This window comes from Achromobacter denitrificans NBRC 15125 (assembly GCF_001571365.1).
GTDB classification, from domain to species: domain Bacteria; phylum Pseudomonadota; class Gammaproteobacteria; order Burkholderiales; family Burkholderiaceae_B; genus Achromobacter; species Achromobacter denitrificans.
In genome coordinates this window covers 1-53,946 of the sequence record NZ_BCTQ01000005.1, presented here as the reverse complement: position 1 = coordinate 53,946, position 53,946 = coordinate 1, and the positions used below count along the sequence as shown (strand labels likewise).

The following is a 53,946-nucleotide window of genomic DNA, read 5'->3' as shown; positions in this document are numbered from 1 at the left end:
TACAGCAAAGAGCGGGGACGCCGCCGGTTCTTCAATAGGGCTGCCGACTTTCTCGGCGCTTGAAGAACCCCGATAAGGAGCTGGATATGAACGCATTACGGCCCACCTTGCTTGCCGCGGCGCTGGCTTTCTCGATGGCCGCGACGGCAGCGTTCGCGCAGGACGCGGACAAGCTGCCGCGCGCCAAGGTCACGCTGGTCGCCCCGCCCATGGTCCATCCGCACGAGCAGGTCGCGAAGTCGGGTCCCAAAGTGGTCGAGTTCACGATGAGCATCGAAGAAAAGAAGATGGTCATCGACGACAAGGGCACCACGCTGCAGGCCATGATGTTCGACGGTTCCATGCCGGGCCCCACGCTGGTGGTGCATGAAGGCGACTACGTGGAATTGACGCTGGTCAACCCGGCCACCAACGCCATGCCGCACAACGTGGACTTCCATGCGGCGACGGGCGCGCTGGGCGGCGCCAAGCTGACCAACGTCAATCCCGGCGAACAGGCCACGCTGCGCTTCAAGGCGGACCGCAGCGGCACCTTCGTCTATCACTGCGCGCCGGAAGGCATGGTGCCCTGGCACGTGGTGTCGGGCATGAGCGGCACGCTGATGGTGTTGCCGCGCGACGGCCTCAAGGATCCGCAGGGCAAGCCGCTGCGCTACGACCGCGCCTATACCATCGGCGAATTCGATCTCTACATCCCCAAGGACGGCAACGGCAAGTACAAGGACTACGCCACGCTCGCCGAAAGCTATGGCGACACGGTGGAGGTGATGCGCACGCTCACGCCCTCGCATATCGTCTTCAACGGCAAGGTCGGCGCGCTGACCGGCGCCAATGCCCTGACGGCCAAGGTCGGCGAAACCGTGCTGTTGATCCATTCGCAGGCCAACCGCGACACGCGCCCGCACCTGATCGGCGGCCACGGCGACTGGGTCTGGGAAACCGGAAAGTTCGCCAACCCGCCGCAGAAAGACCTGGAAACCTGGTTCATCCGCGGCGGCTCCGCGGGCGCCGCGCTCTACACCTTCAAGCAGCCGGGCGTGTACGCATACCTGAACCACAACCTGATCGAAGCCTTCGAATTGGGCGCCGCCGGCCACATCAAGGTCGAAGGCAAGTGGAACGACGACCTGATGAAGCAGATCAAGGCGCCGGGTCCGATCCCGCGCTGACCGGCAGGCCGGGGCGGGCGCCTTCCGCGCCCGCCCGGCGTTCTTGCCGCCACTTTTTCCGATGGAGCTTTGCCATGTCCCACTTTCATCGAATCGCGCTGGCGGCGGCCCTGGCAAGCCTGGCCGCTCCCTGGGCGCAGGCGGAAACGCTGGCCGCCGTCAACCCGGCGGGCGAGAAACTCTACAAGTCCGCCTGTGTCGTATGCCACGCCAGCGGGGTGGCCAATGCGCCCAAGCTGGGCGACAAGCAGGCCTGGTCGCCCTTCATCGCGCAGGGCGCGGATGCGCTGCTGGCCACCGTGCTCAAGGGGAAGGGCGCCATGCCGCCGCGCGGCGGGTCATCGGCCGACGAGGCCACGCTGCGCGCCGCCGTGGAATTCATGATGAGCGCGTCGAGATAGCGTGCTTGCGGCGGGCGCGAACGCCGTCCGTCCGCGCCCGATTTGATTGCACTTGCAATTAAATCGAATCCTCCATACGATTGCAATTGCACATGATGCAATTGCACATGATGCAATTGCAATTCACTATGCGAAATGGCGGTCCATGCCTGAAGGGGCGCGCCATCGCGCCCAAAAGGAGGACGCCATGCAAACCCCGATCGACCCCACCGATGCCGACCCGCAGGAAACCCGCGAATGGCTGGAGGCCATGCAGGCCGTGCAGGCCTGCGTAGGCCTGCCGCGCGCGCATTACCTGCTCGACCGGTTGCTCGACCAGGACCGCGCCGACGGCGGCGGCTACACGGCGCCCACGGCCACGCCCTACGTCAACACCATCGGGCCGCGTGGGCAGGGGGCCTATCCGGGCGACGTGGGCATCGAACTGCGGCTGGACGCCTACCTGCGCTGGAATGCGATGGCCATGGTGCTGCGGGCGGGCAAGACCTCGGGCGTGGGCGGGCATATCGCCACCTACGCCTCGGCCACGACGCTGTACGAGACCGGGTACCGCCACTTCTTCCGCGCGGCTACGCCCGATTTCCTGGGCGACATACTCTATATCCAGGGGCATTCCGCGCCCGGCATCTATGCTCGGGCCTACCTGGAAGGGCGGGTGTCGGAAGCGGAGCTGGACCGCTTCCGCCGAGAGACGGGCGGCGGCGGTCTTTCGTCCTATCCTCATCCACGCACCATGCCGGGGTTCTGGCAGTTCCCCACGGTGTCGATGGGCCTGGGTCCGCTGATGGCCGCCTATCAGGCGCGCTACATGCGCTATCTGGAAGACCGCGGGCTCATCCCCGCGCAGGGCCGCAAGGTCTGGGGCTTCCTGGGCGACGGCGAGCAGGACCAGCCCGAGACGCTGGCCGCGGTGGCGATGGCGGGCCGGGAGCGGCTGGACAACCTGATCTTCGTGGTGAACTGCAACCTTCAACGCCTGGACGGCCCGGTGCGCGGCAACGCCAAGATCATCCAGGAACTGGAAAGCGTGTACCGGGGCGCGGGCTGGAACGTGATCAAGGTGGTCTGGGGCGGCGGCTGGGACGAGCTGCTGGCCCAGGACCACGACGGCCGCCTGCGTCGCCGCATGATGGACTGCGTGGACGGCGAGTACCAGGTGTTCAAGGCGCGCGGCGGCGCCTACGTGCGCGAGCATTTCTTCGGCGGCGATCCGGAGCTGCTGGCGCGGGTGGCGCACTTGAGCGACGAGCAGATCGGCGCGCTGAACCGGGGCGGGCACGATCCCGTCAAGGTCCATGCGGCCTATGCGGCGGCGATGGCGCACCAGGGCCGGCCCACGGTGATCCTGGCCAAGACGGTCAAGGGCTACGGCATGGGCGCGGCGGGCGAGGCCGCCAACACCAACCACCAGCAGAAAAAAATGGCCGACCCGGCCGTGCGCGCCTTCCGCGACCGCTTCGCCATCCCGGTGGCCGACGAGGACCTGGAGCGCATTCCCTACATCAAGCCGGCGCCCGGCAGCGCCGAACGGGCCTATTTCGACGCCGCGATCGGTCGCGCCGGCGGGCACCTGCCCAGGCGTTTGCCCGGCCCCGGCCCGCTGGCCACGCCGCCGCTGGAGGCCTTCGCCGCGCACCTGAAGGGCAGCGACGGGCGCGAGTTCTCCACCACCATGGCCTTCGTGCGCGTGCTGGCCCAGCTGCTCAAGGATGCGTCCATCGGCCAGCGGGTGGTGCCCATCGTGCCGGACGAATCGCGCACCTTCGGCATGGACGGCATGTTCCGGCAGGTGGGCATCTATTCCCACGTGGGCCAGCTCTACACGCCGCAGGACGCCGACCAGCTCAGCGTCTACCGGGAGGACCGCCAGGGCCAGATCCTGCAGGAAGGCATCAACGAGTCGGGCGCCATGTCGTCATGGATCGCGGCGGCCACTGCCCACAGCACACACGGCGTGGCCACGATCCCGTTCTACATCTTCTATTCCATGTTCGGCTTCCAGCGCGTGGGCGACCTGGCCTGGGCGGCCGGCGACATCCGGGCCCGCGGCTTCCTGCTGGGAGCGACGTCGGGGCGCACCACGCTGGAGGGCGAAGGCCTGCAGCACGACGACGGCCACAGCCACGTGCTGGCCTCCGTCATCCCGTCCTGCGTGGCCTACGATCCGGCCTACGCCTACGAGATCGCCGTGATCCTGCAGGACGGCATGCGCCGCATGTACCAGGAGGAAGAGGACGTCTTCTACTACCTGACGCTGCTCAACGAAAAGACCGCGCATCCGCCCATGCCCGAAGGCGCGGAGACCGGAATCGTGCGCGGCATGTACCGCCTGCGCGAGGGGGCGGCCGGCGCGACGCGGGTGCAATTGCTGGGCAGCGGCGCCATCCTGGGCGAAACGCTGGCGGCGGCGGACCTGCTGCAACAGGACTTCGGGGTGCAGGCCGACGTCTGGAGCGTGACCAGCTATTCGGAATTGAGCCGGGACGGGCAGGAGGCGGAGCGCTGGAGCCGGCTGCATCCGCTGGAAGCGCGGCGGCGCGGTTATGCGGAAACGGCGCTGGCGGACAGCGTGGGGCCGGTGGTGGCGGCCAGCGACTATATGAAGACGGTGGCGGAGCAGATCCGTCCGTTCATGCCGGGCCGCCGCTACACGACGCTGGGCACCGACGGCTTTGGCCGCTCCGACACGCGGCAGGCCCTGCGCGCGTTCTTCGAGGTGGACCGCCACCACATCGCGCTGGCCGCGCTCAAGGCGCTGGCCGACGAAGGCCTGATCCCGCGAGAGCGGGCGGCCGAGGCCATCGCGCGGTATGGCATAGACCCGGAGGCCGCTCCCGCGGCCCGGCCATAGGGAGAATCAGGCCCGGCGCGCGAGCAGGGCCCAGACCCCGGCGGCGGACAGCAGGGCGCCGCCGCCCAGGTTGAAGCCGCGCTGCGCGCGCGGCGAGGCCAGCAGCCGCCGGGCCGAGCCGGCGAACACCGCATAGGCCGTGGCGTTGATGCCGGCGCAGGCGACGAAGGTGGCCGACAGCATCCAGAGCTGGCGCGTCACGTCGCCGGCGGGATCGATGAACTGCGGCAGGAAGGCCACGAAGAAAATGATGCCCTTGGGGTTCAGCGCGGTCACCAGGTAGGTGTTGGCGAACAGCTTCCAGCGCGAACCGGCCATGCCCGTCCGCGGCAGCGGGGCCGGCGAGACGCCCGCGCGCAGCAGCTTGAAGCCCAGGTAGAGCAGGTACAGGCCGCCCGCGGTCTTGACGGCCGTGAACCAGAACGCGGACGTCGCCAGCAGGGCGCCCAGGCCCACCAGCGACAGCAGCAGCGCGGTGGAGTCGCCGAGCGTCACCGCGGCCACCAGCGGCAGGCGGGCGCGCTTGCCGTGGGTCAGGGAGTAGCTGATGACGGTGAGGATGGTGGGGCCGGGCAGCATCACGAGCAGGGCGGACGCGCCCAGGAAGGCCAGCCAGGTTTCAAGCGACATGGGTTCGGCTCCAGAAGGGGAAGGGCCGCGCGCGGGGGCCGGCCTGCGGCCCACTGTATAGCAATCGCGACCGCCTGGATACGGCGGCTGCAGGACCGGGGCTCCAGGTAGTGTTAAATACAGCTTTCCCGGACAGTGAACGCCCGCCCTGGCGGCGGCGCGAAGGAAACATCATGGCATTTGATTTTGATCTGTTTGTGATCGGCGCGGGCTCGGGCGGCGTGCGCGCGGCGCGTTTCGCGGCCGGCTTCGGCGCGCGCGTCGGCGTGGCGGAAAGCCGCTACCTCGGCGGCACCTGCGTCAACGTGGGATGCGTGCCCAAGAAGCTGCTGGTCTATGGCGCCCACTACAGCGAGGATTTCGAGCAGGCCCAGGGCTTCGGCTGGAGCGCCGGGCAGCCCACCTTCGACTGGCCCACGCTGATCGCCAACAAGAACCGCGAGATCGAGCGCTTGAACGGCATCTACCGGAACCTGCTGGTCAACAGCGGGGTGACGCTGGTGGAAGGGCACGCCCGCATCAAGGATCCGCACACGGTCGAGATCGAGGGCAAGGCCTACAGCGCCGCCCACATCCTGGTGGCGACCGGCGGCTGGCCCCAGGTGCCCGACATTCCGGGCAAGGAACACGCCATCACCTCGAACGAGGCCTTCTTCCTCAAGGCGCTTCCGCGCCGGGTGCTGGTGGTCGGCGGCGGCTACATCGCGGTGGAATTCGCCTCGATCTTCAACGGCATGGGCGCCCAGACCACCCAGGCCTACCGGGGCCCGCTGTTCCTGCGCGGCTTCGACCAGGCCGTGCGCGAACACCTGCGCGACGAACTCACGAAAAAAGGCATAGACCTGCGCTTCAACACGGACGTGGCCCGCATCGACAAGCAGGCGGACGGTTCGTTGAAGGCCACGCTGAAGGACGGCTCGGTCATCGACACCGATTGCGTGTTCTACGCCACGGGCCGCCGGCCCATGCTGGACAACCTGGGGCTGGAAAACACGGCGGTCAAGCTGCGGCAGGATGGCTTCATCGAGGTGGACGACGAATACCGCACGGCCGAGCCCTCCATCCTCGCCATCGGCGACGTGATCGGCCGGGTGCCGCTGACGCCGGTGGCGCTGGCCGAAGGCATGGCGGTGGCGCGCCGCCTGTTCCGCCCCGAGGAATACCGGAAGGTGGATTACCAGCTGATCCCGACCGCCGTGTTCAGCCTGCCGAACATCGGCACGGTCGGCATGACGACGGAAGAGGCGCGCGCGGCCGGCCACGAGGTCAAGCTCTTCGAAAGCCGCTTCCGTCCCATGAAGCTGACCCTGACGGAGTCGCAGGAAAAAACCCTGATGAAGCTGATCGTCGACGCCAAGACCGATCGCGTGCTGGGCGTGCACATGGTCGGCCCGGACGCCGGCGAAATCGTGCAGGGCATCGCCATCGCCTTGAAGGCGGGGGCCACCAAGCAGGTGTTCGACGAAACCATCGGCATCCACCCCACGGCCGCCGAAGAGTTCGTGACCCTGCGCACCCCGGTCGCGCAGTAGGCTAGAGGCGCTCGATCAGGGCGCGCGCCGCATCCGGCGCGCGCTCTTTCGCGCCATTGATGAAAAAGGCGTAGACCTCGCGGGGCCGCTCGGCGGCGGCCGGCGCGCCGATCCGAGGCAGGTCCGCGGGTTCCTTCCCGCGGGCCCAGTCGCGCAGCCGGCTGGCCCAATCGTCCAGCGCCTTGGGCGCATAGCCCGCCTTGTAGCGCGGGCTGGCGCGCATCAGCCGCGCATACACGAAGCCGGCCGTGCAGTCGGCCATCGAGGGATAGTCCTCGCTGTCCGTGAACACGGTGGCGGCATGGTGCCGGCGGGCCAGCTTCAGATACTCCTCGCAGGCGAAGCTGGGATGGCGCACGTCCAGCACGTGGCGCAGCGGCAGCCCGTCGACCCGGTCGGGCAGCAGCGCCAGGAAAGCGCCGAAATCCTCGGGATCGAAAACCTTGGTGGGGGCGAATTGCCAGACGATGGGTCCCAGCTTGGGGCCGAGTTCGGCGATGCCGCCCTGCACGAAGCGATCGACGGAATCTTTCGCGCCGGCCAATTCGCGGCGATTGGTCGCGTAGCGCGACGCCTTGAGCGAGAACACGAAGCCGTCCGGCGTCTCGTCGCGCCATTTGGCGAACGTCGCCGGCTTCTGGGAACTGTAATAGGTGCCGTTGATTTCGATGGCGGTGAGCTGGCTGCTGGCGTATTCGAGTTCGCGCGCGTGGGGCAGGCCTTCGGGATAGAAGGCGCCGCGCCAGGGGGCGTAGGTCCAGCCGCCGATGCCCACCCGGATGGCGGGGCCGCCTTCCGGGGACGGTTTGGCATGCCGCATGTCCGGATGCTCCAGGAAGTGAACCGGACCACTGTATCGCCGGCGCCACTCGTCCGTAAACTCCCGTCCGAAAAATTCCCTGTTCCGATACAGTTTTGGGCTAATGTGTGGATTCACGATTGCTCCTGCCGCGACCGCGCCGGCCCATCATGCCCGACCTCTCCCATCTTCTGACGTTTGCCCTGGTTGCCCTGGGCATGGTGCTCACTCCCGGGCCCAATATGATCTACCTGGTCTCCCGCTCGATCTCGCAGGGCGCCCAGGCCGGGCTGATCTCGCTGGGCGGGGTGGCGGTCGGCTTCGTCTTCTACGTGTGCTGCGCCGCGTTCGGCATCACGGCCCTGCTGATGGCGGTGCCCTACGCCTACGACGCGCTGCGCATCGGCGGCGCCCTGTACCTGCTGTACATGGCGTGGCAGGCGCTGCGCCCCGGCGGCCGCTCGCCGTTCCAGGTGCGCGAACTGCCCAAGAGCAGCCCGCGCACGCTCTTCACGATGGGGCTGCTGACCAATCTGCTCAACCCCAAGATCGCCATCATGTACGTGTCGCTGCTGCCGCAGTTCATCCAGCCCGAGCGCGGCAGCGTGTTCACGCAGTCCCTGGCGCTGGGCATGACCCAGGTGGTCATCAGCCTTTCGGTCAATGCCCTCATCGCCATCATGGCGGGATCCATCGCCGGCTTCCTGGCGGGCCGTCCCTTGTGGATGGTGGTGCAGCGCTGGCTGATGGGCACGGTGCTGGCGGGGCTGGCCGTGCGCATGCTGACGGATACGCGCCGCTGATGCCGGCCGGCGAGGGCTTTTTCGCGTCGCTGGGCGGGATGCTCGGCGAAGCGCTGCGCAGCATCGTCGCGGGGCTGAAGTGGCTGCTGGGCGGCATCGGCGGCGCGCTGGGCGATTTCTATTCCGGCCTGGCCGGCGCCATGGGCATGAGCCCCTCGGTGTTCAACCTGGTCCTGCTGGCGCTGGGGCTCATGCTGCTCTGGGCGGCGGTCAAGGCGCTGCTGCGCCGCTCCATCCTGGCGTGCCTGTTCTGGCTGGTCCTGGCCGTGCTGGTGCTGGGCGGGCTGGTCAACTAGGCGCCGCCCGGGCCTCGCTGCGCGCTGTCCAGCACCACGTCCCGCAAGCGCCGCACCAGCGCCGGGAAGCGGTCGGCGCCGGTATTGCCGTAGCCGATCACCAGGCCGTTGTCCTCCGGGCGCGGCGATACCGCGAAGGTGGACAGCGCGCCCGGGCTCATGCCCATGCGGCGCGCCTGCTCCACGATGTTCCGGTCGGGATAGGCCGGCGGCAGCCGCACCGTGAGGTGCAGCCCGCTGTGCCCGCCCAGCACTTCGTGTTCGATCCCCAGATGGGCGGCCAGGGCGTCGCGCAGCGCCGCCTGCCGCTCGCGGTACAGGCGGCGCATGCGTCCGAGGTGGCGGGAGAACAGGCCGTTCTCGATGAAGGTCGCCATGGTCAGCTGTTCCAGCCGGTGGCCGCCGCGCAGCATTTCGACGATCGACGGCATGGCCTGCGCCGCGATGGCCTCGGGCAGCACCAGGAAGCCCAGGCGCAGGGCGGGGAACATGGTCTTGCTGAAGGTGCCGACATACAGCACGGGCGCGTCGGCCACCAGGCCCTGCATGGCGGCGATGGGTTCGCCAAGGTGGCGGAACTCGCTGTCGTAATCGTCTTCGATGATCCAGGCGCCGGCCTGGCGGGCCCGTTCGATCAGGTCCAGCCGCCGCGTCAGCGACAGGACCGCGCCGGTGGGATATTGATGCGACGGCGTGGTCTGGATGAGCCGCGGCGGGCGGTCCCGCCAGGCGCTCTCGGGGATGACGATGCCGTCGGCGTCCACCCGCAAGGCCACCACGTCCAGGTCGCCGCCGTGGAAGGCGGACTTCGCGCCGCGGTAGCCGGGCTCTTCCAGCCAGGCGGTGTCGCCGGGATTGGTCAGCAGCTGCACGCACAGCGCCAGCGCGCCCTGCGCGCCTTCGGTGATGACGATGCGCGAAGCGTCGCAGCGCACCCCGCGCGACACGCGCAGGTATTGGGCGATGGCCTCGCGCAGGGCGGGCTCGCCCACCGGATGGCCGTAGCCGAGCGTGGTGGCGGGCGCGGCCTGCAGCGCGCGGTCCTGCGCGCGGCGCCAGGCATTGATCGGGAACTGCGTCAGCGCCGGCGTGCCGGGCGTCATGGGCAGCGAGCCGTCGTGGGCGTAGCGCGTGGAGACGATGCGGGCGAGGCGCCTGGCCGTGGCCGGGGGGAGGGCCGGGGGCGGCGCGGCATGCTTGGCTGCGCCGGCGGCGGCCGACAGGGGCGCCACCCGCGTGCCCTGGCGGTCGGCGATCACGAAGCCCTCGGCCGTGAGCTGCTCGTAGGCGATCAGCACGGTATTGCGGGAGATTTCCAGGTCTTCGGCCAGCGCGCGGGACGAAGGCAGCTTGCCGCCGGCCGGCAACTGGCCGGCCAGGATGGCCTGCTTGAGGCGCTGGATCAGCTGGCGCTGGCGCGGCAGGGCGCCGGGGCCGCGTGAGAGCGGGCTGGCGAGCAGGGCGGAGGAGGTCGTCATGGCCCTATTAAAATCCGGGATCGTGGTGCTTTTTATGATGCCACGATTCCGATATCGTGAGGTCATGCAGATTGCGTGACGCCAATGCCGGCGGCACGCGCCAACCTGGAAGAGGCCCGCAGCATGCAACCCCGCGTCAACGCTTTTCAGCAACCCATCGGCCCGGACATGCCGGGCTGGACGGCGCGCCCGCGCCCGCCCTCGACGCCGGTTGCCGGCCGCTACTGCCGCCTGGAACCGCTGTCGGCCGAGCGCCATGCGGCGGACCTGTACCAGGCCTTCAGCCAGGCGCCGGACGACAGCGACTGGACCTATATGTCGGTCGGCCCCTTCGCCGACCAGGACGCCTACCGCGCCTTCGCCGAGAAAGCCCAGGCCGGCCCCGACCCGCTGCACCACGCCATCATCGACCTGAGCTCGGGCCGCGCCGTCGGCACCCTGGCGCTGATGCGCATCGATCCGCCCAATGGCGCGATCGAGGTGGGCTTCGTGTCGTTCTCGCGCCAGCTCAAGCGCACGCGGGTGGCCACCGAGGCGCAGTTCCTGCTGATGCGCCGGGTTTTCGACGAACTGGGCTATCGCCGCTACGAATGGAAGTGCGACAGCCTGAACGCGCCGTCGCGCGCCGCCGCCGCCCGCCTGGGCTTCAGCTTCGAGGGCGTGTTCCGCCAGGCCACGGTCTACAAGGGCCGCAGCCGCGACACCGCCTGGTTCGCCATCGTCGACGGCGAATGGCCGGCCCTGCGCGCGGCCTATGAACAATGGTTGAGCCCGGACAATTTCGACGCCGACGGGCGGCAACGCCAGGGGCTCTCCGAGCTGATCGCCAGGGAAAAGGCCGCGTGCGCCTGATTCCTATCGCGCTGGCGCTCTTCTGGGGGCTGAACTGGCCGGCGGTGAAGATCGTCCTGTCCATCGTCCCGCCGTTCACGCTGCGCCTGTTGGGGCTGGGCAGCGGCGCCCTGCTGCTGTTGCTGCTGGCCCGCGCCAAGCGGCTGGACCTGCTGCCGCCGCGCGCGTCGTGGCCGGGCATCGTGGTGGGCGGCTTCCTGGCGGTCGCGGTCTTCAACCTGGCGGTGGCCTGGGCGCAGCTCAGCACCAGCACCTCGCGCGCGGCGGTGCTGACCTTCACCATGCCCATGATGTCGGCGCTGCTGGCGTGGGCGGTCCTGGGCGAACGCCTGGACCGGCGCCGCGCGCTGGCGCTGCTGCTGGGCGCGGCCGGGGTCTCCATCCTGGCCTGGCCGGTGCTGCGGGCGGTGTTCGGCGAGCATGACCTGGCGGCGGCCAGGGGCCTGGTGTTTCCGCTGGTGGCGGCCTTCGGCTGGGCGGCGGGCACGGTCTATCTGAAAGGCTGGCCCGTGGCCGGCCACCGCATCGTGATCACCGCGTGGCAGCTGGCGGTGGGGGCGGCCTGCGCCCTGGCCGGCGTGCTGGTCTCGGGCGAGTCGTTTCCGATGCAGGGCTGGAACTGGCGGGTGGTGGCGGCGCTCTCGTTCCACATCGTGCTGGGCACGGCCGTCGCGTACTGGCTGTGGTTCGTGCTGAGCGAGCGGGTCAGCGCAACGGTGGCCACTTTGACCACGCTGATGGTGCCGGTGGTCGGGGTCCTGGGCGCCATGGCGCTGGTGGGCGACCGGCCCGCCGCGCAGGACTGGTGGGGTTTCGGCCTGGTGCTGGCCGGCGCGGCCATGATCGTGCTGAACCTGGACGCGGCGCCGGGACGGCGCCGGGCGTGATCAGGCGGCGCGGCGGCGGAATTTTTCGCGCAGCAGTTCCGCGCCGCTCACCAGGGTGATCCCGGCCAGGACCAGCAAGGCGCCCAGCACGAAGGAGGCGTCCAGCGGCTCGTCCAGGATCAGCACGCCGAAGCTCACCCCGAACAAGGGCGTCATGAACGACAGGATGGACAGGCGCGACGCGAGATAGCGGCGCAGCAGCCAGAACCAGGCCAGGTAGCTGGACAGGGCCACCACCACGGACTGGAAGCCGACGCTGAGCACCGCCGCCGGCGTGTAGCGAAAGCCATCGCTGCCGGTGGCCGCGGCGTAGGCCAGCAACCCGGTCGCGGCGATCGCCATCTGGTAGAGCAGGGTCTTGGCGGGAGCGGCCTCGGACAGCGAGGTCTTGCGGATCGCCACGGTGGTGGCGCCCCACAGCAGCCCGGCGGCCAGGCCCATCGCATCGCCCAACAACATGTTCGGCGCGGCGGCATGCCCCTCGGGCTGGCCCTTGCCCAGGAACGCGACCGCGATGCCGCAGAACGCGATCGCCACGCCGATCCACTGCAGCGGCTTCATGCGTTCTTCGGGCAGCAGCCAGTGCAGCCCCAGCGCCGCGAAGATGGGCGCCGTGTACAGGAACACGGACATGTGCGAGGCGGTGGTGTAGACCAGCCCCTGGGCCACGAACAGGAACTCCGCGGCGAACAGCAGGCCCACGATCAGGCCGGGCAGGGCGGTGCCGTCGGCGAGGGCGCGCGCGCCTTCGCGCCGCCACACGACCGCCGCCAGCACGACGGCGGCGAAGGCCGAGCGCAGGCCGATCTGCATGATGGGCGCGACGTCGTCGGCCACCAGCTTGATCGCGATCTGCTGGAAACCCCAGCAGACGCACAGCAGCAGCATGGCGCCGGTGGCCAGCGTATCCAGCGGCTGGCGCAGCGGCCTGGGAGCCGGGGCGCTCACGGCAGTTCGGCCGGGTAGCTGTCCAGGGCCAGGCCGATCTGCTGGCGCAGATCCCATTCCGCCAGGGTGGATTGGACGGGGCCGAAGAAGGCGCCGTCGCGCGTGACGAACATGGCGGGCAGGTGGAACACCTCATAGCGTTCGACCAGGCCGCCGTTGTCGCCGGCGTCTACCCAGCACACGCGTTCCACGGGCAATTCCAGCTGCGGCAATTGCTCGCGCGCGACGCGGCAGTTGCCGCAGGTCCGGCTGTGGAAGACCAGCAGGCTCAGGCCGGGCGCGTCCAGCAGGAAACGGTCGGCGGTGCTGTCGTTGAGTTCTATCTGTTCCATGGGCGTAGGGGAGTCAGGCGGCGCGCAGTACCCGGTCGAGTTCCCGCACCGACTGGTAGAGCACGCGGGTGCCGTCCAGCAGCTGGGCGGGTTCGATCCATTCTTCGGGGCAATGGCTGCGGCCGTTGAGACAGGGAATGAAGATCATGCCGATGGGGCCCGTAGGCGCCATGTAGACCGCGTCGTGGCCCGCGCCGCTGGGCAGGCGCATGGAGGCATAGCCCAGCTGGCCGGCGGCGGCCTCGACCGCGTCCATCACCAGCGGCGTGCAATCGGTAGGCCGGGCGCGGCTCAGCTGGGTCCAGCGGGCCGACAGGCGCAGGTCTTTCAGGTCCTGCGCCACGCCCGCCATCAGGGTCTCGGGGAAGGCGTCCAGCACGGCATCGCTGTCGCTGCGCATCTCCAGCGTCAGCTCGACGAGGCCGGGCACGGCGTTGGCCGCGTTCGGCGTCATGGACAGGCGCCCCACGGTGGCCACCACGTAATGGGGATTGCCGCTGGCGGCGCTGGCCTGGCGGCTGGCGGCGTCGATGATGCGGGCGGCGCCCACCAGCGCGTCGCGGCGGATCTCCATGGGCGTGGTGCCGGCGTGGTCCGGCTGGCCTTCCACGGTGATCAGCACGCGGCGGATCCCCACGATATTGGTGACCACGCCGATGGGCAGGCCGCGGCTTTCCAGCACCGGCCCTTGTTCGATATGGAGTTCGACGAAGGCGGCCGTCTCGCCGGCGCGGCGCAGCGGCGCGCCCAGGGCTGCCGGGTCGCCGCCGATGCGGGCGATGCCCTGCGCCAGCGTTTCGCCGTCGGCGTTGCGGGCGGCCAGCATGTCCGCGCTCAGCTGGCCCGACAGCGCGCGGCTGCCCACGCAAGAGATGCCGTAGTCGCTGGGTTCTTCGGACAGGAAATCGATCACTTCGAAGGGGTGCTCCAACTGCACGCCATGCTCGCGCAGGCTGTGGGCGACTTCGATGCCCGCCAGCACGCCGATGATCCCATCGTAGCGGCCGCCGCTCATCACGGTGTCGCAGTGCGAGCCGGTGGCGATGGGCTTGCGGGCCGGGTCCCGTCCGGGCAGCGTGCCGATCAGGTTGCCGCCCGCGTCCACGCGGGTGGCCAGGCCGGCGGCTTCGAATTCGGCGCGCAGCCAGGCGCGGGCTTCGTCGAAGAGCGGCGAAAACGCCCGGCGCGTCCAGGGCATGTCGGGCAGGGTGTAGCGGGACAGCGTTTCGGCGCGGGCCCAGAGGCGTTCGGCGTTCAGCGGGGGAAATTCGGGGAGCGTGGCTTGAGACATGAGGCTTCCTGGAGGGCGCCTGCGATTATGGCATGCGCCGCCGCGCGGCCCGCGGCGGCGCTGCCGGCAAGCCGCGGGCCGCGCGGCCGCCTATGCGCCGGCGCGCCAGGACGGCTCGCGCTTTTCCAGGAACGCGGCCACGCCTTCGCGGGCTTCGTCGGTGCCGCGGATCGCCGCGATGCGCTCGACCGAATCCGCGATCAGCGCCGCGTCGATCGGCCGGCCGGCGAAATCGCGCACCAGGCGCTTGCTGGCCTGCACCGCGCCCGGGCCGTTGGCGCACAGGGCGCGGCAGATCGCCATGGTCTCCTGCGCGAGGCTTTCCGGCGCGACGACCTGATGCACCAATCCCAGCCGCAGCGCGGTGCCGGCGTCGAAGCGTTCGGCCGTGAGGAAATAGCGGTTGGCGGCGCGCTCGCCCATGGCGCGGATCACGTAGGGGCTGATGGTGGCGGGCAAGAGGCCCAGGCGGGTTTCCGAGAGGCAGAAATGCGCGTGGTCGGCGGCGATGGCGATGTCGCAGGCCGACAGCAGCCCCATGCCGCCGGCATAGGCGTCGCCGTTGACGCTGGCTACCACCGGCTTGGGGCAGGACCAGATCGCATGCAGCATGGCGCCCAGGCGCGCCGCGTCCTCGCGGTTGGCGGCGTCGGTCAGGGTGGCCATCTTGCGCATCCAGTTCAGGTCGCCGCCGGCGCAGAACGCCTTGCCCGCGCCGGTCAGCAGCAGCACGCGGATGCGCGGGTCGTCCGCGGCCGTCCGGACCGCATCGGTCAGGGCGGCGATCAGCGACTCGTCGAAGGCATTGCGCGTGTCGGGGCGGTTCAGCGTCAGGCGGGCGACGGGGCCCTCATGGGCGACGTCCAGCGGGGCGTGCATCGTCATGCGGTGTCTCCTGTTTTCTTGATGAAGGCTCAATAAGCGCGGAAAGCCGATGAGCCCATTCTAGGGGGAAATCCTGCCAGCCGCGATGCATGATGGGCAAGTATTGAGTTATCCTCAAGAAAAAACGAGGAAGCGAGACATGCAAGCACAAGCAGGCGGCCCCGCCGCCGACCCCCGCTACGCGTCGGTATTCAGGCCGGGCCTGTTCGAGGGCAAGACGATCATGGTGACGGGCGGAGGCAGCGGCCTGGGCCGCTGCACCGCCCACGAGCTGGCGTCGCTGGGCGCGAGCCTGGCCCTGGTGGGGCGCAAGCCCGACAAGCTGCAGGCCGCCGAACAGGAGATCGCGCGGATCTATCCCGAGGCCGCCGGCCGAATCAGCGCGCACGCCTGCGACATCCGCGACGAGGCCGGCGTGCGCGGCGCCGTCGCCGACGCGCTAGCCCGGCACGGCGCCATCGACGGGCTGTTCAACTGCGCGGGCGGGCAGTTCCCCGCGCCGCTGGACCGCATCAGCTTCAACGGCTGGAACGCCGTGGTCCAGAACAACCTGCACGGCACCTTCCTGATGGCGCGCGAGGTCTACACCCAGCACATGCGCCAGCACGGCGGCGCCATCGTGAACATGCTGGCCGACATCTGGGGCGGCATGCCGGGCATGGGCCATTCGGGCGCGGCCCGCGCCGGCGTCTGGAACCTGACCGAAACGGCCGCCTGCGAATGGGCGCACGCGGGCGTGCGCGTCAACGCGGTGGCGCCCGGCTGGATCGCCTCCAGCGGCATGGACAGCTACGACGACGCCTACCGCGCGGTGCTGCGCGAGCTGAAGACCAAGGTGCCGCTGCAGCGCTTCGGGACCGAGGCCGAGCTGGCCGCGGCCGTGGTGTTCCTGTTGTCGCCGGCGGCCGCGTTCATCAACGGCAGCGTCATCCGCGTGGATGGCGGCGTGCCCAACGCGCGGCATTCCTGGACCCTGGCCCCGGCCGAACGAGGAGACACCTACAACGGCTTTCCTCAGTACGCCCCGCCGTCCCTGTTCTCCGACGACTGAAGGCGATGCAGGGCATCCCGCACTTCGCCGCGGAACTGGGCGAGCGCCAGCGCGTCGCGGTCGGGCGGCTGCAGCGCCTGCCACAGGAAGCCGACCAGCTGGTCGGCGGTGGCGCCCACGTCCACCCGCGCGCCGCGCAGGATGGCGTCCCACAGCACGTGCTCCATCGGCCCGTAGACCGCCGAGCGCAGCAGCCGCAGCGGCATGTCGCGCCGGATGTCCCCGTCGGCCTGGCCCTGCGCCAGGATGCGCATGAGCGGCGCCGTGTAGCGGCGTTGCAGCCCGGCGTAGACCTCGCCGAAATCATCGTTGCGCGCCCGCCCCTCGGAGAGGATGAAGGCGCACAGCCCGGAGCCTTCCGCCAGCAGGTGCCGCAGGTGCGCATGCACCAGGTAATGCAGCTGGGCGCGCGCGCCGTGCACGCGCGGCAGGTCGTCCTCGACCTTGGCGATGATCTCGTCGTACCAGTCGCTGATCACCCGCACGCACAGCTCGCGCTTGCCCCCGAAATAAGTGAAGACCGTCGCCTCGGACACGCCCAGGCGCTGCGCGATCTCCGTGGCGGTGGCCGCCTGGAATCCCGCCTCCGAGAAAACCTGGCGCGCCACGCGCAGGATGTCCCGGATGCGCTGTTCGGACTTGGCGCTGGCCGGCGGACGGCGTATCGGGACGGTGGCGGCTTTTTCCATGCGGGCGAGGGCGGCGGGACGGTGGGCGGGGGCTTATTATTGAGCCAGGGTCAAGTTCGTGGCAAGGCACGCGATCCGGGCATTTTCAACGCGAACAACAACAGTCGAGACAAATCATGCTGTCCAGAGCCGATTCCTACGCGCAGCTAGCGTCCCAATTCCAATGGCAGGTGCCGGCGGCCTACAACATCGGCGTCGACGCCTGCGACAAGTGGGCCGACGGCAGCGGCCGCCTGGCGCTGATCTACGAGAAAAGCGACGGCGCCCAGACGCGCTATACCTTCGACGAGATCAAGGCGCAGTCCAACCGCTTGGCGCACAGCCTGGAGCGCCACGGCGTCAAGCGCGGAGACCGCGTGGCCGTCTACCTGCCGCAGGCGCCCGAGACGGCGGTCACGCACATCGCCGTCTACAAGATGGGGGCCGTGGCGGTGCCGCTGTTCACCCTGTTCGGCGTGGACGCCATCCAGTACCGGCTGGCCAACAGCGGCGCGGCCGCGCTCGTGACCGACGCGGCGGGCTGCCGCAAGCTGCGCGAGATCCGCGCCAGCCTGCCCGATCTGAAGGTCGTTTACTGCATCGACGACGAGCCCGTGGACGACGCCGTGCCGTTCCACGCCGCGCTGGCCGCCGAGTCCGACGAATACGCGCCGGTGGCCACGGCCGCGGACGACCCGGCGGTCATCATCTATACCTCGGGCACCACCGGCAAGCCCAAGGGCGCGCTGCACGCCCACCGCGTGCTGCTGGGCCACCTGCCCGGCGTCGAGATGTCGCACGAATTCTTCCCCGAGAACGCCGCCCTGATGTGGACGCCGGCCGACTGGGCCTGGATCGGCGGACTGCTGGACGTGCTGCTGCCCGCCTGGCACCACGGCGTGCCCGTGCTGGCGCGCCGCTTCGAGAAGTTCGACGGCGCCAGCGCCCTCGAACTGATGGCCCGCCACGGCGTGACCCACACCTTCCTGCCGCCCACGGCGCTCAAGATGATGCGCGGCGTGGTGCCGCCGCCCGGCGCGCCGGCCCTGGCGCTGCGCTCCGTCGCCAGCGGCGGCGAGTCGCTGGGCGCGGAACTCATCGACTGGGGCCGCCGCGTGCTGGGCGTCACCATCAACGAGTTCTACGGCCAGACGGAATGCAACATGCTGGTGTCCTCGTGCTCCTCGCTGTTCGAGCCGGTCATCGGCGCCATCGGCCGCGCCGCGCCCGGCCACCGGGTTGCGATTGTGGATGAGCAGGGCGTCGAAGTGGCCGATGGACAGGAGGGCAATATCGGCGTATTGCGGCCCGACCCGGTCATGTTCCTGGGTTACTGGAACAATCCGCAGGCCACGGCAGAGAAGTTCGCCGGCGACTACCTCCTGACCGGCGACCTGGGCGTGCGCGACGAGCAGGGCTTCATCCGCTTCGTGGGCCGTAACGACGACGTCATCACCAGCGCCGGCTACCGCATCGGCCCGGGCCCCATCGAAGACTGCCTGATCGGCCATCCCGCCGTGCGGATGGCGGCGGTGGTGGGAGTGCCGGATGCGGAGCGCACCGAGATCGTGATGGCCTACGTGGTCTTGAACGAAGGATTCGAGGGCGACGACGCGCTGGTGAAGTCGCTGCAGGCCCACGTGCGCACCCGCCTGGCGGCGCACGAATACCCGCGCGCCATCCGCTTTGTAACCACTTTGCCCACCACGGCCACGGGCAAGATCATCCGCCGGGAGCTGCGCGACGGCCGCTACGCCTGAGCGGACTCAACCGGTGACAATGTCGTCCATGAGGATGGGTTGACGGGCAACCGGCGGCTGCAAGTATGATGGCGCAAATTGCTACGGCCCCACTCCAAATGGGGCCGTATCACCATTAGCCTTATCAGTATGGAGATAACCCCGATGAATAAGCCTTTGGATGGGGGATTGGCAGCCTTGAACGTGCCTGCCTACGTCAAGCACCGCGGCCTGATCGACTGGGTGGCGAGCTTCGTCGCCCTGGCCAAGCCCGACAACGTCGTCTGGTGTGATGGTTCCCAGGAAGAATACGACCGCCTCTGCGAGCAGATGGTCCAGTCGGGCACCTTGCGCAGGCTGAACCCCGCCAAGCGGCCTAATTCCTACCTGGCCTGGTCGGATCCCTCCGACGTCGCCCGCGTGGAAGACCGTACCTTCATCTGTTCCGACCGTCCCGAGGATGCCGGCCCGACCAACAACTGGGCGGATCCCGCCGAGATGCGCGACACGCTCAACGGCCTGTTCGACGGCGCCATGCGCGGCCGCACGCTGTACGTGGTGCCGTTCTCGATGGGCCCGCTGGGCTCGGACATCGCCCACATCGGCGTGGAACTCTCCGACAGCCCCTACGTGGCCGTGAACATGCGCATCATGACGCGCATGGGCAAGCAGGTCTACGACGTGCTCGGCGCCGACGGCGACTTCGTGCCCTGCGTGCATTCCGTGGGCAAGCCCCTGGCCGCCGGCGAAGCCGACGTCTCCTGGCCGTGCAACCCCACCAAGTACATCGTCCATTTCCCCAAGAGCCGCGAAATCTGGAGCTACGGCTCGGGCTACGGCGGCAACGCGCTGCTGGGCAAGAAATGCTTCGCGCTGCGCATCGCCTCCACCATGGGGCGCGACCAGGGCTGGCTGGCCGAACACATGCTGATCCTGGGCGTCACCTCGCCCAAGGGCCGCAAGTACCACGTCGCGGCCGCCTTCCCGTCGGCCTGCGGCAAGACCAACTTCGCCATGCTGATCCCGCCCCAGGGCATGGACGGCTGGAAGGTCACCACCATCGGCGACGACATCGCCTGGATCAAGCCCGGCCCCGACGGCCGCCTGCACGCCATCAACCCGGAAGCCGGCTATTTCGGCGTGGCGCCGGGCACCAGCGAGCAGACCAACTTCAACGCCATGGCCACGCTCAAGGCCAACGTCATCTTCACCAACGTGGCGCTCACCGATGACGGCGACGTCTGGTGGGAAGGCATGACCGACACGCCGCCCGCGCACCTGGTCGACTGGCAAGGCCAGGACTGGACCCCGGCCATCGCGCGCGAAACCGGCCGCAAGGCCGCGCACCCCAACGCGCGCTTCACCGCGCCGGCCGCGCAATGCCCCTCGATCGACCCCGAATGGGAAAATCCGCAGGGCGTGGTCATCGACGCCTTCATCTTCGGCGGCCGCCGTTCCACCACCGTGCCGCTGGTCACCGAAGCCCGCAACTGGGTCGAAGGCGTCTACATGGCCGCCACCATGGGCTCGGAAACCACCGCCGCGGCCGCCGGCCAGCAGGGCGTGGTGCGCCGCGACCCCTTTGCCATGCTGCCGTTCTGCGGCTACAACATGAGCGACTACTTCGGCCACTGGCTGAAGCTGGGCAAGCAACTGGAAGCCGCCGGCGCCACGCTGCCGCGCATCTACTGCGTCAACTGGTTCCGCAAGGGCCCCGACGGCAAGTTCGTCTGGCCCGGCTTCGGCGACAACATGCGCGTGCTGCGCTGGATGCTCGGCCGCATCGACGGCCAGTCCAAGGGCGTGGACCAGGTGTTCGGCATTTCGCCCAGCTACCAGGACATCGACTGGACCGGCCTGGAGTTCAGCCCGGACAAGTTCGAACAGGTCATGTCCGTGGACGCGGACGCCTGGCGCGCGGAACTCGCCCTGCACGACGAGCTCTTCACCCAGCTGGAGCAGGGCCTGCCCAAGGACCTGCCCGCCGTCAAGGCCAGCATCGAAGGCCGCATCGCCGCCTGAAGCCGCCCACGGCGCCGGACCCCGGAGGGCGCGCGTGCGCCTTCCGCCGCGGCATCCGGCGCCGGCGGCTCCGCAATGAAAAGGGTGCAGGCACCGGAAAATCTCCGGTGCCTGCACCCTTTTTGCATGAGCTTCACGCCGCCGCGTCCCGATAGCGCTTGCGTCACCGCGCCCAGTATTGCCGTACACAACCGCTCCCAGCGCGGCCTCACACCACGGCCACCACCTTCCCGCCAGCACACCCAAATGCCCCAAAAGGCCGCCCGCGCGGCCGCCTTGGGGCGACCCCGCAAACGCTTCCGAGGTACCCAGCTTCCGGCAAGAACCTCAAGAACCCCACCCGTCCCAGCGACGTGACAAGCAATACCAATGCAGCCGGTCGTGGCGGGGGCCTGGGGCGCGCGGGGCGTCGATAAGCCCGAGGGAATCTGAAGGAACCGCCGCAGGCGGTGACGAAGATGACAAGGGGGCAGTCCGGAGCGAAGGCTCCGGACCGCAATCGTGGCCCCGCGCGCCCCAGGCCCCCGCCGCGACCGGCGTCAATAGCACTGCCTCCAGCCTCCTGGAACTCCTCCAGTTGGTGCACAATCCCCGATATGCACCTGACCCCCGAAGACCTGGCGAACATCACCGCCCTGACGCTCGCGCACTACGAAGACAACGCCGATTCGTTCGAAGCCGGCACCCGCGACCACGATGTCAGCCAGAACATCGCCGCGCTGCTGCGCCACATCGAAGGCGAACCTCCGTACGACATCCTGGACCTGGGCTGCGGCCCCGGCCGAGACCTCAAGACGTTCACCGCCCTCGGCCATCGCGCCGTCGGCCTCGACGGCACTCCGAGCTTCGTCGATATGGCCCGCGAGGCCAGCGGTTGCGAAGTCTGGCACCAGGACTTCCTGCACCTCGCGCTGCCCGACGACCGCTTCGACGGCATCTTTGCCAACGCCGTCCTGTTCCACGTGCCCGGCCAGGAACTGCCCCGGGTATTGCGCGAACTGCGCGCCGCCCTCAAACCACGCGGCGTGCTGTTCAGCTCCAATCCGCGCGGCGGCAACCAGGAAGGCTGGAATCGCGGCCGCTACGGCGCCTACCATGACCTGGAAGGCTGGCGCAGCCTGATGGCGGCCGCCGGTTTCGAAGAACTCGAACACTACTTCCGCCCGCAAGGCCTGCCCCTGGAACAGCAGCCCTGGCTCGCCAGCGTCTGGCGCAAAGCCTCCGCCTGAGCCCGGCCGCGGGCGAAACCGGCGGGTCAGTCCGCCCGCAGCATCCAGGGCGCATCCGGCAACGGCACCAGCTCGCAATCCACGCTGGGGCCGGCCCGTTCAAGCACCGCGAACTCGCCGTCCGCCAGCGCCAGGAGCGGGTGGTGCCAAACGTCCCGCCACAGCGTAACCCCCACCCCCGGACCCGCCAGGAAAGCGCGCAGCGTCGCCGGATCCGGCGCGTCCGCGCCCAGCGCCACCAGCACCACATAAGGCGTCGCCGCCAGCGGCAGGAACGTCTGGCTGCCCAGCCGGTGCCGCTCCACCACCTGCGCCGCGAACGGCAGTGCGATTCCCTGCGCCCGGAACACCGACAGCGAAGGCCGTCCGCCCGCAGCAAGGAGGTCGGGCTCCCGCAACTCCACCCGCAGCGAGGTGCCCGCGTTGATTTCGCGGCCGCTGCGGCCGGCGCTGCTGACCACCTCGCCGTAGGGCGCGAACGCCTCGGCCGTCAAAGGCTGCGCCATCAGAGTCCGCGTATCCATCAGAAATTGATCCCCAGCCATTCGCGCACCTGTTCGTGCAGGTCGCCGGCAAAATCCTCGGGCGAGCCGGAAGCGGTGATCTCGCCCAGGCTCAGCACGTAGATGTGGTGGGACATGGCCACGACCCGGCGCACGTTGTGGTCCACCAGAAGGATCCCCATGCCCGTCTCGGCGAACGCGCGGATCCATTGGAACACCTCGGCCGCCACGCGCGGCGCCAGCCCGATGCTGGGCTCGTCGATCAGGCAGACCTGGGGCTGGACCATATAGGCCTTGGCGAACTCCAGCGACTTCTGCTGGCCGCCCGACAGATTGCCGGCCTGGTCCTTCAGCTTCTCCTTCAGCACCGGGAACCGCTCCAGCGTGTCGGCGAAGCGCGATTCCAGCACCTCGCCGTAGCGCTTGCGCCGGCCTTCCAGCGGCAGGCGCAGGTTTTCCTCCACCGTCAGGTAGGGGAACAGGCTGGATTCCTGCGGGATGTACCAAAGGCCGTCGTCGATCATGCGATGCGGCGCCTGCCCGGAAATGTCGCGCCCGGCCCGCGTCACGCGGCCGGACTTCGGCGGCAGGAACCCGCAGATCGCCTTCATGAGCGTCGACTTGCCCGCGCCGTTCAGGCCGATCAGGCCGCTGACGCGGCCCGCCTCCACCGTCAGCGACACATTGCGCAGCACGTCGATGTCGCCCAGGTAGCCGGCGGTCACGCTCTCCATGGCCAGGAGGGTGTCAGGCATGGTTCTGCTCCTCTTGTCCCTGCTCGCCCAGATAGGCCTCGATCACCGCCGGCTCGCGCAGCACCTGCTGGGTGGGGCCATCGGCCAGCACCCGGCCGGCGTTCATGCAGACCGAGCGCGGACACAAGTCCACGACCACCGGCATATCGTGACTGACCAGGATGAACGTCTGGCCGCCCTGGTTGCGGCGGCGGATGAACTCCGACATGGTTTCCTTCATGACGGGGTGCACCGCGGCGAAGGGTTCGTCCAGCAGCGCCACGCGCGGCGGCACCATGAAGCAGGCGCCGAATTCCAGCAGCTTCTTCTGCCCGCCCGATAGCTGCCCCGCGTCCAGGTGCATGACGTGGCCCAGCTTGAGCTCCTCCAGCAGTTCCAGCGCGCGGCGGCTCGCGCCGGCCTCGTCCAGCCCCATCGCCAGCCCGCACACGACCAGGTTGTCGTAGGCGCTCACGCGGTTGAACACGCGGGTCATCTGGAACATCCGCAGCACGCCCAGCCGCGTCAGCTGCGTGGGGTTCAGGCCCATGATGCTGCGGCCGTCCAGCCGCACCTCGCCCGCGTCCGCCGCCAGGTGGCCCGACAGGACGTTGAGCAGGGTGGTCTTGCCCGAACCGTTGGGGCCGATCAGCCCCAGCAGTTCGCCGTCGGCCACGTCCATGCCCGCGCCGTTCACCGCGAGCAGGCCGCCGAAGCGCTTCTGTATTCCCGATATCTGCAGCAGTGCCATCAGGCCCCCCTGGCGTTGCCGGAACGGCGCAGCGCGGCGCGGCGCGCCAGGCCCCACAGCCCCTCGCGGAAAAAGCGCGCGAATACGATGACCAGCAGCGCGAACACGATCATCTGGATGTTGCCGACGTCGCGCAGCATCTCGGAGGCCACGTACACCAGCACGGCGCCCAGCAGCGGGCCGACCAGCGTGCCCATGCCGCCGATCACGACCATGGCGATCACCATGCCGGTCTGCGCCACGATGCCCAGCTCCGGGCTGACCAGCTGCGCGAACGTGCCATACAGCCCGCCGGCGAATCCGCAGATGGCGCAGCTCGCCAGGAAGGCCAGGGTCTTGTAGCGCACCACGTCGATGCCCCGGCTGGCCGCGCCGATCTCGTCGTCGCGGATCGCCTGCAGGAAGCGGCCCGGCCGGGCCCGCAGCAGCAGGAAGACCAGCAGCGTCACCGCCGCCAGCACGCCCAGGAACAGGTAGTAGTTGCCGACGCGGCTGTCCAGCAGGGCCGGCACGTGCAGGCCCTGGTCGCCGCGGGTGAAGTCGATGGAGTTGTAGATGATCAGGCGCGCGATCTCGGCGAAGGACAGCGTGGTCAGCGCCAGGTAGGGGCCCGACAGCCGCAGCACGATGCGGCCCAGCACCAGGCCGATCAGCCCCGGCACCACCGCCGACAACGGCAGCCCCAGCCACAGCGGCACGCCCCAGTGGAAGGCCAGCAGGCCGGTGGTGTAGCCGCCCAGCATGGCGAAGGCCGCCGGCGCCAGCGAAAACTGGCCCGTGTAGCCCGCCAGCAGGTTCCAGCCGGTGGCCAGCATCGCGAAATACATGCTGACGATCAGCACGCCCAGCCAATACGGCGACGAAATGCCCAGCGGCAGCAACGCCAGCACGGCCAGGAACGCCAGCGACAGGCGCATCTCCTGGCGCAGCTTGTTGCGCAGCAGGTTGGGGTGGGTGAGCGGATCCATGTTCAGACCTCCCGCGCGCGTTCGCCGAACAGGCCCTTGGGCCGGAACAGCAGGATCAGGATCAGCAGGGCCAGCCCGAAGGTGTCGCGGTAGTCATAGGACAGGTACACCGCGCCGAAACTTTCGAGCACGCCCAGCGCCAGCGCCGCCAGGATGCTGCCGGGTATCGATCCCATGCCGCCGATCACGACGATCACATAGGACTTGATGGCCGGGAACGCGCCCACGTCCGGCGCGGGATTGATGACCGGCGCCAGCAACGCGCCGGCCAGCGCCGCGAGCACGCCCGAGGCCATGAAGATAATGCTGCTGGCGCGCGCGGTGTCGATGCCGGCGATGGAGGCGCCCAGCCGGTTCTGCGCCACCGCCTGCACCTGGCGGCCCCAGAGCGAGCGTTTGATGAATAGCGCCAGCCCGACCAGCAGCACGATGGACAGGCCCGCCGTGATCAGCTTCTGGCCGCTCATCATGAAAGGGCCGACCGCCATGCGCGTCACGTCGGACAGGGCTGGGCCGCGCATGGGGTAGGGGCCCACCACCTTGTCCACCAGGTTGATCAGGAGCAGCGACAGGCCGAAGGTGACCACCACCGCGTACTCGTCCTTCATCAGCCCCCAGGAGCCGTAGCCGGCGTACAGCGGGCGCATCAGCCAGCGTTCGGTGGCCCAGCCCAGCAGCGCGCCGGCGGCCGCGGCCACGGGCAGCGCCAGCCAGGGCGGCACGCCCAGGGCCAGCGACACCAGGGTGTAGGTGTAGGCCCCGATCATGTAGAACTCGCCGTGCGCGAAATTCACGACCTTCAGGATGCCGAAGATCATGGTCAGGCCGACCGCCATCAGCGCGTAGAACAGGCCGATGATCAGGCCGTTGACGAACAGGTCCAGTGCCAGCACTCGATGCTCCCTGACGCCGGGGCCGGGCCCCGGCGTTCATTGCGGTTCAAGAATGGAGGCGGTCCGGCCTTGTGGGGCAGCAGGCCGGAGACGCGGCGTGGGGGCCCCTTTTGCCGCCAGGCCGCCCCAAGACAAAAGACGCCCCCTCGGGGGGCAGCAAGCAAGCGCAGCTTGCGCGGCGTGGGGGCTCCATCACTTTGGTTTGATGACCTTATCGATCTGGAGCGGTTGGCCCGAGGCCTGGATCAGCGTGGTCTTGCTCAAGGGCTGGTCCACTTCGGTCAGCTGGTAGGTGACGTACGGGATGTCGACCCATTGCTGGTAGGTGTAGCCCGGCTGCTGCGAGAAGCTGAATTTGCCGCGCACGCCCTCGAACTGCATGCCTTGCAGGGTCTTGATGATGGCGGCGCTGTCGGTCGACTTGGCTTCCTCGATGGCGCGGGCGATCAGCAGCACCGAGTCGGCGGCCTGGAAGATCAGGCGATTCGGTTCGGTGTTGGCCTGCTTCTGGTAGGCGGCGCCCACGTCCAGGCCCAGCTGGGGCATGGGCATCTGCGGGTGGTACAGGCCGAAGGCCAGCATGTACTTGCCGGCTTCCTTCACGTTCTTCCAGAAGTCGGGGTAGTCGGCGATGCCGGCGCCGTCGTAGAACCAGGTCTTGGCGCTGGGCGCCACGCCCTGTTCGTACAGCTGGTTCATGAGGATGTACGCGGCCGGCGGCAGCATGATGTTGACCACCAGCTCGGGCGGGTTGGCGCGCAGCGGCAGCACCGCGGGCGTGAAGTCCTTGCCGGCGCGGTCCAGCGCCACGTACTTGTACTGGGTCTGCGGCGAGGTCTTCTTGAGGAAGTCGCCCAGCAGCTTGGCCTGGCCGATGCCGTAGTCGGTATTCTCGGCGAAGGCCACCACGCTCTTGACCTTCAGCGCGGCGATGGTGTCGGCCATGGCGCTGGAGACGCGGGTGTTGTAGTTTGCCGGGTTGAAGACTTCCGGGTAACCCTTGATGCGCACGTCGTCCGACCAGCAGTTGGTGTTGACGTACGGCACCTTGTAGCGGTGCGCCACCTCGATCTCGGCCAGGCACACCGAGCTCTGGTGGCCGCCCGTCACGGCGACGACCTTGTCGCGCGAGATGAGTTTCTCGGCCGCGGCGCGGCCCTTTTCCGGAATGCCCTGGTCGTCTTCGTAGACGATCTTCAGCGGGCGGCCCAGCACGCCGCCCTTGTCGTTGATCATCTTGGTGATGATCTCCACGCCATCCTTCACCTGGGTGCCTTGCACCACGGAGCCGGGCGGCGATTGCGCGATGCTGACGCCGATGACGATGGGATCGGCCGCCTGGGCGGAGGAGGCGAGAACGACCGCGGATACGGCTGCGGCAAAGCGAAGCAGTTTCATCGTTGTTTCCTTTTGGAAAGGAGCTGCGGCGATGCCGTCGTCCGCGAGGGCGAACGGAGTCGGCGGTCGGGGAACGTCGTTTGTTTTTTAATCCTGTAGTACCGGTCTTACCAGTTAGTGTTTACCAGCATGGGAGGCGATGCCGCCGCCCGGGCCTCAGGGAGCGAGCAGCGCTTCCACCCGCGCCGCCGCGTTCAGCACGCGCCAGTCGGCGCCGCGCGCGCCGGCGATCTGCAGGCCTATCGGCAGGCCGTTGCGGCCGGCGCCGCAAGGCAGCGTCAGGGCGGGCATGCCGGTCAGGTTGAAGGGCATGGTCAGCCCGGTGACGGCCGTGTGCAGCGGCACTTCCTGGCCGCCGATGACGACCGCGCCGGCGCCCGAGCGCGGCGGCTCGATGCGCAGCGTGGGCGTGACCAGCACGTCCACCGCCTGCATCGCCTGGTCGAACAGGCGCGCCAGCGCGGCGCGGCCGCGCTGCGCCCGCGTGTACCAGGTGGCCGGGAGGAACTGCCCGACCTCCAGCCGCACCCGCACGTCGGCGCCCAGGGTCTCGGGTTGGTCGATGAGCCGGCGCCAGTGGATGTCGGTGGCTTCGCTGCACAGGGTAGTGAACTGCAGCGCGGCGCTGTGCTCGACGCCGGGCAGGTCCAGCGGGACCAGCACGGCCCCGTCCGCCTGCATCAAGGCCAGCGCGCGATCGACCGCCTGCGCCACGTCGTCGGCCAGCGGCGCGTAGAAGTAATTGCGCGGCACGCCCACGCGCAGTCCGCGCAAGGCGCCCACGCTGACGGTGCGTTCGGCCTGGCCCGCCATGATGGAAAAGGCCAGCGCGGCGTCCGCCACGCTGGCGGCGATCGGGCCGAGGTGGTCCAGGCTGGCGCCCAGCGCCTGCGCGCCGTCGCGCGGCACGGCGTCGAAGGTGGGCTTGAAGCCCACCACGCCGCAGCAGGAGGCGGGGATGCGGATGGAGCCGGCCGTGTCGGTGCCGACGGCCACGCGGACGATGCCGGCGGCCACGGCGGCGGCCGAGCCGCCGCTGGAGCCGCCCGCGGTGTAGCCCGCCGCGCGAGGATTGCCCACCCATCCGTAGTGCGGGTTTTCGCTGGTAATGCCGTAGGCGAGTTCGTGCAGGTTGGTGGTGCCGACCACCAGGGCGCCGGCCTCGCGCAGGCGCGCCACCGCCAGCGCGTCGCGCAGGGCGGGCGGCGGTTTCAGGCCGCCGCTGCCGTTGGTCTGGGGGAAACCGGCCACCTGCATCAAGTCCTTGACGGCGATGGGCACGCCCATCAGCGGCATGGCCGCGCCTTCGCGCAGCTTGCGGGCCGCGGCGGCGGCGGCGCCGTCCAGCGCCGGCGTGTCGGACAGGGTGATGAAGGCGTTCAGGTCGGCCTGCTGGCGCGCGGCGGCCAGCGCGGCCTTGGCGGCGTCGGCCGCGTGCTCGGGCGCGTCGCGGCATTCGCGCGCGATGGCGGCGATGCCGGGCACGTGGCGCGAAACCGCGATGCCCCGGCCGGCCTGGGCCGCGGGCAGCGGGTGGGCGGACGCGGAGGGGGGCGGGGGCGGCGCCAGGTAGCCCAGCTCCGCTTCCGGCGCCAGCGCGTCCAGGGTTTCGAGTTCGGGGAGGTTGACGCGCAGCCGGTCCAGCCAGGCCTGGCGCCGTTCGCCGTAGGGGTAGCCGGCGAGCCGGGCCTGGGCGTCGACGGCGCGGGCGAATCTATCGTGGAGGTCGGTCATGGGCGGCGTTTCGCTGTAGAGGGGGGGCGGGGCCCCGGCGGCGCGCCGGGGGCGTTGTCCGGCCCGGTTTTATCCTTACCGGTCAGACCAGTTGGGTGTCATAATGCCCAGGCAGGATTTGGCTGTCAACGACCCCCGGGGGCGCGCCCAGCGCGCCCGCGCGCCGAGGAATTCCACGATGAATACCGTCGAACACATCGCCCAGCAATTGCAGGCCCGCATCCGTTCGAGCGAATGGGCGGCGGCGGGCAAGCTGCCGGGGCAGCGCCAGCTGGCCGAGTCGCTCGGCGTCAGCCGCGCGTCGCTGCGCGAGGCCATCACCATGCTGGAAGGCCTGGGCATGCTGCGCAGCGAAGCCGGCCGCGGGGTGTTCATCGCCAGGCCCGGCGAGAAAGGGCTGGGCAGCGCCTACGGCCGCTGGCGCTTCCAGGGGCGCTACGCCTTGCGCGACGTGTACCTGGTGCGCAACCAGCTCGAAGAACTGGCGGCGGGGCTGGCCGCCAGCGTCGTCACGCAGGCGGGCTTGAGCCGTCTGCACGCCACCATCACGCAGATGGAGCAGGCGGCCGACGCCGGCGACCTGGTCACCATGTCCGAAGGCGACCATGCCTTCCACGCCTGCCTGTTCGAGATCGCCGGCAGCCCCATGCTGCTGGACCTGGCCGAGAGCATCGGCGACGTGGTCGACGGCAGCCGCCAGGTGGCGTTCGCCGATCCCGCCCGCGTGCGCGAACCGATACGCGAGCACGCCGAGATCATCGAGGCGCTGGCCACCGGTTCGCCCGAGGCCGCGCGCCGCGCGATGCGCGCGCACATCTGCAACGTGGCCGACCGGGCGGGGCTGTCGCTGACCATTCCCGGCGCCTAGCGCCTGTTCCCGCCAGCAGGAGCCTCGCGCGGCCCCGGCCTTCAGCGCTGGCCGTCGTGCACGGCCACCGCTTCCTTGGTCAGCCCGCCCAGCCGCGAGTGCACCCGGCCGCCCGTGCCCATCACCAGGGCGAACAGGATTTCGTTGGCGCGCGGCGCGTCCTGGATGCCGATCTCGATGCTGTTGAAGTGGCTGCGTACGTAAGAGGCATGGATATAGTGCACCGGCACCATCATGCGGTAGCCGGCCACCGCCACGGCCTTCACGGCCGGGACCATGGCCTTGGGCTCGCCCAGCACGCTGCGCATGGCCCAGCCGCCCGCTTCGTGCCAGACCGCGCCGTGTTCCATTTCGCCGTCCAGTCCCACGATGGCGGCCTTGCTGTAGACCTCGACGTTCTCCTTGCCGCCCAGGGTCTCGACCAGCTCGGTCGCCAGCAGGGTGCCCAGGCCGCGCAGTTCGGCCATGAAGGGCATGAGGTCCGGCTCGTAGCGGCCCGCGTAGGGATTGCGGATGACGGCGCAGGCGGCGGCCAGCTTGAGCGGGCGGGCCGGCGGCGGGCCGTTTTCATGGAAGGTGGTTTCGACGATGAGGCAGCGCTTGCGGATATCGATCAGCGACATAAGGCGGATTCCTGGAAGAATGAGGGAAAGAGGGGGATCATTGCGGCGCGATGCCGGCTTCCTTGACGATGGCGGCCCACTTGTCGATTTCGGTTCGGACGAAACCGCCGAACTCGGCCGGGGTCTGCGTCTTGACGCTCAGGCCCTGGCGGGCATAGGTCTGCTTGAGCTCGTCGTCGGCCAGGGCCCGGTTCAGCGATGTCGACAGGCGGTCGAGCACGGGGGCCGGCAGGCCCGCCGGGCCCATCAGGCCGAACCACACCGTCAGGTCGAAGCCGGGTGCGCCGCTCTCGTTGAGCGTGGGAATGTCCGGGGCCAGCGCGAAGCGCTCGGGCGTGCTGACGCCGTAGGTCTTGACCTTGCCCGCGCGCGCCTGCTGCAGGCCGTTGGCCAGGTCGGTGAAGGTGAGGTCCACCGTGCCGCCGATCACGTCGGTCAGCGCCTGGGGGCCGCCGCGATACGGCACCGGCGTGACGTTGATCTTGCCCATCGCCGCCAGCTTGGCGCCGAACACCTGGGCGCTGCCCGATCCGTACGCGTAGGTCAGCTTGCCGGGATTCGCGGCGCCATAGGCGTACAGATCCGACACCTTGGTGCCGGGCATGCGAGGCGACCCCACCAGCAGGTAGGGGGTCTCGGCCACGGCGCCGATGGGCGCGAGATCGGTGGCGGGGTCGTAGGGCAGATCCTTGAACAGGCTCACGCCGCTGGCGGCGGTGGACACGCCCACCACCACCAGCGTGTAGCCGTCGGGCTTGGACTTGGCCACGTCGTGGGTGCCGATGATGCCGTTGGCGCCCGGCTTGTTTTCCACCACCACGGGCTGACCCAGGTCCGCGCTCATGGCCTTGCCCAGGCTGCGCGCCACCACGTCGGTGATGCTGCCCGGCGGGAAGGGCACGACCATGCGGATGGGGTGGTCGGGATAAGGCGCGGCTCGGGCGCCGGCGGCGGCCAGCAGGGCCGCGCCCAGGCCGAGCGCCAGTCTGAGCGTGGCGGCGGGTCGGTTCATGTCTGTCTCCTGTTTGGTGTCGTTATGGGGCGGGCGCGCGGGCCGCTTCAGTCCGGCGCGGGCGCGCTCAGGTTTTCCAGGTAGCGGTGGATCTCGGTGTTGTCGGCGCCGGCGGGCAGCGCCTCGCGGGCGCGCTGCCACAGCGCCGTGCACAGCGACAGCTGCGAAGCCGGCACGCCGGCCAGCGCCTGCAGCGCATCGGCGGTGCGCAGGTCCTTGGCCATCAGCGCCAGCGCGAAGCCGCCGTTGTAGGTGCCGGGCACGATGAACTGGCGCAGCTTGGTCTCGGTCGCGACGTTGCGGCCGCTGGAGGCGTTGAGCACGTCGGTGAAGACGTCCAGGTCCAGGTCCATGCGCCGGGCGATCAGCAGCGCTTCGCTGGCCGCCAGCAGGCCGGCCGCGTAGACATAGTTGTTCAGCGCCTTCATGGCGTGCGCCGAACCCGCGGCGCCGGTATGGATGAGCGAGGCGCCCATGCGAGAGAGCACCGGGCGCACGCGCTCCAGCTCGTCGGCGCCGGCGCCGACCATGATGGCCAGCGTTCCGGCGGCGGCCTTGGCCACCGCGCCCGACACCGGCGCGTCGATCAGCGTCAACCCGGCCTCGCGCAGCCGGGGCGCCAGCCGCCGCGTTTCGGCGGGGTTGGACGAGCCCATGTCCAGCAGCACGGAGCCCGCGCGCATGATGCCGGCCAGCCCGTGTTCGCCTTCGATCACGGCGTTGGTGATGGCGCTGTCGGGCAGCATGGTGATGACGATGTCGCGATCGGCCATCGCGGCCAGGCCGGCCGCCGGCCGGAGATTGCGGTTCCAGGCCGGGTGCCCGGCCAGGCGCTCCAGGCGCGCGGGGTCGCGGTCGTAGGCCAGGATGTCGTAGCGCTCCTCGCCGCCGGCAAGGTTTTCCACCATCGGCAGGCCCATCATGCCCAGGCCGACGAATCCTATGTTCAGAGTCATGCATTCCCTTTATCGAATCTCCCTGGAAATCGCGCCAGGGGCCGTCTGGAATGCTAATGAATGCCTGGATTTCGCAGTTATGCTAAGTTGGCCAGGGGATATAACAAACGATTATCGGATCAGCCATGCGTTTCAAGCTCAGGCAGATGGAAGTGTTCCGGGCGGTGATGCTGACCGGTTCCATGAACGGCGCGGCCCGGCTGCTGTTCGTGTCGCAGCCGGCCATCAGCCGCCTCATCGCCCACACCGAGCAGAGCCTGGGCCTGCAGCTGTTCGAGCGCGACAAGGGCAAGCTCACGCCCACCCCGGAGGCACAGCGCCTATTCCAGGAAGTGGGGCCGCTGTTCGAGGAAGCCTTGCGCATCGACGAACTGGCCCGCGACCTGGCCGAGCGGCCGGCGGGCGCGTTGACCCTCTGTTCCAGCCCCAGCCTGGCGCTGAATTTCGTGCCGCCCGTCATCGCGCAGTACCTGGAGCTGTACCCCAACGTCAGGCTCAAGTACCACACCACGCTGCTGGCCGACATGGCGCACGAACTGCTGGGGCGCAAGGCGGAACTGGCCGTGTCGGTGCTGCCGATAGACCACCCCAACCTGGTGGTGGAGCCGCTGGCCACGGGCGAGATGGTCTGCATCCTGCCGCTAGGGCATCCCCTGGCATCGCGGCCGGCGGTGAGCCTGGCCGAACTGGCCCGGCACCGGCTGATTCTCTACAGCCGCAATATCCCGTTCGGGCAGCTCGTGGCGGCGGCCTTCCAGCGCGCCAACGTCAGCTGGAATTCGGCGGTGGACATCGTGCGCGCGGAACTGGCCTGCGCGCTGGTGCGGGTGGGGGCGGGCGTGGCCATCGTCGACCAGTTCTCGGTCGGCGAGCAGGGCTGGCCCGGCGTGGTGACGCGGCCCTTGCAGGAGTCGATCCCGCTTTCGCTGAGCCTGGTGCGGTCGCGCTTCGAGCGCCCGAGCCGGCAGGTGCAGCGCTTCGTGCGCCTGATCAAGGAACATGCGCGCGCGTCGGTCCCCGCGCGCCCATAACGCGCGCCTGGCGCGCGCGGCGCCGGCAGGGAACGGACAGCCGCCGCAGTTTTCGGCCACGCCGGTTCGACCTCGATCAAGCTTTTCCCGAATAAGCGCAGTCTTCGGATAGCGGCCGCCGGATCCGGCTACCGCGGCCTCGGCGCGCGGCGCCAGTATTCGCCTCACTCAGTCATGCGAGAGAGGTGATGCGATGAAGGGTCTGGAGAACAAAGTAGCCATCGTGACCGGGGGCGCCACGCTGATCGGCGCGGGCGTGGTCCGGGCGTTGCGCGGCAAGGGCGTGCGCGTGGCGCTGTTCGATATCGATGCCGCCGGCGGCGAGCGCGTGGCCGCGGAGGATCCGGCCGGCGCCCGATTCTGGCCGGTGGACATCGCGGACGACGCGCAGCTGGCCAGCGGCGTGGCCGACGCGGCGGCGCACTTCGGCCGCATCGATTTCCTGGTCAACCTGGCCGCCACCTATCTGGACGACGGCGCCGCTTCGGGCCGCGCCGATTGGCTGCGAGCCCTGGACGTCAACGTGGTCAGCGCCGTGATGGCGGCGCGCGCCGTCCATCCTCACCTGGCCGCCGCCGGCGGCGGGGCCATCGTCAACTTCACCAGCATCTCGTCGCGCGTCGCGCAGACGGGGCGCTGGCTCTATCCGGTTTCCAAGGCGGCGCTGCTGCAGGTCACGCGCAGCCTGGCGATGGACTACGCCGGCGACGGCATACGCGTCAATTCGGTGTCGCCGGGCTGGACCTGGTCGCGCGTCATGGACGAGCTGACGCAGGGCGACCGCGCCAAGACCGACCGAGTGGCCGCCGACTACCACCTGCTGGGCCGCGCAGGGGACCCGGCCGAGGTGGCCGAGGTGGTCGCCTTCCTGCTGTCGGACCACGCCAGCTTCGTCACCGGCGCCGACTACGCGGTCGACGGCGGCTATTCCGCCATGGGCCCCGAACAGGCCCGGCCGGCGATTCCGCGGCTGGCCGCCTAGGGCGCGCAGCCCCGGGAACCCTCAACACTGCAAGGAGAAGAATCATGCGTCGAATCGCGATCGTGGGAGGAGGGCAGGCGGGCCTGCCCTTGGCGCTGGGATTGCTGGACAAGGGCTATGCGGTGACGGTGGTCACCAACCGCGAGCCCGAAGCCATCCGCAACGGCAAGGTGATGTCCAGTCAGTGCATGTTCGATGCGTCGCTGCAGATCGAACGCGACCTGGGCCTGAACCAATGGGAGGCCGGCTGTCCCACCGTCGACGGCATCGGCCTGGCGATACCGCATCCGGAGCGGCCCGGCCACAAGCTGATCGACTGGGCCGCGCGGCTGGACCGGCCGGCGCAGGCGGTGGACCAGCGCATCAAGATGCCGGCCTGGATGGAACTGTTCGAGGCCCGGGGCGGCCGGCTGCTGATCCAGGACGGCGGCGTGGGCGAGCTGGAGCTGCTGGCCGCCTCGCACGACCTGGTGCTGCTGGCCGCGGGCAAGGGCGAGGTCGTCAAGCTGTTCGAGCGCGATGCGCTGCGGTCCCGCTTCGACCGGCCGCAGCGGGCGCTGGCGCTCACCTATGTGCATGGCATGCGTCCGGCGCCGGAATACTCGCGGGTGGCCTTCAACCTGATTCCCGGCGTGGGCGAGTATTTCGTGTTTCCCGCGCTGACCCTCAGCGGGCCTTGCGAGATCATGGTGTTCGAAGGCGTGCCGGGCGGGCCGATGGACTGCTGGCGCGACATCAAGTCGCCGCAGGAGCACCTGGAGCAGAGCCTGCGCATCCTGCGCGCTTACCTGCCCTGGGAGGCCGATCGCTGCGGCGCGGTGGAACTCACCGACGCCAACGGCATCCTCGCCGGCAGCTTCGCGCCCACCGTGCGCAAGCCCGTGCTGACCCTGCCGTCGGGCCGCCCGGTGTTCGGCCTGGGCGACGCGGTGGTCACCAACGATCCGATCACCGGCCAGGGCTCGAACAACGCCACCAAGGCCTGCGCCGTCTACCTGCGCGCCATTCTGGAACACGGCGACCGGGCCTTCACGGCGGACTGGATGCAGCGCACCTTCGAACGGTTCTGGGACTACGCCGGCGCGGTCGTCGAATGGACCAACTCCATGCTGATGCCGCCGGCCCCGCACCTGCTCAAGCTGCTGCAGGCGGCGGACGGCTCGCCGGCGCTGGCCAGCGCCATCGCCAACGGCTTCAACCATCCGCCGGCTTTCTTCCCCTGGTGGGCCGACGAGGTGGCGTGCGAGGCGTTCATTGCCGCCAAGGCGGCGCGGGCGGCGGCATGACGGCCGGGCAGACCGCGGGGCAGCCGCTGGACTGGGGCTGCACCGATCTGCATCCCAAGGTCCTGCGCGGCGTGCTCGGCAGCTACCCGACCGGCGTGGCCATCGTGGCGACGCGCTGCCCGGACGGCCGCAAGGTGGGACTGACCATCAACTCCTTCGCTTCGCTGTCGCTGGATCCGCCGCTGGTGCTGTGGAGCCTGGTGGAGCGCTCGCCCAACCTGGCGGCCTTCCGCGATTGCAGCCATTTCACCATCAGCGTGCTGGCCAGCGGCCAGGAAGCGCTGGCGCTGCGCTTCGCCAGCGCGTCAGTGGCGGACAAGTTCGAGGGCGCGCCCTTGGACGAGGTGCCCGAGGGCGTGCCCGCCATCGCCGGCGCCGTGGCCACGCTGGTCTGCGCCAACGACCAGCAACGGCCGGCGGGCGATCACCTGCTGCTGTTCGGGCGCGTGTTGCGGGTGGCCAGCATCGCGGCCACGCCGCTGGTGTTCCATGCCGGCCGCTTCACGGCGCTGGCGGCCGCCTAGCCCCCTGGAAGGAGCGTACCCTCATGGCCATACAGACCGAGGCCCAGGTCGTCATCGTCGGCAGCGGCATGAATTCGCTGGTCTGCGCGGCGCTGCTCGCGCAGCGCGGCAAATCGGTGCTGGTGCTGGAACGCAACGACAGGCTGGGCGGATGCATCCGTACCGAGGAGCTGTTTCCCGGGTACCGGCACGACGTGCTGTCCTGCTGGTATCCGCTGTTCGTGGGCAGCCCGGCCTACGCGCAACTCAAGCCGGCGCTGCGCGAGGCCGGCCTGGAGTTCGCGCAGGGCGAGTACGCGACCGGGCTGGTGCTGCCCGACGGCGCCGGCCTGGCGCTCAAGCAGGATATGCAGGACAGCGCCCGCCGTCTGGACGCCTGGGCGCCGGGCGACGGCGCCGCCGTCGGCGCGATGGCCCAGCGCCTGTTCGGCGAGGACGCGGCGCTGACCTTCGGCCTGCTGGGCCAGAACCCCTACGGCGCCGGCATGCTGAAGCTGCTGTTCGGCGAATGGCGCAAGCGCGGCATGGACGGGCTGGCCGCCTTCGCCGCCGATTCGATGGAGAGCTTCCGCCGCTGGGCCGACCGCGAGCTGCGCTCGGACGCGGCGCGCGCGCTGATCGCGCCCTGGGTGCTGCATACCGGCCTGGGCCCGGACGACGCCTGCTCGGCCCTGATCGGCAAGCTGACCTTCGCGGCGGTGGTGGCCGGCGGCATGCCGGTGGTGAAGGGCGGCGGCAGCGGCGTGGTGGACGCGCTGGCCAAGGTCATCGAGGGGCATGGCGGCCGCCTGCTGACCGGCGCCCGCGTCGAACGCATCCTGACTCGCGGCGAGGGCCGGCGCCGTCGCGCCGTCGGCGTGGCGGCGGGCGGACGGGAGTACCGCGCGTCCGAGGCGGTGGTCTGCAACGTCGCGCCGGGCCAGCTGTACGGGCAGTTGCTGCCCGATGCGCCCGAACCGCTGCGCAGGCGCGCCGCCGGCTACCGCCACGGGCGCGGCGGCATGCAGATCCATTTCGCGCTGAACGCGCCGCCCGACTGGCTGACGCCGGAGCTGCGCCACGTGCCGCTGGTGCACCTGACCGAGAGCATGGAGCAGGTCTGCGCCTCGGTGACGGAGGCCAACAACGGCCTGTTGCCCGCGCGCCCCACGCTGGCCATCGGCCAGCCCGTGGCGGTGGACCCCTCGCGCGCGCCGACGGGCGGATGGATCCTGTGGGTGCAGATGCAGGAGCTGCCGGTGCGCGTCAAGGGCGACGCCGCCGGCGAGATCGCCATCCCCGCCGACGGCCGCTGGAACGCGGCCTTGCGCGAGGCGGTCGCCGACCGCGCGCAGGCCCGGCTGGAACGGGTGATGCCGGGGCTGGCGCAGCGGATCGTGGGCCGGCGCGCCTACTCGCCGGCGGACCTCGAAGGCCTGAACTGCAACCTGGTCGGCGGCGATCCCTATTCGGGCGTGTGCTCGCCCGATCAGTTTTTCTGGCTGCGGCCGTTTGCCGGCGGCCACGGCGCCCGCGGCCATCGCACGCCGCTGCGCAATCTCTTCCATATCGGCGCCGCCACCCACCCGGGCCCCGGGCTGGGCGGCGGTTCCGGCTATCTCGTCGCGCAACATCTATCCAGGAGCGGAACATGAACAGACACCTACAGCGCGGCCGGTTGGCCTGTGCCGCGGCATTGGCGCTGGCCGGCGCGGCGGCTTCGGCCACCGAGGGCGGCGGCCTGGGCATCTATCCGGACGGCCTGGAGAACTTCATGTCCGGGGCGCTTCCGCCGCCGGGCGTGCACATGCTGGTCTATGGCGGCGGCGCGCGCTACGACACCTTGCGCGGCAACGACGGCGAGCGCGTGCCGGTGCCGGGCTTCAAGGTGGACGTCAACGTGCTGGCGCCGCGGCTGATCTGGGTCACGCAGCAGCAGGTCATGGGCGGACAGCTGGCCTTCCATGCCATCGCGCCGCTGCTGGACGTCACCGCCAAGGCCGCCGGCCAGCGCCATCACAGCACCGGCCTGGGCGATATGACGCTGGGCGTGGCGCTGGGCTACCACCCCTCCGAAACCCTGCACTACGTGGTCGGGCTGGACATGTACGCGCCTACCGGCGAGTACGACCGCAAGGATCCGTCCAGCCTGGGCAAGAACTACTGGACGGCGCAACCGCTGGTCGCGCTCAGCCGGGTCAGCCCGGACGGCTTCAACGCCGACCTGAAGCTGATGTACGACGTCAACTTCACCAACTCGGCCACGGACACCCGTTCCGGCCAGGCCGTGCACGCCGACTACGCGCTGGGCTGGGGCGTGGGCAAGGGCTGGGTGCTGGGGGTGGGCGGCTACGCCTTCCAGCAGGTGACGGACGACAAGGGCCCCAACAGCGCCGCCGGCCGCGCCCGCGGCTTCGGCGTCGGCCCCTCGGTGCGGTACCTGAACGAGAAGGGCTGGCTGTTCACCGCCAAGTGGCAGCAGGACTTCAAGGTCAAGAACCGGCCCGAGGGCGCGCAGCTGTATGTGAAGTTGGGGATACCTTTCTAGGGCCGGCGGCGGCATCGAATTCCCTGGCTGACCGCCATCGTCCAGGGGGTTTCTGCTGGTATCGTTGCGTCGTGGATTGGACAGGACCGGGACATGAATCTGTACGAGGCGATACGCTGGGGCAACGAATCCGAGGACCCCTACACCGGCGGCCCGAATGGCGCGGACACCTGTTTCCTGGTGCGCGCCGGATCGGTCGAGCAGGCTGGGCAGCTCGCGGACGCGGCATTGCGAGGCGACAGAGGCGAGTTGGCGGACTGGGCCCAGGTCCTGCACTTGCTGGGCGCCGAGCAGTCCTCCGACAGCGAACCGCGCATTCTGCGCGGGCCTTATCTACAGCATGCCTACCGGCACGGCTGGCGCCTCTGGAGCCGGACCGACGCTGCGTCGTCCTGGATCGAGCAGCCGTAGACGCGGGGCGGCTTTGCGGGCAGGCCTTTCGTTTATCCGCTGGATTTCCAGGACGGCAAGCAAGACGTCCCCTGCCCAGGCGGCGGGTGTTGGGATAGCATTCGGCGTAAGAAAACCGGCGCCGGCGGCGCAGACGGGATGTCACGGGGGAAAGATGAAGAACGTAGTGCTGGCGTTGGCGCTTTGCCTGTGCGGCGGACTTGCCGCGGCGCAGAAGCCAGGCGGCGGGTTCGAAGCGCAGGAACCGATGCGCAATTCGCTGGGTTTTCCGATGGGCGGAGAAGGCGCGCAGGAGTCGCTTGGCGAGACGGCGGCCACGCACATCGGCTTTATCGGCGCCTGCAAGCTGTATCCGTCCGAAGCGCCGGAGGTCCAGGGGCTGGTGGCCATGTCCCTGGCCGAAGCAAGCCTGGGCATGGATCTGGCCAAGGCGCCGAAGGATTCGGCCGCGCTGCGCGCGAAGCTCGCGCAGCGCCTGGGTTCCCAGGATGGACTCAAGGCCGTCTCGGAGACGATCCAGGCGATGCGCAAGCGCACCCTTGCCGAGCAGACGCATGCAGGCAAGTTGATTGAAGCGTACGCTCCTTTGACGGGCAAGAAAGCGAATCCCTGCACGTTGGAGCAATACTACCTGCGCCAGTTTCTCAAGCAGCACAAGGACGGCGCCATGAAGGCCGCGCCCAGGATCAACCAGCTCGCCCGCGAGATCCTGGCGCAGAATTCCTCCGCGAAGGCGAAGTAGCGGACCTAGCGCGCCTGCCGGCCCAGGCGCAAGGCATCCACGACGAGAGCGAATGCAGGCGAGGGCTGGCGCCTGCTCGGGTAGTACAAATGGTAGCCCTCGAATGCCGGGCACCAGTCCTCCAGCACGCGCACCAGCCTGCCGTCATCGAGATACGGCGCCAGTTCGTCGTCGGGCAGCAGGGCGAGGCCCAGGCCGGCCAGCGCTGCTTCTATTTGCGGCTGCGTGGTGTTGAAGATCAGCGGGCCGTCCACGCGCACATTGGCCTTGCGGCCACGTCGCTCGAAATCCCAGACGTACAGTCCGCCGGAACTTTGCATGCGTTGGTTGATGCAGGGATGGGAAGTGAGGTCCTGCGGCACCTTGGGAATCGGATGGCTGTCGAAGTACGCCGGGGATCCCACGACCGCCAGCCGCATGGGCGGTCCGATGGGGATGGCGATCATGTCCTTGTCGATGGTTTTTCCCATCCGCACGCCCGCATCGAACCGATCCGCCACGATGTCGCGAAAACCGTAGTTCACGTCGAACTCCAGCTTGATGTCGGGATACTCACCTATGAGCCGCATGAGCCTGGGCAGCAGAATGTTGTGCAGCACGTGATCGCCGCAAGTGATGCGGACCGTGCCGGCGGGTTTATCGCGCAGCTCCGTCAACTGGTTCAGCTCGGCGTCGATTTCATCGAAGCGGTGCCCGATGGCATTCAGAAGGCGCTCGCCGGCCGCCGTGGGAGAAACGCTGCGCGTGGTCCGCGTAAGCAGGCGGATCTGCAAGCGCGATTCCAGTCCGCTGATGGCCTGGCTGAGCGCCGACTGCGTCACGTTGAGCAATGACGCGGCCCGCGTGAAGCTGCCTTCACGCGCCACCGTGACAAAGTAAAGGAGATCGTTGAGGTTGCGCCGGCCCATTGCCCAGGTACGTTGAATTAATTGATTAGTCTAGCTTATAGAGCAATTAAGTATTCATTAGCTAGTCAGCCAGGCGCCAGGGGGCAAAAATAGGGGCTATGAAAAAGCTCAAACCACCCACTTCCGCGCTGTCAGACACCGGGCGCCGTGAATTCCTGAACGCGCTGGGCGCGGGCGCGGCCGTGCTTGGCACCTTATCGGCGACGGGCAAGGCGCTGGCCGCCGCGCCCGCGCAAGCGGCGCCGCGGGACGCCGACAATTTCTATGCCAGCAGCCAGGTGCGCCCGCAGGCGGTGCGTTTCAGAAACCAGTTCCAGATGGAGGTGGCGGGCAAGCTCTATGTGCCGCAGGCGCCGGACCGCGATGCCAGGGGCGCGGCGCTGGTGGTCGGCCATCCGATGGGCGCCGTCAAGGAGCAGAGCGCGAACCTCTACGCCACCAAGATGGCCGAGCGCGGCTTCGTGACGCTCGCCATCGATTTGCCATGTTGGGGGGAAAGCGAAGGGCCTCGCAACCGGGTGCTGCCCGACATGTACGCCGAGGCGTTCAGCGCGGCGGTCGACTTCCTGGGCACGCAGCCCATGATAGACCGCGATCGCATCGGCGCCATCGGCATTTGCGGCAGCGGCAGCTTCGTCATCAGCGCGGCCAAGATCGACCCGCGCATGAAGGCTATCGCCACCGTCAGTATGTACGACATGGGCGCGGCCAATCGCCATGCGCTGAACCGGGCGCAGACTCTGGAACAGCGCAAGGCTGTCATCGCCGAGGCGGCGTGGCAGCGTTACGCAGAGTTCGCCGGCGGCCCGCTCAGATACACCAGCGGGACGGTGCATGAACTGACCGCCCGCTCATCGGATATCGAGCGTGAGTTCTACGAGTTCTATCGGACGCCGCGCGGCGCGTTTACGCCTGCCGGGGTCTCCGCCCAGACCACCACGCATCCGACCCTGACGAGCAACGTCAAGTTCATGAATTTCTATCCGTTCAATGACATCGAGACGATTTCGCCGCGCCCGCTCTTGTTCATTTCCGGGGACCGGGCCCACTCCAGGGAGTTCAGCGTGGACGCCTACAACCGGGCCGCCGAGCCGAAGGAACTGGTCTGGGTGCCAGGCGCGGGCCACGTGGATCTGTACGACCGCGTGGGTCTGATCCCGTGGGACAAGCTGACCGCATTCTTCCGAAAGAACCTGGCCGCCGAGGCGTGATGCCCAGCGCGCCAAACTCGAAAAAAAACAGGAATCCCATGGCCAGCAATGCACGGGGCGCCGTCAAGGACCGCCTTGAACACGACAACGAAGCGCCGCAAGCGCGGCCTTCCTGGGGAGCGGTCTACGCTTTGGCGGTGTGCGCCTTCGCGCTGATCGCCTCGGAGTTCATGCCCGTCAGCCTGCTCACGCCCATCGCGAGCGACCTGCGCATTACCGAGGGCATGGCGGGGCAGGGGATCGCCATCTCGGGCGTTTTCGCCGTGCTGACCAGCCTGTTCATTTCCTCGTTGGCGGGCGGTCTGGACCGCAAGCCGCTGCTTCTCGCGCTGACGGTGGCGATGGGCGCGTCCGGCGCCATCGTCGCGCTGGCGCCAAACTACGTCACCTACATGCTGGGCCGGGCGCTCATCGGCGTGGTCGTGGGCGGCTTTTGGTCCTTGTCTGCGGCTACGGCCATCCAGCTCGTGCCGCCGCGCCAGGTGCCTCGGGCGCTGGCGATCGTCAACGGCGGCAACGCGCTGGCGACCGTGGTGGCGGCGCCGCTGGGCGCCTACCTCGGCGCGGTCGTGGGCTGGCGCGGCGCGTTTCTGGGCCTGGCGCCGATTGCGCTGATCGCGTTGGCCTGGCAATGGATCACCTTGCCATCCTTGCCTGCCGCCGCCCGCTCCCCCGCGGGCGGCCATGTGTTCAAGACATTCCGGTTGCTCAAGCGCCGGGGAGTCGCCGTGGGCATGTTGGCCGGCAGCCTGTTGTTCATGGGGCAATTCTCGTTGTTTACCTATGTGCGTCCGTTCCTGGAGACGGTCGCCGGGGTGCATGGCGCCCAGATTTCGTTCATTCTGCTGGCCATCGGCGCGGCGGGCTTCATTGGCACGGTGTTCATCGGCCGGGTGTTGCAATGGCGCTTCTATCCGACGCTGATCGGGATTCCGCTATTGATGGCCGCGACGGCCTTGGCCCTGGTTGCGCTGGGCGGCTGGAGCGCCGCCGTCGTCGCATTGCTGGCGCTCTGGGGATTGGCCGGGACCTCCGCGCCCGTCGGCTGGTGGGCCTGGATTGCCAGGGCTTTTCCCCACGACGCCGAGGCAGGCGGCGGCCTGTTCGTTGCGGTGGTGCAGCTGTCGATCGCGCTGGGGTCCACCGTGGGCGGCCTGGTGTTCGATCGCAGCGGCCACCAGAGCACTTTCGTGATGAGCGCCGCGCTGCTGGCCGCTTCTTCCGTCCTGGCCGCGAGAACTCGGCGGGCCTGCGCGGTGGCGTCCGCATGAGGCTCGGTGACCGCACTATCATATGGATTGCGATCCGCACCCTGTGCACGGGTGGCCAGCGCGCCTGTCCCCATCGTTCAAAGGAATTCCCATGACCACCAAAGCCTACGGAGCCCTAAAGGCCGAACGTCCTCTTGAGCCCATGGATATCACGCGCCGCGCCCCTGGCTCGCATGACGTGCAGATCGACATCGCCTACTGCGGCGTCTGCCATTCCGACTTGCACCAGGTGCGCTCGGAATGGGCCGGCACCCTGTATCCCTGCGTGCCGGGCCACGAGATCGTGGGCCGCGTGTCCGCGGTCGGCGCTCATGTATCGGGCTTCAAGGCGGGGGACCTGGTCGGCATAGGCTGCATCGTCGACAGTTGCCAGCATTGCGCCGACTGCGAGGCGGGACTGGAGAATTACTGCGACCACATGGTCGGCACCTATAACGGCCCGACGCCGGATGCGCCGGGACACACCCTGGGCGGCTATTCGCAGCGCATCGTCGTGCACGAACGCTACGTGCTGCGCATCCGCCATCCCGAGGCCCGGTTGGCGGCAGTGGCGCCGTTGCTTTGCGCGGGAATCACCACTTATTCGCCGCTGCGGCATTGGAAAATCGGGCCGGCCCACAGGGTGGGCATCGTCGGCATCGGCGGACTGGGCCACATGGGCATCAAGCTCGCGCACGCCATGGGCGCGCATGTGGTGGCGTTCACCACTTCGGAATCCAAGCGCGAGGCGGCCAGGGCCCTGGGCGCGGACGAGGTGGTGGTGTCGCGCCATCCGGACGAGATGGCGGCGCACGCGCAGAGCCTGGACTTCATCCTCAACACGGTGGCCGCGCCGCACGACTTGAACGCCTTCTTCGCGCTGCTCAAGCGCGACGGCACGATGACGCTGGTGGGCGCTCCGGCCACGCCGCACGCCGCGCCCGACGTGTTCGCCCTGATCATGAAGCGTCGAGGCCTGGCGGGGTCGATGATAGGCGGCATACCTGAAACGCAGGAGATGCTGGATTTCTGCGCCAAGCACGACGTCGTCGCGGATATCGAGATGATCCGCGCCGATGAGATCGATGAGGCCTACGAGCGCATGCTCAGGGGCGACGTGAAGTATCGCTTCGTCATCGATATCGCCAGCCTGGACGAGGCTCCGCGGGGCTAGGCGGGGCACGCCGCCTCAGGCGCGCCGCCGCAGGCTCTGGCTGGGGCTCTCGCCGTACCGCGCCTTGTAGCCGGCGCTGAACCGGCCCATGTGCGCGAAGCCCCAGCGCAAGGCCACGCTCGCGATATTGTGGGTTTCGCCGGACAGCAGTTCGGCGCGTGCGCGCTCCATGCGCAGGTCGCGCAGGTACAGCATGGGGCTGATGCCCAGGAATTCCTTGAATCCCGCGTACAGGCTGCGCACGCTGACGCCGGCGATGCGCGCGAGCTGCTCGGCGCTGAGGGGCTCGTGCGCATGGGCCTTCAGATAATCCTGGACGCTGCGCACGTGGCGCGGCAACACCGCGCCACGGCGCCCGGGCGGCACGCCCGTGTAGTTGTGCGGGTGGGCGGCCAGCAGCGTGGCCGCGACCAGCTGCTCCATCTGGTGGACGATGAGCTTGTGCGCGGCCAGGTCCGCGTGCCGCGACGAACAGTCCAGCAGATAGCTCATCAGGCAATGCCAGGCCGGGCATTCGCGCCAGCGGAAGCCCAGCTGGAAGCGCAACGGGCGGTCCAGCGCGCAGCCCAGGTGGCCGACCAGCGCGCGCTCCAGCAGCGAGCGGCTCACGCGCAGCATGAACTGATCGCTGTCGCCGCTCCAGCGCATGGCCAGGTCGTCGTCGGGGCTGACCACCGAGGCGACCTCGGGCGTCGAGTCCACCAGCTGCGGGCCGCTGCTGATGCGGGCCGAGCCCGACAGCGGCATCTGCACCAGATAGAAGTCTTCGAGCGGGCCGGGGCGGATATCGACGTTGGCGCCGTAGCGCAGACGGTTCAGCGAGACCTCGCCCAGCGCCTGGTGGTGCATGCGCGCGTCCAGGCGTTGCAGCGGGCCGACCACGCCCAGCTGGTGCGGCCGCATGACGCGGCCGACCATGGATCGCGCTTCGTCCAGGTCGCCCGAGGCGAACAGCTGTTGCGCCGGCAGGCCCAGGACCGCTTCCATTCGCGGCTCGGCCGGCGGCCAGGAAGCGCTGGTGCCGGACTGCGTCGTGTTGGACATGGCTGGGGCTCCTTGCGGGTATTCCGGTCTTCCCCGGCGCGCCGCCAGAGTCCCAGGATGCCAGCGTCAGCGACGGGGTGGCGGCCGCCGGTCGCCGGGGCCTAGAAGGCTTTGATAGTAAAGCTGCGCCGGACCTGGCGGACTGGTGGAAAACCCGTCCCGGGACCGGGAGAGCTATCCATTGCTTGCATTGGCTATCCGCCGAGCGCAGAAAACCGGCGCAAATTTAATTTGACAACCGGTTTCCATTATTGGAAACTGGTTGTCAATTAACGGACGATCAGGGAGCAGGAGCATGAATCCGACCAAGGAAGAACGGCTGACCGGCGTGATCCTCACGCTCTTTCAGCTGAACGGCGCGCTGCTGGACTGGGGCGACGCCTTCGTCGCGCCCGAGGCGCTGACCAGCGCGCGCTGGCAGATGCTGGGCGCCCTGGCGCTGGCGGCGCAGCCGCTCAGCGCGCCGCAGGTCGCCGCCGCCATGGGCGTGACGCGCCAAGGCGCGCAGAAACAGCTCAACCTCTTGTCCGAGGCGCGGCTGGTCGAGGTCCGTCCCAATCCGCAGAACAAGCGCTCGCCGCTGTATCGGCTGACCCACGAGGGACGGCGCATCTATGGCGCCATCGATGCGCGGTGGAGGGAGCGCGCGCGGCAACTGGCCGGCGGCTTCAGCGCCGCGGAGCTGGAGACAGCGGAGAAGGTGCTGGCCGGCCTGCTGGCGGCGCACGTTCCCGCGCAACCGGAGCAAGGCCATGAAACATAGAATCCATGCCGCGGCCGCCATGCTGACGCTGCTGTTTCTTGCGGCATTCTGGATGTCGACGGTCGTGTCCGAACTGTTCCTGTCCGCGTCGGCGGTGGCTCAGGTCAAGATCGCCATTGCCTATGCGCTGTGGGGGTTCCTGCCGGTCATGATGCTGACCGCCGCCAGCGGTTTCCTGATGGGCGGCAAGGGCAGGCATCCGCTGCTGCTGGCCAAGCGCAGACGCATGCCTTTCATCGCGATCAATGGTCTGCTGATTCTTGTGCCGGCGGCGGTGTTCCTGTCGCTGCGCGCGCAGGCCGGGTTGCTGGACAGGGCGTTTTACGGCGTACAGGCGCTGGAGCTGGCGGCGGGCGCCGCCAACCTGGCGCTGATCGGATTGAATATCCGCGACGGCCTCAGGCTGGGCCGCTTGCGGCGGGGCGCGCACGAACAGGGCCGGTCCTAGCGTCCCGCCCCGCCATGCGGGACGAGAGGCCGGCCGGCCCCGTTGCCTCAGTGCATCTTGCCGTAGCGGCCGGCGTTGAAGTCCTGGATCGCTTCGACGATCTCGGCCTGCGTGTTCATCACGAAGGGGCCGTAGCCGACGACCGGCTCGTCGATGGGCTCGCCGCTGAGCACCAGGAACGTCGCGTCGTTGTTGGCTTCGACGGTGATGTCCTCGCCTTCCTGCGAAAACAGCGCCAGCTGCGCGTCGCGGGCGACGGACTCGCCGTTGACCAGCACCGTGCCGCGCAGCACGACCAGCATGCTGTTGCGGCCCGCGGCGATGGGGAAGGTCGCCGACTTGCCGGCCTTCAGCCGCACGTCCCACACGTCCATCGGCGTGAAGGTGCGAGCCGGTCCGGCGTTGCCGGCATAGTTGCCCGCGATCACGCGCAAGGTGCCCGCGTCGTCCGGCAGCGCCACCGCCGGGATGTCCGCGTCGAGGATGCCCTGGTAGCCGGCCGGCGCCATCTTGTCCTTGGCGGGCAGGTTGACCCACAGCTGCACCATTTCCAGGTCTCCGCCCTTGCGGGTGAATTCGTGGGAATGGAATTCCTCGTGCAGGATGCCCGAGGCCGCCGTCATCCATTGCACGTCGCCGGGCCCGATGACGCCGCCGTTGCCGGTGGAGTCGCGGTGCTCGACTTCGCCGCTGTAGACGATGGTCACGGTCTCGAAGCCGCGGTGCGGATGCTGGCCGACGCCGCGCGGGTGGTCGGCAGGCTCGAAGCGGGCCGGGCCGGCGTAGTCCAGCAGCAGGAACGGGCTGGTGTTCTTGCCTTTGTCGTTATACGAAAACATCGAGCGCACCGGAAAGCCGTCGCCCACCCAGTGGGGACGGGGGCTGGCGTGCAAACCGAGGATCTTCTTCATGGTCGTATTTCCTGTTGCGCGGCCCCTGCGGGGCCGTTCGTCATGACTATGAAGATAAGGGCGCAACGCCCGCGGCGGTAGTCCCTGCTGCTGATAAGCACTGTTCTACCTATCGGACGGTGGAGGGCGGGCGGCGGGGCCGCGCCGCCTCGCGTATCCTGTCGCCATGCGTACCACTGCGGACCCGGCCCGGGCAGGGCAAAACGACCAGGTGCGAGGCTTTGCCCCGGTGGCGGCGCCCGACGCCCGCGTCCTGGTGCTGGGCTCCATGCCCGGCGTGGCCTCGCTCCGGCAGGCCCGCTATTACGCGCACCCGCGCAACGCCTTCTGGCCCATCGCGGCCGCCGTGCACGGCTTCGATCCCGCGCTGGACTACCCCGATCGCCTGCGGGCGCTGCAGGCGGCGGGCGTTGCCCTCTGGGACGTGCTGCAAGCCTGCGAGCGCCCCGGCAGCCTGGATGCCGACATCCGCGGCGACACCCTGGTCGCCAACGATTTCGCCGCATTCCTGGAACGCCACCCGGCCATCGTCCGCGTGTGCTTCAACGGCGGCAAGGCCGCTTCCCTCTACCGGCGCCACGTGCTGCCCGGCCTCGCCGCCAGCCTGGAATACGTCGACCTGCCGTCGACCAGCCCCGCGCACGCGGCGGTTTCGTTCGAGCAGAAGCTGGCCGCCTGGAGCCGGGCGCTCACGCTGCGGGACTGAGGGCCGGCGGCCGCCAAAGGAGGGGAAAACCCGGATAATCCGTCCCCGGTTGATGCATATCAAGTGTCTATATAACTCCAGGTGATAAGTTAATTCCTGTAACACCTATGTCGCTTGGAGACCGTTTTATGCATACCCCCGCCAGCCCCCCGGAAACGCCTTTGCCGGGTAAACGTGGCTTCCTGAAAGGACTGCTTGGGCTGGGGGCCGCGGCCACCGTCATTCCCATCCGTGCCGAGGCCGCCGGCCTCAACGGCCAGCCGCCGCGCCGCCCCGGCATGGCGGGCAAGCGCTACGGCATGGTGGTCGACATGCGCAAATGTATCGGCTGCCAATCCTGTACGGTCAGCTGTTCCATGGAGAACCTGCCCCCGATCGGGCAGTTCCGCACCACCGTCCTGCAATACGAAGTCGCGCCCGACACCGGCGGCCCGGCCTCCATGGTGATGCTGCCGCGCCTGTGCAACCACTGCGACAACCCGCCCTGCGTGCCGGTCTGCCCGGTGCAGGCCACCTTCCAGCGCGAGGACGGCATCGTGCTGGTGGACAACGAACGCTGCGTCGGCTGCGCGTATTGCGTGCAGGCCTGTCCCTACGACGCCCGCTTCATCAACCACGAAACCCAGACCGCGGACAAGTGCACGTTCTGCGAGCACCGGCTGGAGGCGGGCCTGCTGCCGGCCTGCGTGGAAAGCTGCGTTGGCGGCGCGCGCGTCATCGGCGACCTGAACGACCCCGACAGCGCCATCTCCCAGCTGCTGGCCGAGCACAAGGCCGACATCAAGGTGCTCAAGCCCGAAATGAAGACCGATCCCCACGTCTATTACATCGGCCTGCCGGATGCGTTCGTCCACCAGGTCGACGGCCAGGCCGGCGTGAGGCTGGCCGGCGCGCACTAAGCCATCGAAGGGGATATCCATGCAGATTTCGGAATTGCTCACGCCGGTCTATGACGCCGCCTGGCTGCCTTGGGCCGTGCAGTACTTCTTTCTCATCGGCATCAGCGCCACCACGGCGCTGACCGCCGCGTTCGCGGCCTTCGGGCGCGCGGGTTCGTCCGCGCGCCGGCTGTTGCCTTGCGCCGTGGCCGTGCTCGCGGTCAGCGCCATCGCCGCGCCGGTCTCGCTCCTGGCCGACCTGCACCAGCCCGGGCGCTTCTGGCATTTCTATGCGCACTTCACGCCCTGGTCGTGGATGTCGCTGGGCGCCGTGCTGCTGCCCGTGTTCGTGACCCTGGCCTTGTTGTTCTGCGCCGTCTGGTGGTGGGGCCGCGTCGGCCTGATGCGCCTGGTCGGGGCGGCGCTGGCTGTTTCGGCGCTGTCCATCCTGGTCTACACCGGCGCCGAGGTCATGGTGCTGCGCTCGCGTCCGCTGTGGCACACGCCGTTCCTGCCGTTGAACTTCGCGCTGACGGCCTGGCTGGCCGCGCTCGGCGGCATGTTCCTGGTGGGCCGTTGGCTGCCCGGCGGCATGCGGGCGGTGCCGGTGGAGTTGCTGCGCCGCCTGAGCCTGGGCGCGGTGGTCTTGATGGCGTTGGGCGCCGGCGCCTGGGCCCTGTTGGGGATGCTGGGCATGGACCCGTCCTTCAACGCGGCCCTGCGCCTCTTCGCGGAATTCCCGATCTGGCGCGTCAGCCTGGCGGGCGCGGTCATCACGGGCTTCTGCATCATCGGGCTGCTGCAGCGTCCGGCGCGGGCGCTGGCCGCGCCGCTGCCGTCGGCCGCGCTGGCGCTGACCATGCTGGCCGCCGCCTGGATCTTCCGCTGGGTCGTGTTCATGAGCGTGCAGGGCGTGCCCAAGTACGGCGCCGGCCTCTACCTGTACGACATGCCCTGGGGCAGCGACGGCCTGCTCGGCATGGTGGGCGTGCTGGGCCTGTGCGTGGCGCTGGTCGCCGCCGTGACCTACGCCCTGGAGCGATTTCCCGCGAGCGCGCGGAGCGTGGCGGCCTGAGGCCGCCGCAAGAAGCAAACGAATTCGGAAGAGAACCTAATGGACAAGCAGCACAAAGACGATAAGCCCGGCGCGCCGGGCGAGGACGCGCCGGACCTGCCGCGCGATGAGGCGCGGCGCAAGCTGATGGTGCGCGGCGGCCTGGTGGCCGGCGGCATGGCGGCTTTCGCGGCTGGTTATGGCGAAACCGCGGTGCGCGCGGTCAAGGGCCTGGCGCAGGGCACGGCCGGCGTGCCGACCGCGCACGCCGTGCGCGGCAATTCGCTGACCCCGGAATTCCGCATCGATCCCCTGACCGGCGTGCTCAGCGCGCAGCCGGGCCAGACCGTCAGCCCGTCGAGCTGCCTGGGCTGCTGGACCCAGTGCGGCGTGCGGCTGCGCGTGGACACGAAGGAAAACCGCATCCTGCGAGTGGCGGGCAACCCTTATCATCCCCTGGCCACGACCCGGCCGGCCGCGATGGACCTGCCGGTGCGCGACGTCTATGCGCAGTTGGGCGGCGACAACGGCCTGGAAGGGCGCGCCACGTCGTGCGCTCGGGGTTCGTCCATGCTGGAGCAGATGCACAGCCCATTCCGCGTGCTGCAGCCGTTGAAGCGGGTGGGCGGGCGCGGCGAAGGCAAGTGGCAGACGATCTCCTTTGAACAGCTGGTGCAGGAAGTCTGCGAAGGCGGCGACCTGTTCGGCGAAGGCCATGTGGAAGGGCTGCGCGCGCTGTTCGATCGCGAAACTCCGCTGGACCCGCGGAATCCGGAGTATGGCGCCAAGGTCAACCAGTTTTTGTTCACCGAATCCGCCAACGAAGGCCGGACGCCGCTAATCCAGCGCTTTGCCGGGCAGTCGTTCGGCACGGTCAACGTCAGCAACCACGGCTCCTATTGCGGCCAGAGCTTCCGCGTGGGCACGGGCGCCGCCTTCGGCGACTTGAAGGGCATGCCGCACGGCAAGCCCGACTGGGACAATGCGCGCTTCGGCCTGTTCATCGGCACCTCGCCGGCGCAGTCCGGCAACCCGTTCCAGCGCCAGGCCCGCCAACTGGCCGAGGCCCGCGTGCGGCCCGAGGAAAACGGCTTTTCCTACGTGGTCGTCTCGCCCGTGCTGCCCGCGTCCTCCAGCCTGTCGGCCGGATCGGGCAACGAGTGGCTGCCGGTCAACCCCGCCAGCGATCTTTCGCTGGTCATGGGCCTGCTTCGCTGGATCCTGGATAACGAGCGCTTCGATGCCCGCATGCTGTCGCAGGCCGGCCCGGCCGCGATGCAGGCGGCCGGCGAGACGGCCTGGACCAACGCCACCCATCTCGTCATAGCCGAAGCGGGCCATCCGCGCCACGGCAGTTTCCTGCGCGGCGCGGACCTGGGCTGGCCGCGTCCGGCGGACGCCGGCGAGAAATGGGAAGATGTCTACGTCGTGCGCCAGGAAGACGGCACGCTGGCCCCGCACACTTCCGCCAGCCCCGCCACGCTCTTCGTTGACGAGGCCGTGGCCGCGCCCGGCATGGATGGCGCGCCGCAGTCGCTGCGCGTGCGTTCTTCGCTATCGCTGCTGCGCGAAGAAGCCCGGCGCAAAACCCTGGACGAATACGCCGAGCTTTGCGGCGTGCCCGCCGACAAGATTGCATCGTTGGCGGAACGCTTCACCAGCTACGGCAAGCGCGCCGTGGCCGACTCGCATGGCGGCACGATGAGCGGCGCGGGCTTCTACACCACCTACGCCATCGCCATGCTGAACACGCTGGTGGGCAACCTCAACGTGGAAGGCGGCCTGTTGCTGGACGCCGGTCCGTTCCCGCCGTACGGCCCGGGGCCGCGCTACAACATCGCCGGCTTCGCCAATCGCGCCACGCCCAAGGGCGTGTCCCTGTCGCGCAACCGCTTTCCCTACGAGAAGTCCAGCGAGTTCAAGCGCAAGAAGGCCGCCGGCCAGCCCGTCTATCCGGCGGACGCGCCCTGGTACCCGGCCACCGGCGGGCTCAGCTCCGAGATGCTGGCCTCCGCGCTGGCGGGCTATCCATATCGCGCCAAGGTCTGGTTCAACCACATGAGCAACCCGGTGTACGGCATCGCCGGCTTCAAGAACGTCGCGTTCGACAAGCTGAAAGATCCGCGCGTGCTGCCGCTGTCGGTGTCGATCAACGCGTTCATCAATGAGACCAACGCGCTGGCCGACTACATCGTGCCGGACACCGTGACCTACGAAAGCTGGGGCGTGTCGGCGCCGTGGGCCGACGTGCTGGTGAAGGCGTCCACCGTGCGCTGGCCCGCCGTGCAGCCGCGCGTGGCGCGCACCGCGACGGGCGAGCCGGTCTGCCTGGAAACCTTCCTGATCGCCTGCGCCAAGCGGCTGGGCATGCCGGGCTTCGGCGCCGGCGCCATCTCGGACAAGGACGGCGCCAAGTATGCGCTGGACACGCCCGAGGATTTCTTCCTGCGCGGCATGGCCAATATCGCGTTCGCGGCCGGCAAGCCGGTGCCCGAGGCCAGCGACGACGACATGGCGCTGACCGGCGTGGACCGCTATGGCGATCTGCTGCGGCAGAAGCTCAAGCCCGGCGAATGGCGCCAGGTGGCGATGCTGATGAGCCGCGGCGGCCGTTTCGACAAGATGGAGGATGCCTGGGCCGGAGAAGGCGAGAAGCGCCGCCTGCGCATGGCCTACGCCAAGCCCTTGCAGATCTGGAGCGAGGAACTGGCGGGCTATCGCCACTCCATGACCGGCGAGCGCTACAGCGGCTGCCCGACCTGGTATCCGCCGCGCCTGGCCGATGGCCGCGACGTGCGCGCCGAGTACGGCAAGCAGGACTACCCGTTCCTGCTCAGCGCGTTCAAGTCCAATCTCATGAGCTCCATGTCGATCGGCGTGAACCGCCTGCGCCAGGTGCATCCGCACAACCCGGTGTCGATCAACCGCCAGGACGCCGAGCGGCTGGGCATACGCAACGGCGACGCGGTGCGCATCGTGACGCCGGGCGGCGCGGTGACGGGGCTGGCGCTGCTGCGCGACGGCATCCAGCCTGGCGCGGTCGGCATCGAGCACGGCTATGGGCACACCGAGCTGGGCGCGCGCGCCCACGTCGTGGACGGCAAGTCCATGCCGCACGACCCGGCGCTGTCGGCGGGCGTCAACCTGAACGACCTGGGCTTTGGCGACGCTACGCGCGGCGAGCACGCCAACGTGTGGATCGACTGGGTGTCGGGCGCGGCCGTGCGCCAGGGCCTGCCGGCGCGCATCGAGCGCGCCTGAGGCCCTAGCGCACCACCGTATCGGCCACCAGTTCCAGCCCGTCGGACTGGATGCCGATGCCGGTCAGCGTGCCGCCCAGGTCTCCCGGCCGGGCGGCCGCCGTGCCCGAGCGGCTGATGCGGATTTCCACCCGCATCTTGCCGCCGGCGCGCGACAGGGTCGCGTCGGGCGACATCGCGCTGCTGTCGTCCAGCACGAAGTCCCGGGGCAGGTCGCCCACCCGCATCTGCAGGATGGCCAGCGGCATGCGCGAACCGCTCTCCGGCCGCGCCAGAATGAACACGGTATCGGTGGCCTGGACCTGGCCGCGCAGCGCATCGGCGATGCGGGCCCGGCCGCTGATGCGGGCGGCGGCGCCGGCTGTTGAAGCCGTGGAACTTGCCGTCGGGTTTGCCGCCGAACTGCTGCCTGGACTCGGCGCGGCATTTGCCATTGCGTTGGCCATTGAATTCGCCGCGACATTGGGCGCTGCATTGGCGGCGCCGGGCGCGGCGGGCGCCGCCGCGGCCGTCGCCGGCGCCGACCCGGCGGC

General features: G+C 69.2%; 53 protein-coding genes. 31 read left to right on the top strand and 22 right to left on the bottom strand.

The features are described 5' to 3' along the window. The first annotated feature begins 86 nt into the window (after nt 1-86). The 3 genes from nirK to aceE all read left to right on the top strand — a co-directional run bounded on the left by nirK (nt 87) and on the right by aceE (nt 4,421). A complete protein-coding gene (nirK, locus tag ADE01S_RS06015; RefSeq protein WP_062680564.1) occupies nt 87-1,169 on the top strand; it encodes a copper-containing nitrite reductase in 1,083 nt (360 codons plus the stop codon). Between the two features lie 74 nt (nt 1,170-1,243). After that, nucleotides 1,244-1,570: a c-type cytochrome gene (locus tag ADE01S_RS06010; RefSeq protein ID WP_062680563.1), complete on the top strand. Its 327-nt coding sequence runs from the start codon at nt 1,244-1,246 to the stop codon at nt 1,568-1,570. A 187-nt stretch (nt 1,571-1,757) separates the two neighbouring features. Continuing rightward, the gene (gene aceE / locus ADE01S_RS06005; RefSeq protein WP_062680787.1) at nt 1,758-4,421 is read left to right on the top strand and encodes a pyruvate dehydrogenase (acetyl-transferring), homodimeric type; all 2,664 of its coding nucleotides are present in this window, start codon (nt 1,758-1,760) and stop codon (nt 4,419-4,421) included. A 6-nt stretch (nt 4,422-4,427) separates the two neighbouring features. Here the strand turns inward: aceE and ADE01S_RS06000 are convergent, their stop codons facing one another. After that, on the bottom strand, nt 4,428-5,051 hold the full coding sequence (locus ADE01S_RS06000; protein ID WP_062680562.1) for a LysE family translocator: 624 nt from the start codon (nt 5,049-5,051) through the stop codon (nt 4,428-4,430). 173 nt (nt 5,052-5,224) lie between these two features. Between ADE01S_RS06000 and gorA the strand changes: the two genes are divergently transcribed. Beyond that, nucleotides 5,225-6,583, top strand: coding sequence for a glutathione-disulfide reductase (gorA, locus tag ADE01S_RS05995; RefSeq protein WP_062680561.1), 1,359 nt, complete (start codon nt 5,225-5,227; stop codon nt 6,581-6,583). Between the two features lies 1 nt (nt 6,584). On the opposite strand, the gene ADE01S_RS05990 is transcribed toward gorA, so the two are convergent. Further along, nucleotides 6,585-7,403, bottom strand: a complete 819-nt coding sequence (locus ADE01S_RS05990) for a DUF72 domain-containing protein (protein WP_062680560.1) — start codon at nt 7,401-7,403, stop codon at nt 6,585-6,587. 149 nt (nt 7,404-7,552) lie between these two features. Between ADE01S_RS05990 and ADE01S_RS05985 the strand changes: the two genes are divergently transcribed. Further along, complete coding sequence (locus ADE01S_RS05985; protein ID WP_062680785.1) at nt 7,553-8,185, top strand: LysE family translocator; 633 nt, start codon at nt 7,553-7,555, stop codon at nt 8,183-8,185. After that, nucleotides 8,185-8,481 carry a hypothetical protein gene (locus ADE01S_RS05980; protein WP_062680559.1) on the top strand — a complete coding sequence of 99 codons (297 nt, stop codon included), beginning with the start codon at nt 8,185-8,187 and terminating at the stop codon, nt 8,479-8,481. Before ADE01S_RS05985 ends, ADE01S_RS05980 begins: the two co-directional genes overlap by 1 nt. On the opposite strand, the gene pdxR is transcribed toward ADE01S_RS05980, so the two are convergent. Next, nucleotides 8,478-9,959: a MocR-like pyridoxine biosynthesis transcription factor PdxR gene (gene pdxR, locus ADE01S_RS05975; protein ID WP_062680558.1), complete on the bottom strand. Its 1,482-nt coding sequence runs from the start codon at nt 9,957-9,959 to the stop codon at nt 8,478-8,480. The genes ADE01S_RS05980 and pdxR overlap by 4 nt on opposite strands. Before the next feature lie 123 nt (nt 9,960-10,082). Between pdxR and ADE01S_RS05970 the strand changes: the two genes are divergently transcribed. Both ADE01S_RS05970 and ADE01S_RS05965 read left to right on the top strand, forming a co-directional pair. Next, on the top strand, nt 10,083-10,811 hold the full coding sequence (locus tag ADE01S_RS05970; protein ID WP_062680784.1) for a GNAT family N-acetyltransferase: 729 nt from the start codon (nt 10,083-10,085) through the stop codon (nt 10,809-10,811). Beyond that, nucleotides 10,802-11,698 (top strand): DMT family transporter, encoded by an 897-nt coding sequence (locus ADE01S_RS05965; RefSeq protein ID WP_062680557.1) that lies wholly within the window; start codon nt 10,802-10,804, stop codon nt 11,696-11,698. Before ADE01S_RS05970 ends, ADE01S_RS05965 begins: the two co-directional genes overlap by 10 nt. On the opposite strand, the gene ADE01S_RS05960 is transcribed toward ADE01S_RS05965, so the two are convergent. The 4 genes from ADE01S_RS05960 to ADE01S_RS05945 form a co-directional block, all read right to left on the bottom strand. Next, a complete protein-coding gene (locus ADE01S_RS05960) occupies nt 11,699-12,586 on the bottom strand; it encodes a DMT family transporter (protein ID WP_062680782.1) in 888 nt (295 codons plus the stop codon). Nucleotides 12,587-12,642: 56 nt separating this feature from the next. Then, on the bottom strand, nt 12,643-12,978 hold the full coding sequence (locus tag ADE01S_RS05955) for a thioredoxin family protein (protein WP_062680556.1): 336 nt from the start codon (nt 12,976-12,978) through the stop codon (nt 12,643-12,645). 13 nt (nt 12,979-12,991) lie between these two features. Beyond that, nucleotides 12,992-14,269: an N-carbamyl-l-glutamate amidohydrolase ErtE gene (gene ertE / locus ADE01S_RS05950; protein WP_062680555.1), complete on the bottom strand. Its 1,278-nt coding sequence runs from the start codon at nt 14,267-14,269 to the stop codon at nt 12,992-12,994. Between the two features lie 90 nt (nt 14,270-14,359). After that, nucleotides 14,360-15,154, bottom strand: coding sequence for an enoyl-CoA hydratase/isomerase family protein (locus ADE01S_RS05945; protein WP_062680554.1), 795 nt, complete (start codon nt 15,152-15,154; stop codon nt 14,360-14,362). 139 nt (nt 15,155-15,293) lie between these two features. Between ADE01S_RS05945 and ADE01S_RS05940 the strand changes: the two genes are divergently transcribed. Continuing rightward, nucleotides 15,294-16,205: an SDR family oxidoreductase gene (locus ADE01S_RS05940; protein WP_062680553.1), complete on the top strand. Its 912-nt coding sequence runs from the start codon at nt 15,294-15,296 to the stop codon at nt 16,203-16,205. On the opposite strand, the gene ADE01S_RS05935 is transcribed toward ADE01S_RS05940, so the two are convergent. Further along, the gene (locus ADE01S_RS05935; RefSeq protein WP_062680552.1) at nt 16,169-16,894 is read right to left on the bottom strand and encodes a TetR/AcrR family transcriptional regulator; all 726 of its coding nucleotides are present in this window, start codon (nt 16,892-16,894) and stop codon (nt 16,169-16,171) included. The genes ADE01S_RS05940 and ADE01S_RS05935 overlap by 37 nt on opposite strands. A 116-nt stretch (nt 16,895-17,010) precedes the next feature. Between ADE01S_RS05935 and ADE01S_RS05930 the strand changes: the two genes are divergently transcribed. The 3 genes from ADE01S_RS05930 (at nt 17,011) to ADE01S_RS05920 (ending at nt 21,863) form a co-directional block, all read left to right on the top strand. Then, the gene (locus ADE01S_RS05930; RefSeq protein WP_062680551.1) at nt 17,011-18,633 is read left to right on the top strand and encodes an acyl-CoA synthetase; all 1,623 of its coding nucleotides are present in this window, start codon (nt 17,011-17,013) and stop codon (nt 18,631-18,633) included. Nucleotides 18,634-18,777: 144 nt separating this feature from the next. Next, the gene (locus ADE01S_RS05925; RefSeq protein WP_062680550.1) at nt 18,778-20,634 is read left to right on the top strand and encodes a phosphoenolpyruvate carboxykinase (GTP); all 1,857 of its coding nucleotides are present in this window, start codon (nt 18,778-18,780) and stop codon (nt 20,632-20,634) included. 596 nt (nt 20,635-21,230) lie between these two features. Next, nucleotides 21,231-21,863 carry a class I SAM-dependent DNA methyltransferase gene (locus tag ADE01S_RS05920; protein ID WP_062680549.1) on the top strand — a complete coding sequence of 211 codons (633 nt, stop codon included), beginning with the start codon at nt 21,231-21,233 and terminating at the stop codon, nt 21,861-21,863. 26 nt (nt 21,864-21,889) lie between these two features. On the opposite strand, the gene ADE01S_RS05915 is transcribed toward ADE01S_RS05920, so the two are convergent. The 7 genes from ADE01S_RS05915 to ADE01S_RS05885 all read right to left on the bottom strand — a co-directional run bounded on the left by ADE01S_RS05915 (nt 21,890) and on the right by ADE01S_RS05885 (nt 28,844). Continuing rightward, nucleotides 21,890-22,387 carry an ureidoglycolate lyase gene (locus ADE01S_RS05915; protein ID WP_062680548.1) on the bottom strand — a complete coding sequence of 166 codons (498 nt, stop codon included), beginning with the start codon at nt 22,385-22,387 and terminating at the stop codon, nt 21,890-21,892. Continuing rightward, nucleotides 22,387-23,121, bottom strand: a complete 735-nt coding sequence (locus ADE01S_RS05910; protein ID WP_062680547.1) for an ABC transporter ATP-binding protein — start codon at nt 23,119-23,121, stop codon at nt 22,387-22,389. Before ADE01S_RS05910 ends, ADE01S_RS05915 begins: the two co-directional genes overlap by 1 nt. After that, on the bottom strand, nt 23,114-23,851 hold the full coding sequence (locus ADE01S_RS05905) for an ABC transporter ATP-binding protein (protein ID WP_062680546.1): 738 nt from the start codon (nt 23,849-23,851) through the stop codon (nt 23,114-23,116). Before ADE01S_RS05905 ends, ADE01S_RS05910 begins: the two co-directional genes overlap by 8 nt. After that, complete coding sequence (locus ADE01S_RS05900; RefSeq protein WP_062680545.1) at nt 23,851-24,819, bottom strand: branched-chain amino acid ABC transporter permease; 969 nt, start codon at nt 24,817-24,819, stop codon at nt 23,851-23,853. The genes ADE01S_RS05905 and ADE01S_RS05900 overlap by 1 nt, the downstream gene beginning before the upstream one ends. A 2-nt stretch (nt 24,820-24,821) precedes the next feature. After that, on the bottom strand, nt 24,822-25,712 hold the full coding sequence (locus tag ADE01S_RS05895) for a branched-chain amino acid ABC transporter permease (RefSeq protein ID WP_062680544.1): 891 nt from the start codon (nt 25,710-25,712) through the stop codon (nt 24,822-24,824). Nucleotides 25,713-25,904: 192 nt separating this feature from the next. Further along, nucleotides 25,905-27,110 carry an ABC transporter substrate-binding protein gene (locus tag ADE01S_RS05890; protein WP_062680543.1) on the bottom strand — a complete coding sequence of 402 codons (1,206 nt, stop codon included), beginning with the start codon at nt 27,108-27,110 and terminating at the stop codon, nt 25,905-25,907. A 156-nt stretch (nt 27,111-27,266) separates the two neighbouring features. Next, complete coding sequence (locus tag ADE01S_RS05885; protein WP_062680542.1) at nt 27,267-28,844, bottom strand: amidase; 1,578 nt, start codon at nt 28,842-28,844, stop codon at nt 27,267-27,269. A 178-nt stretch (nt 28,845-29,022) separates the two neighbouring features. Here ADE01S_RS05885 and ADE01S_RS05880 point away from each other — a divergent pair, with 178 nt between their 5' ends. Next, nucleotides 29,023-29,712: a FadR/GntR family transcriptional regulator gene (locus tag ADE01S_RS05880; protein WP_062680541.1), complete on the top strand. Its 690-nt coding sequence runs from the start codon at nt 29,023-29,025 to the stop codon at nt 29,710-29,712. Between the two features lie 41 nt (nt 29,713-29,753). Here the strand turns inward: ADE01S_RS05880 and ADE01S_RS05875 are convergent, their stop codons facing one another. From ADE01S_RS05875 to ADE01S_RS05865, 3 genes are read right to left on the bottom strand one after another with little or no spacing between them, the layout of a single operon-like run. Next, complete coding sequence (locus ADE01S_RS05875; RefSeq protein ID WP_062680540.1) at nt 29,754-30,335, bottom strand: amino acid synthesis family protein; 582 nt, start codon at nt 30,333-30,335, stop codon at nt 29,754-29,756. Between the two features lie 37 nt (nt 30,336-30,372). After that, on the bottom strand, nt 30,373-31,347 hold the full coding sequence (locus tag ADE01S_RS05870) for a Bug family tripartite tricarboxylate transporter substrate binding protein (RefSeq protein WP_062680539.1): 975 nt from the start codon (nt 31,345-31,347) through the stop codon (nt 30,373-30,375). Nucleotides 31,348-31,394: 47 nt separating this feature from the next. Further along, nucleotides 31,395-32,303: an NAD(P)-dependent oxidoreductase gene (locus tag ADE01S_RS05865; RefSeq protein ID WP_062680538.1), complete on the bottom strand. Its 909-nt coding sequence runs from the start codon at nt 32,301-32,303 to the stop codon at nt 31,395-31,397. A 125-nt stretch (nt 32,304-32,428) separates the two neighbouring features. Between ADE01S_RS05865 and ADE01S_RS05860 the strand changes: the two genes are divergently transcribed. From ADE01S_RS05860 to ADE01S_RS05825, 8 genes are all read left to right on the top strand, one after another. Beyond that, nucleotides 32,429-33,334, top strand: a complete 906-nt coding sequence (locus tag ADE01S_RS05860) for a LysR family transcriptional regulator (protein ID WP_062680537.1) — start codon at nt 32,429-32,431, stop codon at nt 33,332-33,334. Between the two features lie 193 nt (nt 33,335-33,527). After that, nucleotides 33,528-34,316, top strand: a complete 789-nt coding sequence (locus ADE01S_RS05855) for an SDR family oxidoreductase (RefSeq protein WP_062680536.1) — start codon at nt 33,528-33,530, stop codon at nt 34,314-34,316. A gap of 44 nt (nt 34,317-34,360) precedes the next feature. Further along, on the top strand, nt 34,361-35,602 hold the full coding sequence (locus ADE01S_RS05850; RefSeq protein WP_062680535.1) for a styrene monooxygenase/indole monooxygenase family protein: 1,242 nt from the start codon (nt 34,361-34,363) through the stop codon (nt 35,600-35,602). Then, the gene (locus tag ADE01S_RS05845) at nt 35,599-36,126 is read left to right on the top strand and encodes a flavin reductase family protein (protein ID WP_062680534.1); all 528 of its coding nucleotides are present in this window, start codon (nt 35,599-35,601) and stop codon (nt 36,124-36,126) included. The genes ADE01S_RS05850 and ADE01S_RS05845 overlap by 4 nt, the downstream gene beginning before the upstream one ends. Before the next feature lie 23 nt (nt 36,127-36,149). Continuing rightward, the gene (locus ADE01S_RS05840; protein WP_062680533.1) at nt 36,150-37,760 is read left to right on the top strand and encodes a phytoene desaturase family protein; all 1,611 of its coding nucleotides are present in this window, start codon (nt 36,150-36,152) and stop codon (nt 37,758-37,760) included. After that, on the top strand, nt 37,757-38,653 hold the full coding sequence (locus ADE01S_RS05835) for a SphA family protein (protein WP_087881492.1): 897 nt from the start codon (nt 37,757-37,759) through the stop codon (nt 38,651-38,653). The genes ADE01S_RS05840 and ADE01S_RS05835 overlap by 4 nt, the downstream gene beginning before the upstream one ends. A gap of 93 nt (nt 38,654-38,746) precedes the next feature. After that, the gene (locus ADE01S_RS05830) at nt 38,747-39,064 is read left to right on the top strand and encodes a hypothetical protein (RefSeq protein ID WP_062680532.1); all 318 of its coding nucleotides are present in this window, start codon (nt 38,747-38,749) and stop codon (nt 39,062-39,064) included. A 154-nt stretch (nt 39,065-39,218) separates the two neighbouring features. After that, a complete protein-coding gene (locus ADE01S_RS05825; protein WP_062680531.1) occupies nt 39,219-39,806 on the top strand; it encodes a hypothetical protein in 588 nt (195 codons plus the stop codon). Between the two features lie 5 nt (nt 39,807-39,811). On the opposite strand, the gene ADE01S_RS05820 is transcribed toward ADE01S_RS05825, so the two are convergent. Then, entirely contained in the window at nt 39,812-40,714 is a 903-nt protein-coding gene (locus ADE01S_RS05820; RefSeq protein WP_062680530.1) for a LysR family transcriptional regulator, read from the bottom strand. Between the two features lie 98 nt (nt 40,715-40,812). On the opposite strand from ADE01S_RS05820, the gene ADE01S_RS05815 reads away from it, so the two are divergent. From ADE01S_RS05815 to ADE01S_RS05805, 3 genes are all read left to right on the top strand, one after another. Next, nucleotides 40,813-41,925: an alpha/beta hydrolase gene (locus tag ADE01S_RS05815; RefSeq protein WP_122984359.1), complete on the top strand. Its 1,113-nt coding sequence runs from the start codon at nt 40,813-40,815 to the stop codon at nt 41,923-41,925. Between the two features lie 38 nt (nt 41,926-41,963). Next, complete coding sequence (locus ADE01S_RS05810; RefSeq protein ID WP_062680529.1) at nt 41,964-43,196, top strand: MFS transporter; 1,233 nt, start codon at nt 41,964-41,966, stop codon at nt 43,194-43,196. A 91-nt stretch (nt 43,197-43,287) separates the two neighbouring features. After that, nucleotides 43,288-44,349 (top strand): NAD(P)-dependent alcohol dehydrogenase, encoded by a 1,062-nt coding sequence (locus tag ADE01S_RS05805; protein WP_062680528.1) that lies wholly within the window; start codon nt 43,288-43,290, stop codon nt 44,347-44,349. 15 nt (nt 44,350-44,364) lie between these two features. Here ADE01S_RS05805 and ADE01S_RS05800 read toward each other — a convergent pair whose 3' ends face one another. Continuing rightward, a complete protein-coding gene (locus ADE01S_RS05800; protein ID WP_062680527.1) occupies nt 44,365-45,393 on the bottom strand; it encodes an AraC family transcriptional regulator in 1,029 nt (342 codons plus the stop codon). A 295-nt stretch (nt 45,394-45,688) separates the two neighbouring features. Here ADE01S_RS05800 and ADE01S_RS05795 point away from each other — a divergent pair, with 295 nt between their 5' ends. Continuing rightward, nucleotides 45,689-46,156: a MarR family winged helix-turn-helix transcriptional regulator gene (locus ADE01S_RS05795; RefSeq protein ID WP_062680526.1), complete on the top strand. Its 468-nt coding sequence runs from the start codon at nt 45,689-45,691 to the stop codon at nt 46,154-46,156. Then, nucleotides 46,146-46,604, top strand: coding sequence for a hypothetical protein (locus ADE01S_RS05790; RefSeq protein ID WP_062680525.1), 459 nt, complete (start codon nt 46,146-46,148; stop codon nt 46,602-46,604). Before ADE01S_RS05795 ends, ADE01S_RS05790 begins: the two co-directional genes overlap by 11 nt. Before the next feature lie 47 nt (nt 46,605-46,651). Here ADE01S_RS05790 and ADE01S_RS05785 read toward each other — a convergent pair whose 3' ends face one another. Beyond that, nucleotides 46,652-47,515 (bottom strand): pirin family protein, encoded by an 864-nt coding sequence (locus ADE01S_RS05785; RefSeq protein ID WP_062680524.1) that lies wholly within the window; start codon nt 47,513-47,515, stop codon nt 46,652-46,654. A gap of 166 nt (nt 47,516-47,681) precedes the next feature. Between ADE01S_RS05785 and ADE01S_RS05780 the strand changes: the two genes are divergently transcribed. The 4 genes from ADE01S_RS05780 (at nt 47,682) to ADE01S_RS05765 (ending at nt 53,414) form a co-directional block, all read left to right on the top strand. After that, the gene (locus tag ADE01S_RS05780; protein ID WP_062680523.1) at nt 47,682-48,221 is read left to right on the top strand and encodes a DNA-deoxyinosine glycosylase; all 540 of its coding nucleotides are present in this window, start codon (nt 47,682-47,684) and stop codon (nt 48,219-48,221) included. Nucleotides 48,222-48,349: 128 nt separating this feature from the next. Beyond that, nucleotides 48,350-49,120 carry a sulfate reduction electron transfer complex DsrMKJOP subunit DsrO gene (gene dsrO, locus ADE01S_RS05775; RefSeq protein ID WP_087881494.1) on the top strand — a complete coding sequence of 257 codons (771 nt, stop codon included), beginning with the start codon at nt 48,350-48,352 and terminating at the stop codon, nt 49,118-49,120. Between the two features lie 19 nt (nt 49,121-49,139). Further along, complete coding sequence (gene nrfD, locus ADE01S_RS05770) at nt 49,140-50,174, top strand: NrfD/PsrC family molybdoenzyme membrane anchor subunit (protein WP_062680521.1); 1,035 nt, start codon at nt 49,140-49,142, stop codon at nt 50,172-50,174. A 39-nt stretch (nt 50,175-50,213) separates the two neighbouring features. Next, complete coding sequence (locus ADE01S_RS05765) at nt 50,214-53,414, top strand: tetrathionate reductase subunit A (protein WP_373281396.1); 3,201 nt, start codon at nt 50,214-50,216, stop codon at nt 53,412-53,414. Between the two features lie 4 nt (nt 53,415-53,418). Here the strand turns inward: ADE01S_RS05765 and ADE01S_RS32270 are convergent, their stop codons facing one another. Further along, nucleotides 53,419-53,697 (bottom strand): c-type cytochrome biogenesis protein CcmI/CycH, encoded by a 279-nt coding sequence (locus tag ADE01S_RS32270; RefSeq protein WP_423220147.1) that lies wholly within the window; start codon nt 53,695-53,697, stop codon nt 53,419-53,421. On the opposite strand from ADE01S_RS32270, the gene ADE01S_RS32265 reads away from it, so the two are divergent. Further along, on the top strand, nt 53,660-53,946 hold a 287-nt coding region (locus ADE01S_RS32265; RefSeq protein ID WP_218010722.1), incomplete at its 3' end, for a hypothetical protein. The genes ADE01S_RS32270 and ADE01S_RS32265 overlap by 38 nt on opposite strands.

What these genes read in the sequence shown, in the direction of transcription:
- nirK (WP_062680564.1), top strand. Translation starts at nt 87, where the DNA reads ATGAACGCATTACGGCCCACCTTGCTTGCCGCGGCGCTGGCTTTCTCG.
- ADE01S_RS06010 (WP_062680563.1), top strand. Translation starts at nt 1,244, where the DNA reads ATGTCCCACTTTCATCGAATCGCGCTGGCGGCGGCCCTGGCAAGCCTG.
- aceE (WP_062680787.1), top strand. Translation starts at nt 1,758, where the DNA reads ATGCAAACCCCGATCGACCCCACCGATGCCGACCCGCAGGAAACCCGC.
- ADE01S_RS06000 (WP_062680562.1), bottom strand. Translation starts at nt 5,051, where the DNA reads ATGTCGCTTGAAACCTGGCTGGCCTTCCTGGGCGCGTCCGCCCTGCTC.
- gorA (WP_062680561.1), top strand. Translation starts at nt 5,225, where the DNA reads ATGGCATTTGATTTTGATCTGTTTGTGATCGGCGCGGGCTCGGGCGGC.
- ADE01S_RS05990 (WP_062680560.1), bottom strand. Translation starts at nt 7,403, where the DNA reads ATGCGGCATGCCAAACCGTCCCCGGAAGGCGGCCCCGCCATCCGGGTG.
- ADE01S_RS05985 (WP_062680785.1), top strand. Translation starts at nt 7,553, where the DNA reads ATGCCCGACCTCTCCCATCTTCTGACGTTTGCCCTGGTTGCCCTGGGC.
- ADE01S_RS05980 (WP_062680559.1), top strand. Translation starts at nt 8,185, where the DNA reads ATGCCGGCCGGCGAGGGCTTTTTCGCGTCGCTGGGCGGGATGCTCGGC.
- pdxR (WP_062680558.1), bottom strand. Translation starts at nt 9,959, where the DNA reads ATGACGACCTCCTCCGCCCTGCTCGCCAGCCCGCTCTCACGCGGCCCC.
- ADE01S_RS05970 (WP_062680784.1), top strand. Translation starts at nt 10,083, where the DNA reads ATGCAACCCCGCGTCAACGCTTTTCAGCAACCCATCGGCCCGGACATG.
- ADE01S_RS05960 (WP_062680782.1), bottom strand. Translation starts at nt 12,586, where the DNA reads ATGCTGCTGCTGTGCGTCTGCTGGGGTTTCCAGCAGATCGCGATCAAG.
- ADE01S_RS05955 (WP_062680556.1), bottom strand. Translation starts at nt 12,978, where the DNA reads ATGGAACAGATAGAACTCAACGACAGCACCGCCGACCGTTTCCTGCTG.
- ertE (WP_062680555.1), bottom strand. Translation starts at nt 14,269, where the DNA reads ATGTCTCAAGCCACGCTCCCCGAATTTCCCCCGCTGAACGCCGAACGC.
- ADE01S_RS05945 (WP_062680554.1), bottom strand. Translation starts at nt 15,154, where the DNA reads ATGACGATGCACGCCCCGCTGGACGTCGCCCATGAGGGCCCCGTCGCC.
- ADE01S_RS05940 (WP_062680553.1), top strand. Translation starts at nt 15,294, where the DNA reads ATGCAAGCACAAGCAGGCGGCCCCGCCGCCGACCCCCGCTACGCGTCG.
- ADE01S_RS05935 (WP_062680552.1), bottom strand. Translation starts at nt 16,894, where the DNA reads ATGGAAAAAGCCGCCACCGTCCCGATACGCCGTCCGCCGGCCAGCGCC.
- ADE01S_RS05930 (WP_062680551.1), top strand. Translation starts at nt 17,011, where the DNA reads ATGCTGTCCAGAGCCGATTCCTACGCGCAGCTAGCGTCCCAATTCCAA.
- ADE01S_RS05925 (WP_062680550.1), top strand. Translation starts at nt 18,778, where the DNA reads ATGAATAAGCCTTTGGATGGGGGATTGGCAGCCTTGAACGTGCCTGCC.
- ADE01S_RS05920 (WP_062680549.1), top strand. Translation starts at nt 21,231, where the DNA reads ATGCACCTGACCCCCGAAGACCTGGCGAACATCACCGCCCTGACGCTC.
- ADE01S_RS05915 (WP_062680548.1), bottom strand. Translation starts at nt 22,387, where the DNA reads ATGGATACGCGGACTCTGATGGCGCAGCCTTTGACGGCCGAGGCGTTC.
- ADE01S_RS05910 (WP_062680547.1), bottom strand. Translation starts at nt 23,121, where the DNA reads ATGCCTGACACCCTCCTGGCCATGGAGAGCGTGACCGCCGGCTACCTG.
- ADE01S_RS05905 (WP_062680546.1), bottom strand. Translation starts at nt 23,851, where the DNA reads ATGGCACTGCTGCAGATATCGGGAATACAGAAGCGCTTCGGCGGCCTG.
- ADE01S_RS05900 (WP_062680545.1), bottom strand. Translation starts at nt 24,819, where the DNA reads ATGGATCCGCTCACCCACCCCAACCTGCTGCGCAACAAGCTGCGCCAG.
- ADE01S_RS05890 (WP_062680543.1), bottom strand. Translation starts at nt 27,110, where the DNA reads ATGAAACTGCTTCGCTTTGCCGCAGCCGTATCCGCGGTCGTTCTCGCC.
- ADE01S_RS05885 (WP_062680542.1), bottom strand. Translation starts at nt 28,844, where the DNA reads ATGACCGACCTCCACGATAGATTCGCCCGCGCCGTCGACGCCCAGGCC.
- ADE01S_RS05880 (WP_062680541.1), top strand. Translation starts at nt 29,023, where the DNA reads ATGAATACCGTCGAACACATCGCCCAGCAATTGCAGGCCCGCATCCGT.
- ADE01S_RS05875 (WP_062680540.1), bottom strand. Translation starts at nt 30,335, where the DNA reads ATGTCGCTGATCGATATCCGCAAGCGCTGCCTCATCGTCGAAACCACC.
- ADE01S_RS05870 (WP_062680539.1), bottom strand. Translation starts at nt 31,347, where the DNA reads ATGAACCGACCCGCCGCCACGCTCAGACTGGCGCTCGGCCTGGGCGCG.
- ADE01S_RS05865 (WP_062680538.1), bottom strand. Translation starts at nt 32,303, where the DNA reads ATGACTCTGAACATAGGATTCGTCGGCCTGGGCATGATGGGCCTGCCG.
- ADE01S_RS05860 (WP_062680537.1), top strand. Translation starts at nt 32,429, where the DNA reads ATGCGTTTCAAGCTCAGGCAGATGGAAGTGTTCCGGGCGGTGATGCTG.
- ADE01S_RS05855 (WP_062680536.1), top strand. Translation starts at nt 33,528, where the DNA reads ATGAAGGGTCTGGAGAACAAAGTAGCCATCGTGACCGGGGGCGCCACG.
- ADE01S_RS05850 (WP_062680535.1), top strand. Translation starts at nt 34,361, where the DNA reads ATGCGTCGAATCGCGATCGTGGGAGGAGGGCAGGCGGGCCTGCCCTTG.
- ADE01S_RS05845 (WP_062680534.1), top strand. Translation starts at nt 35,599, where the DNA reads ATGACGGCCGGGCAGACCGCGGGGCAGCCGCTGGACTGGGGCTGCACC.
- ADE01S_RS05840 (WP_062680533.1), top strand. Translation starts at nt 36,150, where the DNA reads ATGGCCATACAGACCGAGGCCCAGGTCGTCATCGTCGGCAGCGGCATG.
- ADE01S_RS05835 (WP_087881492.1), top strand. Translation starts at nt 37,757, where the DNA reads ATGAACAGACACCTACAGCGCGGCCGGTTGGCCTGTGCCGCGGCATTG.
- ADE01S_RS05830 (WP_062680532.1), top strand. Translation starts at nt 38,747, where the DNA reads ATGAATCTGTACGAGGCGATACGCTGGGGCAACGAATCCGAGGACCCC.
- ADE01S_RS05825 (WP_062680531.1), top strand. Translation starts at nt 39,219, where the DNA reads ATGAAGAACGTAGTGCTGGCGTTGGCGCTTTGCCTGTGCGGCGGACTT.
- ADE01S_RS05820 (WP_062680530.1), bottom strand. Translation starts at nt 40,714, where the DNA reads ATGGGCCGGCGCAACCTCAACGATCTCCTTTACTTTGTCACGGTGGCG.
- ADE01S_RS05815 (WP_122984359.1), top strand. Translation starts at nt 40,813, where the DNA reads ATGAAAAAGCTCAAACCACCCACTTCCGCGCTGTCAGACACCGGGCGC.
- ADE01S_RS05810 (WP_062680529.1), top strand. Translation starts at nt 41,964, where the DNA reads ATGGCCAGCAATGCACGGGGCGCCGTCAAGGACCGCCTTGAACACGAC.
- ADE01S_RS05805 (WP_062680528.1), top strand. Translation starts at nt 43,288, where the DNA reads ATGACCACCAAAGCCTACGGAGCCCTAAAGGCCGAACGTCCTCTTGAG.
- ADE01S_RS05800 (WP_062680527.1), bottom strand. Translation starts at nt 45,393, where the DNA reads ATGTCCAACACGACGCAGTCCGGCACCAGCGCTTCCTGGCCGCCGGCC.
- ADE01S_RS05795 (WP_062680526.1), top strand. Translation starts at nt 45,689, where the DNA reads ATGAATCCGACCAAGGAAGAACGGCTGACCGGCGTGATCCTCACGCTC.
- ADE01S_RS05790 (WP_062680525.1), top strand. Translation starts at nt 46,146, where the DNA reads ATGAAACATAGAATCCATGCCGCGGCCGCCATGCTGACGCTGCTGTTT.
- ADE01S_RS05785 (WP_062680524.1), bottom strand. Translation starts at nt 47,515, where the DNA reads ATGAAGAAGATCCTCGGTTTGCACGCCAGCCCCCGTCCCCACTGGGTG.
- ADE01S_RS05780 (WP_062680523.1), top strand. Translation starts at nt 47,682, where the DNA reads ATGCGTACCACTGCGGACCCGGCCCGGGCAGGGCAAAACGACCAGGTG.
- dsrO (WP_087881494.1), top strand. Translation starts at nt 48,350, where the DNA reads ATGCATACCCCCGCCAGCCCCCCGGAAACGCCTTTGCCGGGTAAACGT.
- nrfD (WP_062680521.1), top strand. Translation starts at nt 49,140, where the DNA reads ATGCAGATTTCGGAATTGCTCACGCCGGTCTATGACGCCGCCTGGCTG.
- ADE01S_RS05765 (WP_373281396.1), top strand. Translation starts at nt 50,214, where the DNA reads ATGGACAAGCAGCACAAAGACGATAAGCCCGGCGCGCCGGGCGAGGAC.